The following is a 55,461-nucleotide window of genomic DNA, read 5'->3' on the forward strand; positions in this document are numbered from 1 at the left end:
GAGATCGCGCATCACGCGCGCCGCGCCGGTGATCTCGCCGACCGTTTCCTTCTTCACGCGCAAGCCCGTGAGGATCGCCGCGGTCATCAGCGGGCTGACGTCGCCGCGCATGATCTGGTGCATCAGCTCGATCATCTCGTCGTGGAAGATCTCGCGGTGCTCGATGGTGCGCTGGAGCGCCTCGGAAGCGGTAATCGGCATGGAACGTCCCGGTGGATCAGGCGGCGAGCGGAAGCGGCATGCCGAGGAAATTGCGCAGCAGGTCGTGGCCGTGCTGGGTGAGGATCGACTCGGGATGGAACTGCACGCCCTCGATGTCGAGAGTGCGATGGCGCAGGCCCATGATCTCGTCGATGGAGCCGTCGTCGCGTTCCGTCCAGGCGGTGACTTCCAGGCAATCGGGGATCGAATCCTTCTCGACCACCAGCGAGTGGTAGCGCGTGGCCTCGAAGGGATTCGGCAGCCCGGCGAACACGCCCTGCCCGAGGTGCTTCACCGGGGAGGTCTTGCCGTGCATGATCTCGCGCGCCCGCACCACCTTGCCGCCGAACACCTGGCCCAGGGCCTGGTGGCCGAGGCAGACCCCGAAGATCGGCACCTCGCCGGCCATCTCGCGCAGCACGTCGAGCGACACGCCCGAGTCGTCGGGCGCACCCGGCCCCGGCGAAATCATGATGCGGGACGGCGCCAGCGCGCGGATGTCCGCCACCGTCAGCGCGTCGTTGCGCACCACCTTCACCTCCTGGCCCAACTCGCCCAGGTACTGGACGAGGTTGAAGGTGAAGCTGTCGTAGTTGTCGATCATCAGCAGCACGTTGCGCCTACCTTTGGTTCCGCGGTCCAGCCCAGGCCGCATTGTAGCGGCCGGAACCCTCGAGCATAACCGCGACGCCCGCGATGCGCCGGGCGGGTTGACCTGCGTCAACAGCCTTCCGGGCCCGGCCGGGGATAACGGACGCTCGGATATTCGATGGTGGCCGGCCCTCCAGGCTGCCCGGAGGACGCCCATGCCGGACGACGCTCCCCTCGCCAGGCCGGCCGTGGCCGACGCTGCGCCGCCTCCGCGGCCGAAGCGCCGACGGCACGCCGTCGCCTGGAGCCTGGGGCTGGCGCTCGTGCTCGGGGTGGGTGGCCTGACGGCCTGGTGGATGCTGCCCCCGCGCGTCGGCGTCGTGCACGCCCGGCGGGGAACCGCGATCGAAGCGGTGTATGCCACCGGCACCGTGGAATACACGGTCATGCTGCCCATCGCCGCGCGCATCACCGCCCGGCTGATCGCGCTGGACGTCGACGAGGGGGACCGCGTGGCCGCCGGGCAACGCCTCGCCCGGCTCGAAGATACCGACCTCGTGAGCCACCTCGCCCAGTTGCGCTCGCAGGAAGCCTTCACCCGCGCCGAGTACGCGCGTTACGCGGCACTGCTTCCGCGCGGCGTCATCGCCCGTACGCAATACGACAAGGTGCGCTCGGACTGGCTGTCGGCGCGATCGGCGGCCGACACGGCGACCGCGGAGCTTCGCTTCGCCCGGCTGGTCGCCCCCACGGCCGGCACGGTGATCCGTCGCGACGGCGAAATCGGCCAGCTCGTCGTCGCGGGCTCCCCGGTGTTCTGGCTCGCCGTCGATTCGCCGCCCCGCGTGACCGCCGACGTCGACGAGGAGGACATCGCCCGCGTGGCCCCGGGCCACGCCGTGCTGATCCGCGCGGACGCGTACCCGGGAAGGATTTTCCAAGGCCGGGTGACCGCCGTGACCCCCAAGGGCGACCCCACGGCGCGCAGCTACCGCGTGCGCATCGCCATCGACGGTGCCACGCCGTTGCGCGTGGGCATGACCGCCGAGGTGAACATCGTGACGCGGCGCCACGATGGCGCGTGGCTTTTGCCCGACACCGCGCTGGACGGCGACCGCGTGTGGACGGTGCGCGCCGGGCGGCTGTCGGCACGCCACGTCACCGTCGGCATACGCGGCGAACACCAGGCCGAAATCCTCGCCGGCGTGACCGCCGCCGACGCCGTGGTGGCGGTACCGGCCGACGGCATGCGCGAAGGCCGGCGCGTGCGGACGTCGCGCACGGACGCACCGCCATGATCCGGCTGCTCGTCGCCATGGCGGCACGGCATCTGCTTTCCCGGCGCCGGCAGAGCGTGGTGTCGCTTCTGGGGGTGGTGCTGGGCGTGTCGTTCTTCCTCGCCATCTCGGCCATGATGCGCGGGTCGGAGCTGGACATCATGCATCGGCTGGTCGACAACGCGCCCCACGTCACCATCGAGGACGACTACCGCACGCCCACGCGGCAACCGGTGGCGCAGATGTTTCCCGAGGCGCTCGTGCAGTTGCACCACGTCGTGCCGCAAACCGAGACGCGCGGCATCCGCGGCTACCCGCGGATACTGGACGACCTCCGCCGCATGCCGGGATTGCAGGCCTCAGCCCTGCTCGGTGGGCAGGCACTGGTCAGTTTCGCGGGGAAGGATCGCGCCGTGGGCCTGAACGGCATCGTCGCGAGCGAATACGTGCGCGTGTCCACGATCCGGCGCTACATGGTCCGAGGTTCGCTGGACGAGCTGGAGACCAATCCGAACGGCATCGTCGTCGGCGACGAACTGGCCCGGTTGATGAGCCTGACGATGAACGACAACGTGAACGTCGCCAGCACCACGGGGCAGGTGCGCACGTTCAAGGTGATCGGCCTGTTCCATACCGGACGCTCGGACTTCGATGCCGGGCAGGCGTTCGTCGCGCTCAAGCGCGCCCAGTCGCTGCTCGACCGGCCCAACCGCATCAACACCATCGTGATCCGCCTGGTCGACCCGGACGCCGCGCTGGCCGAAGCCGCGCGCATCGAGCAGCGCGTGCGTTACAAGACGGTGTCCTGGCAGGAACGCTCGGAAGACCTGATGAGCGCGCTCACCATCCGCCGCATCATCATGTACGCGGTGGTGGGCGCGGTACTGGTGGTCGCGGCGTTCGGCATCTACAACGTGATCTCCACCGTGGTGCTCGAGAAGCAGCGCGACATCGCCATCCTCCGCGCCATGGGCTTCGAGGCACGCGACATCGAGCGCATGTTCCTGGCCCAGGGCGCCATCATCGGCGCCATCGGCAACGTGTTCGGCATCGCGCTCGGCTGCGGGCTGATGGCCGGGCTGATGCGCGTGCATTTTCGCTTTCCCGGCAGCAGCGACGTGAGCTACCTCGTGCTCGACTGGAGCGCGTTCCAGTTCGCCCTCGCCAGCGGGGTGGCGATGTTCGCCGCCATGACCGCGTCCTACCTGCCCGCCCGGCGCGCGGCGAAGGTGGAACCGGTGGACGTGCTTCGCGGAGGCACCTGATGCCCGGGGCGATCCGCCTGGACCACGTCACCCGCCGGCTCGACGCCGACGTGCCCGTGACGCTGGTCGACGACGCGAGCCTTCGCATCGACGCGGGCGAATGCGTCGCGATCGTCGGGCCGTCCGGTTCGGGCAAGTCATCCCTGCTGTATCTCATGGGGCTGCTCGACCAGCCCACGCGGGGACACATCGTGCTGAGGGGCGAGGACACCGCGGGGTATGGCGACGCGGAACGCGCCGAGGCGCGCCTTCGCGCCATCGGCTTCGTCTTCCAGTCGCATTTCCTGCTCCCGGAATTCACCGCGCGCGAGAACGTGATGCTGCCCATGCGTCGGCTCGGACGCCTCGGCGAGGACGCGATCCACGCACGTGCCGGCGAACTGCTCGCGGCGCTCGACCTGAAAACGCAATGCGACAAATGGCCCCGCCAGCTCTCCGGCGGCCAGAGCCAGCGCGTGGCGATCGCCCGCGCGCTGGCGAACGATCCGATGCTGATCCTGGCCGACGAGCCCACGGGCAATCTCGACAGCGTCGCCAGCCGCACGGTGCAGCAGATCATCCTCACGCTGGCGCACGAACAGGGCCGGGCCGTGGCGGTGGTCACCCACGATACGTCGTTCGCCGCCCAGGCCGATCGCCGCATCCGCATCGTCGACGGCCGGATCCAGCCGTGATCCGGGTGCGCCTAATCCAGTTCGAAACTCACCCGCATGCACACGCGCCAAGCGGTGATCTTGCCGTCCGAACCGGTGATGACCTTGGTTTCGCTGATCCAGGCGCCCTTGATGCCGTCCAGCGTGCGGGCCGCGCGGTCCAGCCCTTCCTGGACGGCGTCTTCCACGCTGTCGGGCGATTCGGAAATGATCTCGATGACCTTGACGACGCTCATGGCGAACCTCCGGGCGGGAATGCGCGAAGCCGGTTCGCGCATGGTTTTCCACCCTAGCGCGCGGACCGTGGCCCGGCTTGACCCTGATCAACTGCGAGTTCATCGCGACGGCGCGAGTCCAGGGCCAGCCACGGATGGGAGGGCGTGAACTGAAACCTCGGGCCATCGCCCACCAGCGTGACGGTGTCGTCGTCGCCGAGTGCGGCACGAAGCCCGTAAGCCGCAGCCGTACCGGCCAGCCCGGCGCCCAACACGATGACGTTTGCCATGAAGAAGGCTCCGGAGGGATCACGACCATCTTCGCGATCCGCGTTACCGCCGAGTTGACCGGCGTCAATACCGCCTTTTCGTTTTCATGGAACCGGGGGCCGCATGGCACCGTGGCCCCGCAAGATGCGAGAATCCCCGTTCATGGCCGATCCGGCCGCCGCGACACCCGCGCGAGAGACGTGAAGACACCCCCAGGATTGCAGGCACTGATCGACGACGGTGTCATCGATGAAGTGCTGCGGCCGCTCAAGAGCGGCAAGGAAGCCTCCGTGTACGTCGTGCGCAGCGGCGACGAGGTGCGCTGCGCGAAGGTCTACAAGGACATGGCGCAGCGCAGTTTCCAGCAGCGTGTGCAATACCAGGAAGGCCGCAAGGTGCGCGGCAGCCGCGAAGCGCGTGCCATCGGCAAGGCCACGAAATTTGGGCGCAAGCAGCAGGAAGAGGCCTGGAAGAACACCGAAGTCGACGCGCTCTACCAGCTCTACGATGCGGGAGCCCGCGTGCCCCGGCCCTACGGGTATTTCAACGGCGTGCTGGTGATGGACCTGGTCACGGACGCCGACGGTTTTTCCGCGCCGCGCCTGGGCGAAGTCGAGCTGAGCGCGGACGAGGCCCGCGCGTTCCACGCCGTGCTGGTGCGGCAGGTGGTGCTGATGCTGTGCGGCGGCCTGATCCATGGCGATCTGTCGCCGTATAACGTGCTGGTCGGCCCCGATGGCCCCGTTGTGATCGACTTTCCGCAGGTCGTCAGCGCCTCGGGCAACAACGCCGCGCGCACGATGCTGTTGCGCGACGTCAACAACCTCACGGCCTATCTGGGACGCTGGGCACCGGATCTGCTGGACACCTGGTACGGCGAAGAGATGTGGGCGCTGTTCGAAGCGGGCGGCCTGCTGCCCGATACCGCACTCACGGGCCAGTTCACCCCCGACGAATCGGAAGTGGATCTCGACGGAGTTCGGGAGGCCATTGAGGATGCGCGCCAGGAGGCCTTGATACGCCAGCAGGGACGCGAGGCGGCGGAAGAGGACTGGTAGGCCTGCGCGATAACCGGGCGCCTCGCCGTGGGCACCGCCCCGCACCGGTGCGATGACCCTCAGAACTTTTCGCCCACCGGCAGGTAGCGCCACATGCCCGGCGGCATCGCGCCGTTCGGTCCCTTGCCCAGGCCCACCTTGCCGATGCGCAGGCGCCGGATCGACACCACATCCAGGCCCACCTGCGCGCACATGTGCCGTAACTGACCGTCCTGAACGCCCTTGATGGCGAATCGCAGGCGGGTTTCGTTCTGCCAGCTGACCTTGGCCGGCGACGGCGGCCGCCCCTTGAAGGCGAAGCCGTTACTTAGTTTCTGCAGGCCATAGGGCGCTATCTCGCCGCTGACTTCGACGACGTACTCGTGTTCGATGAGCGCGGCGTCCTCGGTCAGCCGACGCCATACCCGGCCATCCTGGGAGAAGACCATCAGGCCGCTGGCTTCGGCATCCATCGGCACGAGCGGCGTGAGCCGGTGGAAATGCCGGCGCAGCAGGCGCTCGCCGCTGGGGTCGTCGGGCCAGCGGGTATCGGGTGTCACCAGCGAGCTCGCGGGCTTGCCGCCCGCGATGGCGTCATACCCCGGCGGCTTGTACAGCAGGATGGTGGCCGGCTCCACCGCGTCCAGGCGCGCATCGGGATCGAGCTCGACGCGCTCGTCCGTGACGCGGTGCTGCGGCAGCTCGATCGCCACGCCATCGACCGACACCCAACCGTTACGGATGAACTGCTCGGCGTCGGCGCGCGACACCCCGAACCGTTCGCAGACGCGCTGGGCAAGACGGACGGGAGCGGTCATGGACGTTACCGGTGAAGAGGGCGGACCAGTGTACCCATCGCAAGGAACCGCCGGTTGAGGAAGCAGGGAGTTCGCCCCATGCTTGAAGATGGATTTCGTCGTCCGGGCCACGTCGCCCGCTTCCATCCACTTCAAGGAATACGTCATGGAATACCGTCAACTCGGCCGCTCCGGCCTGAAAGTCCCCGTCCTGAGCCTCGGCACCGGCACCTTCGGCGGCGCGGGAGAATTCTTCGAGCGCTGGGGATCCACCCAGGTCGCGGAGGCCCGGCGCATCGTCGACCTCTGCCTGGAGCACGGCCTCAACTTCTTCGACACGGCGGACATCTATTCGGCCGGCGGCTCGGAGGAAGTGCTCGGCGAGGCCCTCAAGGGCCGTCGCGACAAGGTGCTGATCGCCAGCAAGGCCACCTTTCCCATGGGTGACGGCCCGAACGACAAGGGCTCGTCGCGTTACCACCTCGTTCGCGCCTGCGAGGCGAGCCTGCGCCGCCTGCAGACCGATCACATCGACCTGTACTTCATGCACGGCTTCGACGCGCTCACGCCGGTCGAAGAAACCCTGCGCGCACTGGACGACCTCATTACCGCCGGCAAGATCGGCTACATCGGCGCGTCCAACTTCTCCGGCTGGCAACTCATGAAGTCGCTGGCCGTGTCCGAGAAATATGGCCTCGGCCGTTACGTGTCGTACCAGGGCTACTACTCGCTGATCGGCCGTGACTACGAATGGGAGCTGATGCCGCTCGCGCTCGACCAGGGTGTCGGCACGATGGTGTGGAGCCCGCTCGGCTGGGGCCGCCTCACTGGCAAGATTCGTCGCGGCCAGGCCGCCGACTCGGGCCGCATCGCCTCCGGCGGCGCGGTGGGCGGGCCGCCGGTGGACGACGAAAAGCTCTACGACATCGTCGACGTGCTCGACGAGATCGCGCAGGCGCGCGGCAAGTCGATCGCCCAGGTGGCGCTCAACTGGCTGCTCACCCGCCCCTCGGTGGCCAACGTGGTGATCGGCGCGCGCAACGAGGAACAGCTCACTCAGAACCTCGGTGCCGTGGGCTGGTCGCTGGCGACCGACGAAGTGGCTCGCCTGGACGCCGTGAGCCAGACCACGCCGGTGTATCCGTACTGGCACCAGAAGGGTTTCGACGAGCGCAATCCGAAGCCGACGACGTGGTAATGCTTCCGCATTCGTGACTTGCCGGCCCGCGCTCCGGCGAAAACCGAAGGCGAGGCGCAGGGTTCCTGCTTCGCGGGAACCCTGCAATCCGATGGCACCCATGCCATGATCGGTCCATGAGAAGCCTCGATTTCAGCTCCTGGCAGGCCTTGCTCTCCACCCTGCTCGGCCTGGCGGTCATCACCCTCATCGGCGTGGGCATCCGCCTGCTCACGATGCAGCTCGTGCAGCAGCGCAGGGAACGGGAGAACCGGCAGATCAACGAGCGCCTGCGCACGCTGATCGCCGCTTACAAGACGCTGGGCGGATCGTTCACCGGTGAGCTTTCGGTGGATCCGCGCCACCTTCGCGACCTGCGCAAGCCCGAAGGCGAAGGTGTCATCGACGCATCGCCAGGCAACGAGCGTTCGCGTCGCGTGCGTGACGCCGTCGAGGCCGCGCTGTCGGACATCGTCCTGCTGGGGACCGAGGAACAGGTCGAACTGGCCGCGAAGGCGGCGAACGAACTGGTCGCGGGCCGACCGGTGCACACCCACGACCTGGTGGTGTCGCTGCGCGGCTTCATCCGCGGTGTGCTCGATCTCGAACCCATTCCCGCCCGCCTGGCGATCCCCAACCAGGGACCGTCGCGCAGCGTATCGGGCGGCGGCACCAAGGGTGGTGGCGGACGGGACGAAGGCGGCCGCGGCGGCAAAGGCGGAGGGGGTGGCATGGGCGGCGGCGGCATGGCCGGCATGGGCGTCGGCCTCGGTGCCGGCGCGGCCGTGGGCGACGCGCATGCGGACGACCACCCGCACGGGTGATCGTCCGCGCCGATATCAGCCGATACGGGCCAGCAGGTCGTCGGTGGTCGTGGTTTCGCCCAGGCGCGGGAATACCTTCGCCAGGCTGTTCTCGTGCGTGCCGGCGTCGAGGTCGGTCATCGCGTCGGTGACCAGGACCACGTGGTAGCCCAGCTCGCTGGCGAAACGCGCCGTGGATTCCACGCCGATGCTCGTGGCGATGCCGACGATCACCACCTGTTCCACGCCCTTGCCGCGCAGCCAGTTGTCCAGGTCGGTGGTCTGGAATGCGCCCCAGCGCTTCTTGGTGACGAGGTGGTCCGTCGGCGCCTGCTCGAGCTCGGGCACGAGGCGCGAGAACTCGGGATCGGACGGCAGTGGGCGATGCCCCATGTCCGTGCGGCCCGGTGCGCCGGCATCGACGTTCACCAGGACGACGGGGCGACCGCTGGCGCGAAAGGCGCGCGCGAGTTTCGCCGAGCGCTCCACGATGGGCGCGGCCGGTTCGATGAGCGGGAGGTTGACGACGCCGTGCTGGAGGTCGACGACGATCAGTGCGGCGTTGGCGTCGAGTTGGGTGAGCGACATATGGGAGCCTTCAGGACGTGGAGGAAGAGGACACCGCCCGCGGCAGCGTGCGGTCGACGAGGGTGGCGAGCACGAGCACGACGTTCACCGCGCCCATCACCAGGGCGAGCGTATGCAGGCCGTGGTCGCTGGCGTGCTGGCCGTACGCCAACCCGAGCAGGCTGGTGGCGGCGATCGCCCCGATGTACGTCGCCGTGCGTTGCAGGCCCGAGGCCGCGCCGAGTTGCGCCGGCGGGGCCTGCAGGTAGACCGCGGTCTGGGTGGTGGTCGACACCAGGCCGAGCGATGCGCCGAAGAACGTCACCGCGGCGGCCATGATCCACAACGGCGAGGCGGCATCGATCCACAAGAGGGCGACGCAGCCGACGATCGACGAAGCGAAAGCGAACAGGAACGGACCGCGCAGGCCGCGCGTCCTCGCGCCGGTCAACGACGCGATGCCCGCCACCACGGACATCGGGAGGGTCGCCAGCCCGGCGGCGGCGGCCGAATAACCCGCCGCGTTTTCCACCCACTGCGCGAAACCGTAGAACACGCAGTAAGCGGTGGCGAAGGCCGTCGCGGTGCGCAGGTAGGTCACGCTCAACGGCACATGGCGCGCCAGCATGCGCAGGTCGAGGAAGGGATCGTCGCGACGCAGGGAATGCCATGCGGTCGCCGCGCCGAGCACTACGGCGCAGGGAAGCATCGCCCAGCGCGGATGATCCAGGTCCATGAGGAACACCATCGTCGCGACCAGGGTGCCTGCGAAGAGGCCGATGCCGAGAAGGTCGACCTCGGTGGCGAGGCCCTTCCGGCGCGCCGCGCGCGGCGCATCCTTCGGCACCCACGCCAGCACCATGCACAGCGTTCCCAGCGCCAGCGGAATGTTCACGGTGAAGATCGCATGCCAACCGAACGCGGTCGTCAACACACCGCCCAGCACCGGACCGATCGCCGTCGTGGCGATGCCGGTGAGCGACAGCACGCTCAGGGCGACACGCGGCGGCGCGCTGCCCGTGCGGTCCGCGCGTTCGCGAAACAGGCGCATCGCCGAGGGATAGGCGCCCGACGTACCGACGCCCAGCAGGACGCGCACGCCCACCAACCACGGCAACGAAGGAGCCCAGCGGCCCAGCACGCCGGCCGCGGCCACCAGCAGGAGCGACACGAGATAGACGCGCCGTGCGCCCAGAAGGTCGGCCAGGCGGCCCATGGTGGGCTGGGCCACCGCGCTGGTGAGATAAAGACCCGCGATGAGCCAGCCGGTCTGCGCGACCGTCGCATGGAAGTCGCGCGAGATCGGCACGAGCGCCGTGGCGATCGCCGTGGAGTTCACCGGATTCAAGGACGAACCGAGGGCCAGTGGCAGCACGAAGCGCACGCCGAAGGGGTTTCCGGCCGGCCGTTCGTCGAAGTGGTGCATCACGATGCCCGCGTGTCGCCGTCGGCAAGCCGAGCGATCACCTTGGCCGCGCGGGCGAGGTCGTCGCGCTCGTCGTCGGAAAGCTCCGACATGGCCGAAGCAAGCCAGCCCTGCTTGGACCGGCGCACGCGACGGTGTGCCTCGGTGCCCACCGCGGTGAGCGAAAACAGGAACTGTCGACCGTCGCTGGGATGGGGGGTGCGCTCCACCAGGCCGTCACTTTCCAGCATGGCGAGCGATGCACCCATCGATTGCGGTTTCACCGATTCGGCGCGGGCAAGGTCGGCGATGGACGTCGGGCCCGCGAGAGCGAGGCGCGAGAGAATCGCCGACTGCGACCAGGTGAGCTCCAGGTTGTTGGACTCGGCGCGCAAGCGGCGGATCAGCAGGCCGCAAGCGGCGAGCAGGTCGGCGGCGGCGGTGTCCGCGTCGGGAATGGGATGTCGGGCCATAGGTGAAACCATAGGCTTCGAAAGGCAAACTTGCAAGTTAAACTTGCAAGTTTGCCTTCGAAAGTTCATGCTCCATCCGCGTTTTCATGCGCCCAAGCCGATGGGCGCGTGGCACGGCTTTTCCTCAGGCCACCCTGCGCGTCGGCGGCACCAGGTCGTCCAGCTTCCCGCCCGATGCCTTCTGCTGGTTCACTGGATCGTCGATCAGGCCGTGCGGAAAAATCGGCGCCAACGCGCTGGCTTCGTGCAGGCGCGCAAGATGCTCGTCCGATAGCGTGATAGTGGTCGCCAGGAGATTGCTTTCCAGTTGCTGGACGCTACGCGGCCCGATGATCGGCAACGGCCCCTTTCGCGACACCCATGCGATGGCCAAGGCACCCGGATCGCATCCCGTGTCATCGGCGATCGCGAGCAGCGTGTCGACGATGCGGGTGCGCTGCGCGCTGTTTTCGTCCTGGAATACGCGGCCGCCGAAGCCTTCCTTGCGCCCGGCTTCGCCACGGCGATACTTGCCCGTCAACACACCGCCGCCGAGTGGCGACCATGCGACGACGCCCAGGCCCAGCGCTTCGGCCGCGGGCAAGAGCTCATGTTCCGTCGATCGCTCCACGAGACTGTGCTCCACCTGTATCGCCGCTATCGGCAGCGAGCCGCGCACCTCCGCCAGCGTCACCGCGCGCGCCACCCGCCACGCCGGGAAATCCGACAAACCGGCATACAGGATCTTGCCCGCCCGGGCGAGGTCATCGAAACCACGCAGTATCTCCTCGACCGGCGTCACGCGATCCGGGAAGTGCGTCCAGTACAGGTCGATCCGGTCGGTTTTCAGGCGCCGCAAGCTCGCTTCGACGGAGGTCACCATCGCGCGGCGGCTGTTGCCCGTCGCAAGGATGCCGTCACTCTTGCCGCCGGCCTGCGTGTACTTCGTCGCGAGCACGACGTCGTCGCGGCGACCTTGCAGAAGGTTCCCGAGAATCTCTTCCGATTCGCCGAACTGGTAGGTGTCGGCCGTATCGATGAAGTTGCCGCCGGCGGCCAGGTACGCATCGAGGATGCGTCGTGCTTCGTCGGGTTCGGCGCCGTGGCCCCAACGCGTGCCGAAGTTGCCCGTGCCGAGCACGAGTTCGGACACGCGCAGGCCCGTGTGCTGGCCAAGAATGCGATAACGCATGGTTTTCTCCCGAGAGTGATGGGACGCGGCTTACTTGCCGGCAGCCTGTTCGATGATCGAGACGACGACATCGGGATGGGATAGGAAAACGGTGTGGCTGGCGCCAGGCACCTCCGTCACCTTCGCCTTCGCGCGCTTGTACATCCAGCGTTCGAGATCGGGATTGATGGTCTTGTCGGCCGTGGGCACGACGGCCCAGGTCGGCTTCGTTTTCCACGGGGCGGCCTTGGCCGGCGTCTTGAACGCCTTCTGCGAAAGGAACACCTGCGACCCGGCCATGAACGTGGCCAGGTCGGCCGGGGAGTCCGCGGCGAAATTGGCCTGGTACTTCGCTGGATCCATGTAGAAAAAGCCATCGGTCGTCAGCTTCACGTCACTGTTCGGCGCGGGAAACTGCGGTTTGGTCTCCAGCGTCTCCGTGCTTTCGCCCACGTCCGGCATCAATGCCGCCAGGTAGACCAGCGACGCCACCTTGGGATCGTCCCCGGCATCGGTAATGACCTGCCCGCCCCAGCTGTGCCCGACAAGGACCACCGGGCCATCCTGCTGATCGATCACGCGTCGCGTCGCGGCGACATCGGCCTCCAGGCTGGTCTCTGGCTCCTGCACGACGCTCACGTGGTAGCCCTTTTTCACCAGCCGGTCGTACACCGGCCGCCAGCCCGATCCGTCGGCGAACGCGCCGTGCACCAGCACGACGTTGTGGATAGGCTCCGCGGCGTCGGCCATCGACGCGCCAAGCGACAGGCCCAAGGCCAGTGCGATGGTTCCGAACTTCTTCGTTGCAACGGACATGACAAATCTCCTCGGCTGGTCGGATCACCCTGCGAAGACGTCGCCTCCGCAGGGCCTTTTTTGATTGCGAGCACAATCATAATTGATTTGATTGTAATTGCAATGTATAATTTGCCTGGAGTCGCAAGGGCCGGGTCATGCGCGTTTCTAAACAGAAATCCGAAGAAAACAGGACACTGCTGCTCAACGCCGCAGGTCGTTTATTTCGTGAAAAGGGGATCGATGGGGTCGGGGTGGCCGAGGTCGCCAAGCAGGCCGGACTGACGCACGGCGCGCTCTATGCCCACTTCCCCTCCAAGGAGGCGCTGGTGGCCGCCGCTTTTTCGCAGGCCTTTGCCGGAAACATGGCAGCCATCGACGCGTGGGCCGCCGGAAAGCAGCCGACGTTCGCCGATTATCTGGAGGCCCTTTTCTCGGTTCGCGCGCGTGATCGCGTCGGCGAAGGCTGCCCGATGGTGGCCTCGGCCAGCGAAGCCTCACGGCATGGGCCTGCATTGAGCGAAAACTTCGCGGCGGCGTTCCAGGCCGAGGTGGCCCTGTTGGAAGCATCGCTCGATCCCGCCCTGCCGGCCGGCGAGCGGCGTCGCGTATCCATCGCGGCGCTCGCCGCCCAGATCGGCGCGGTGGCCGTCGCTCGCGCGGTGGCCGCGAGCGACGACGCGCTATCGCAAGAGGTACTGGACGCTACGCGGGACGCCATCGCCCGCGGCGTCTGACTTATCCGCCACCACGTACCGCGGCGACCTTCTTGTCGGCGTGATCGCCGTCCGAATCCTCGTCGTGCTCTGACTTGGGCTTGATCGACATCAACTCCAACGGCGAACCGTCCGGCAGGCGCACGCGCCAGCCGCGTTGCAGTTCGGCCAGGTCGTTGAGGCGGGGACAGATGCCGTTGGAGCGCGCTTCCAGATCCTTCGAGCGCTTGTCCATCTCGCCGTCCAGGGCCTTGTCCAAGGAGGCGGCACGTTCCTGCAGCGAGGCCATCTTGGCCGTGTCGCCGGACAGCGCGGCCGTCACCGCGCTGGAGGTGACCGAGCCGACGAGCTCGCCCACCGAATCGGAAATGGAATCGGCCATCAACCCGGTCATGCGGTCGGACGACCAGTGGCCAGCGCCGACGCCCTGGTCGACGGAACGCAGGGCCTCGGCCTGTTTGCGCCGCAGCTTGGCGAGCAGGGCGTCGCGCTGCCCGGCCTCGGCGAAGGTCATGGTCACCGTGGTCATGGCCGAATAGCCCATGTCGATGCCTTCCCGGGCCACGGCGGCCACTTCCGGCAGCAGGCGACGCACGCCGTCCTCGTAGCGGCGCAGCGCCGCGGCATCGGCGGGGGAGACGCTCGCGTCGCGTCCGTCGACCTTGAGGGTGCCATCGTGGAGGAAGATGCGCGACGGCGTGCCCGAGTCGCGATGGAACGACAGGCCGGCCGCGGTCACGTCCACGTCGTAGAGGGTGCCGTAGTCGTACTTGCAGGTGTCGGTGCTGAAGCTGAAGCCCTTGGCGGCGGCCCCGGTCGAGACGATGGCGAGCGTCGCTGCGAGCGAGGCGGCGATGATGGCGTGGCGCATGGTTTCCCCTCCCCCGGAACATCCGGATACGACGGCTCAGATGCCGCCTGACGGAAGAAGGTTTATGCCGCCAGGGGGCGCCGCGCATGGGCGCTTGGTCATGGCCTGACTTTCGGCAGGGTCAGGCCAGGCCGTGTTCGCGGGCGTATTCGGACAGTCGGCTGTCGTGATCGATGCCAAGCTTCTGCATGGCGTCGCGCTTCTGTCGGCTCACGGTCTTCACGCTACGGCTCAGGCGCTCGGCGATGGCCGAAATCGACATGCCGCCGACGTAAAGGCGCACCACCTCGATTTCGCGTATCGAAAGCCTGACGCGGGAGCCCCGGGCCGGCAGACCCGCGTCGTCGAACTGCTGCTGGATGGTATCGCTGACGAACGGCTGGCCGATGGCGGCACGCCGCACCGCCAGCGGTACCTCGGTGAGCGGCGCGCGTTTGTCGCACAGCCCCAGCGCGCCGCGCGCGCGCATCGTCTGCAACACGGGAAGATTGTTCACCATGGTGAGTACCACGATGCGCACTCTCGGAAAACGGCGATGGATGGTATCGAGCATGAACAGGCCGTCGCCGCCGCCAGGCATCGAGAAATCGGTGACCAAAACGTCGCAGGGGCATGACGCGAGCAGTTCGACGAGGGCATCGCCGTTGGTGGCCTCGCCCACCACGTCGATGCCGCCGGCCGCTTCCAGCGCGGCTCGCGTGCCCATGAGTACGACGGGATGATCGTCGGCGATGATCGTTCGAAGAACCATGTTTCCAGTGGCGGCGGATAATGCGCAGCCTCTCTCCATGAGTTGTGCTACTCAGTGTCACCGAGATTACCGTAATTAACCGTTCGTGGTCGAAGGAACGACATGAAATTGCTGTTTTCGCTTTTCGTTGCAGGGTTCTTCGCATGGGCGAGTGCCTCGGCATCGCCACTGCCCGATGCATCGAGGCAATGGTTGCTTAGGCATCCGGTCATCGTCGCCGCGACGTACGCCGAAGGTTACGCGCCGTTCGAGCGCGTGCATGACGGTCGCGTCGACGGGCTTGCCACCGAGTACCTGCGCCGTCTCGCCGGCGATCTGGGTATCGGCGTGCGTTTTCGCGTCTATCCGGACTGGCCTTCGGCCATGGCCGCCGCGCAGTCGGGCGAAGTCGACCTGCTGATGGACGTCGCTCCCACGCCGGAACGCAACGGCAAGCTGCTGATCGGAGCGCCCTATTACGAATCCACTCCGGTCATCGTCCTGCGCCGCGACGATACACGCATCGCGCGCTTCGACGACCTGCGTGGTGCGCGCGTGGCCACGCAGGTGGGGCACGCCGAAGACGACGTGCTTCGCCGCTACCTGCCCGACGCCCACATCACGAACGTGCCCACCGTCGCCGACGCGTTGCGGGAGCTCGAGCGCGGCACGGTGGACGCCGTCATCGGCGACCCGCATGCGCTGGATACCGCCATACTCGCGGCCGGGCTGGGAGATCGGTTGCGCATCGGACCCCCGGCGCCCCTGCCGTTTTCCACCCTGTCGTTCGCCGTCGCATCGGGACGCGGGCACGCGCCCTTGCTGACCGCGCTCGACCACGCGTTCGCCCAGCTCGGTGCCGACGACCACGCTCGCCTGCGATCCGCCTGGATCGGTGACGAGCCGGGCCGTTTCGCCGCGGAGCTGGACGTGCCGCTCAGCGCCTCCGAGCGCGCATGGCTGGCTCGCCTGCCGCCGCTGCGCATCGGCATCGATCCTACGGCGGCACCGGTCACGCTGCTCGATCGCGACGGCAAACCCGACGGACTGGCGACCGACTATCTACGCGATGTCACCCGCGTCTTGGGCCTGCGCTTCGATGTCGTGCCCACCGACAGCTGGCAGGAGACGGTACGGCGCGCCTCGGCGGGCGAGATCGACCTGCTGCCCGCGGCCTCTCCCCGCAACGAAGCGCTGTCCGGTCGCTTCGACTTCACCGCGCCCTATACCGAGTTTCCGGTCATGATCGTGACGCGCGAGGACGCCGTCACGGTGGCCTCCGTCGACGACCTGGCCGGCCGGCGGCTGGCAGCGAACCTCGCGCGTCCGGCGGTGGCCCGTGCGGTGGAAGGTATCGCCGTCGCCGACACGCTCGCGGTGTCGTCCGTGCGCGAAGGGCTGGAGGCCGTGCTCGACGGGCGGGCCGATGCCTACGTCGGCGATGTCGCCAGCACCGAATACCTCGTGCGGCGTGACTATCCCGCGCGACTGAAGATCACGGCGGCCACCGGGGAGCGCGATGAGATCGCCATGGCGGTGGCAAGGCGCTACGCCAAGCTGGTCCCCCTGATCGACAGGGTGCTGGCGCGCATGCCCGAACGTCGCGCCCAGGCCATTGCCAATACCTGGCTTCGCGCCCACTACACCTGGGGCGGATCGTGGCGGGAAATCGCGCGCAAGATAGGGGGCGCGGGCCTCGCCATCGTCGCGCTGCTGCTTGCCGTGAGCCATGCCTACCTTCGGCTGCGCCGCGAAACGCGCCGGCGCAGGGCTATCGAGGAACAACTGGCCGACGTGACCCGCAGCGTGCCCGCGGTGGTTTATCGATTTCGCCACCATCCGGACGGGCGGATCGAATTCACCTACCTCGGCGGCAACCCCGAGCCGATCTTCGGTGTCGGCGCGGAGGTGTTCCTCCACGACGAACGCAGCGCTTTCGCCCGCATCGATCCGCGCGACCAGGGGCCCTTGCAGGCGGAAGTCGCCCGAGCCGCCGCGTCGCTCACGCCGTTGCACGCCGAAATGCGCGTACGCGATAGCCATCCCACGCGCTGGATCGCTTCGCATGCGCTGCCGCGAGCCGATGGCCCCGTGGTGGAATTCACCGGCTATTGGATCGACGTATCCGAACGACACCGGCAATCGAATCAGTTGGCCGCCGCCAAGGACACCGCCGAGAAGGCCACCCGCGCGAAGAGCGAATTCCTGGCGATGATGAGCCACGAGATCCGCACGCCGATGCACGGCATCGTCGGGATGCTCGAATTGCTCGGCGACACGCCTCTATCGGCGACGCAACGACGGTTCCTGGACACCGCCGGGCACTCAGCCGACGCCTTGATGCACATTCTCGACGACGTGCTCGACGTTTCCCGCATCGAGGCCGGACGGCTCACCGTCGAGGCGACGCCGGTCGATATACGAGCGCTCGTGGACGGCGTCGCCACGCTGTTCGCCGGCCAGGCCGCGCGCAAGGGGCTTCATCTGTTTCACGAGACCGACGACCGCCTGGCGCCATGGTCCAGCGTCGACGGCATGCGCTTGCGTCAGGTGCTCGTCAACCTGCTCAGCAATGCGATCAAGTTCACGGCGGAAGGCCACGTGAGCCTTCGCCTTGAACTCGTCGCGGAACGGGAAAACGGCCAGCACGTGCGCTTCACGGTGGCCGATACCGGCATCGGCATCGCCGAAGACGACATCCGCCGCCTGTTCACGCCATTCAGCCAGGTGGAGCCGTCGTCGGGGCACGCCGGCGGCAGTGGACTGGGGCTCGCCATATCCCGGCGACTGGTCGACCTGATGGGAGGTACCATCGACCTGCGCAGCGAACCCGGCCGCGGCACCCACGTGGACGTCGATCTCACCCTGCCGCGCAGCGCCGCGGGCGAACGAGCCATCGCGACGGAACAGAACCCCGGCCATGCGCCGCCGGAGCGCGTACTCCAGGTGGTGGTCGCGGAGGATCATCCGATCAACCGCGAACTGGTCGCGGCCCAGCTGGAGCGACTGGGGCATCGCCATCACGTGGTCGCCTGCGGGGAGGAGGCCCTTGAACTGGCCTCGTCGCTACCCGCCGACGTGCTGCTCACCGACCTGCGCATGCCCGGCCTGGATGGCTACGGACTCACGCGCGCCCTGCGCGAGCGCGGCTCGCGCGTCGCCATCGTCGCCATGACGGCGAACGCCATGGACGGCGAAAAAGAGCGATGCCTCGACGCGGGCATGGATGGTTTCATCGCCAAACCCGTGCGCATCGACGCGTTGCGCCTGGCGCTGGCCGCCTGCGTGCCCGACGACGACGCGCCGTGGGATACCACCTTGCTCACGGAGACGTTCGGCCATCTCGGCATACTTCCTTCGCTGGTGGATCGGTTCGCCGAATCCACGCGGGAAGACATCGCGCACATCCATGCGCTGGACCACCCCGGGCACGTCGCCGAACGCATCCATCGCCTGCTGGGTGGCATGCGTGTATTCGGCACGTCACCCGAGGCGCGCATCGGCGAAGCCCTGGAAATCGCGCTTCGTAGCCACGAAGCCCACGAGGCGATGCAGCGGGTGCCCGCCTTCCTCGGCGCCGTGGAGGCCTACCTCGAACGGCTGCGACGCGGCGTGTCGCGGCTTTCCGCCCCACGTGAAAATGCGGGTGATTTTTCAGAATAGTCTGATATCCCTGCGCCCCTCGCTTTCGCATCATGTCCCCATCCGTGCGCCTGCGCGAAACGACGAGGACATGCGATGTCACCCACCACCATCGAATACCACATCGCCGAGATCGACGGCTTTTGGGGCATCTTTCGCGAAGGCGTCCAGATCGCACGGCGCAGCGATGCCGGCGACGCCATCGCATTCGCGAACTTCTTCGCCGATCGGGAAACCCTCGTGGCGACGCGTCCGGTGCGGGTGTCCGCCGGCGACTGCCTTCAGCGGGAACTCCAACGCATGCGCCGCGCGGCGTGAACGACGCGACGCACCAAACTCAGCGGCCGGTCGCTCCGCCCAGTTGCACCATGTCGAGGTGAAGCAGGCGCAGGCGCGCAATGTGCCGCCCGACGGTGGCGCGATCGTTCGATGACGCCTCCAACTTCAGGAACGCATCCAGCAATCGCCGCTCCATGTGTTCCAGCGTGCGGATATACGTGACATCGGGGTCGTGGGAAAGCCGGGCCGATGCCTCGACCACGGTCCTGCGAACGCTGGAGAAGGCACTGCCCGCCGTCGCGGCACGTCCGCCGGTGGCATTCACCTCGGCCTGGAGATCGTTGGCGATCGCGGTGAGCGCGGCGGCCGACTCGTCGAGGATCGCCGCCAGTCCCGGCTCGCGCACCCCCCGGGCGGCTTGCAGATAGAGGTCGCGATCCGCGATGACCCGGCGGATCAACCCATTGACGACTCGGACGGCACGGCGTTCCATGGGTGAAACGTTAGCGTCGATGGTCTTAGCCGGTCATAAACGTGGGGTTTCGCCGCTCAGCCTGTGGTCATTCGCCTGGTTCGAGCAGACGTAACGGCTGTCCCGATGCGTCGCGCAGGCCCGACTGGAGATCTTCCAGTTCGCGGACGGAGGGACACAGGGCGCGTACCCGGGGCTCGAGGGCCGACCTCAGCTTCGCCACCACGCGCGCCTGGCCGCCGGTCGTCAGCGAGGCGACCCGGTCGCGAAGCGCGGCGGCGCCTTGAAGGTCGCCGTTGAGGGCCATCTGCATCGCCTGGCCGCCGACGTCCTGGGTGAGCACGGGCGCGATGTCGGAAACGATCTCCTGCGCGTAGGCGCGCATCGCGTCCTCCTGCCAGTCGCGGGTGCTCTGACTGGCGGCGATCCGCCGCTTGATGTCGGCCACGCGTGCGTTCAACACCCGGTCGAAGTCGCCGCTGGCGACGGCGTCGGGCGCGGCCGACCGGGCCTCGTCGCGCACCGCCCGTGCGGCCACGTCCACGCCATCGGTGGCGATGGCCTTCGCCTTTGGGACGAGGGCGCGCACGCGGCCTTCGAAGAGGGCGACGCGATCCTGCTCGTCGGGGCGCAAGGCCACCGCCCGGCCGTCGGTGGCGAGGCTGCCGTCGTGCATGCGCACCGCATGAGGCGTCGCCCCCTCCCGCTCGAACAGCAAGGCATCGGGGCGGACGGTGAGGTCGTAGGTGCTCGCCACGCGGCAGGCATGGTCGAGATCCTGGGCGGCGGCGGCGCCAGCGAGGCAGGTAGCCACGAAAAAGACGAGGGGGCGGGCGCTCATGGGGAATCCGGCGAAAAGCCCCTCGATACCTTCCGAGGGGCGAATCAGGGCTGAACCGCGGGCGCCTACAGCGCCACCTGCCCGAATTGCTCGCGCACCTTCACGCTGCCCAGGGCCCAGGTGAGCCAGGCCAGCATGGGGATGGACACCAGCTTGAGCACCACGCCGATGAGCAGGATCGCGCGGTGCTTGGTGGCCATCGCGAGCAACGGCGCGGGCAGCCCGGGCTGGGAGAGCACCACGCCTATCTGCTGCCATTGGTCGTAACCGATCCAGGCGGTGTAGCCCGCCCAGGCGACGAGAAGCAGGGCGATGACCCGCATGCCCGACCGGGCCCATTCACGCCAGCGCAAGGTGGACAGCGCGAACACCATCACCACGAAGGCGGCCAGCATGTAGCCCGCGGTCCAGGCCAGTGCCACGCGCGGGTCGGGACCCTGGCTGGCCGCCTCCGCGCTCATGGCGGTCACGGCATGGCCGATCACCACCGCGGCATAGGTGTTGAGTACGAATCCGGCGGCGGCCAGCAGCATCACCAGCCAGACCAGGATGCGCCACGGAGCGAAAGGACGGCCCCCGCCGGGGGCCGTGAGCTTCTTCAACGCCATCAAGCGCCCTTCTTCAGCTCGGCGAGGTCGGCGAGTACCTGGCCGGAGTTCTTCTCCGGATCGACATCCTTGTAGACCTTGGCGATCTTGCCCTGCGGGCTGATGAGGAAGGTTTCGCGCTTGGCGTACTTCTGCCCGTTGTGGTCGGTGAGCACGCCGTACCGGGTGGCGACGGCGCTGTCGGCGTCGGACAGCAGCGGGAACGGCACGTGGTATTTCTCGGCGAACTCGGCATGCGACTTGACGTCGTCGAGACTCACGCCCAGCACCTGGGCCCCGGCCTTGTGCAGCTTGACCGTGTCGTCGCGGTAGGTGCAGACCTCGGTGGTGCAGCCGGCGGTGAAGTCCTTCGGATAGAAGTACAGCACCAGCCATTCGCCCTTCTTGGTGTCGGAAGCCAGGGTGTGCCACTCACCCTTCTGGTCCTGCAGCTTGTAATCCGGAGCCTGGTCGCCGACCGTCGGCTGGGCGGCCCAGGCGGACACGGTGGCGAGACTGAGGGCGAGCGAAACGAGCAGACGGCGCATGGGGCGAACCTCGCGGGGTGGGATCGGCGTGAGTGTACTCGCCATGCCGTAAAGGTTGCCTGCTTCAAGCGAAAGGGGCGCCTTTCGGCGCCCCTTTCGGATCATGCTGGCCTCGATGGCCGCGTTCAGTGCTTGACGTGCTCGCCGAGCGGCTCGATTTCGAACTTGCTCAGGTCCACGCCGAGGTTGAAGCCGCGACCGGTACCGGTGATGGCGAGCGAGACCTCGCCCTTGGTCATGGCGGCGCTTTCGGCGCTCTTGACCACGCCGGCATTGGCGCCGCCGCTGGCGTATTCACCGTAGACCTCATGGATGCCCTTGACGTTGGTGAACTCGCCCTTGCCGCCTTCGATGCTGAACTTGCCGGCGGTGAGGCCGCCGCCGCGCACGTGGATGATCACGTCGGCGCTCTGGCCATTGTCGCAACGCACATGGCCACGGCCGTCGGCCTTCTTGTAGATGGCGGCCCAACCCGTGGTGCTGAAGGTCATGTGGCACTTGGTCGCCGCTTCGGCGGCGTGTGCCGGCTGCGCGGCGAACGCGCCCGCGGAAGCCAGAGCCAGGACGGCCAACCCGGTAATACGCTTGATCATGTTCGTTCTCCCTGCTGGAAATGGCGAATGGGCGGACGTCAGGTCGTCCGGCGTGGGGCATTCTCCACTCACGAATGTGAAGAAAGCCGGAGCGGCCGCCGGACCGTTCAGCCCCGGCGTGGAATCGTGGACGGCCAGTGAATGCATTTCCCGATCACGTGCGTCGGGCCTACCATGGCGCCGTCCAGAACGATCCCGAAAGAAGGAAGCCTTCATGCCCAAGCACATCCTGGTCGGCTACGACGGTTCGGAAACCGCCCGGCGGGCCTACCTTTTCGCCCTTGACCTCGGGATCTGCTCCAAGGCCAGGATCACCCTGCTGTCCGTCTACCAGCTCGAGAACGGTGCGGACACCGCGGGGCTGGTGATGACGGAAAACGCCGGCCAGCGGCTGGATCAGCTGCGTGCCGAGGTCGCCGCCCTGGCGCCGTCGCCCGGCGCCGAGGTGACGGTCGACCTGGTCCAGGGCAGCCCGGGGGACGCCCTGCTCTCCTACGTGGAAAAGCACGGCATCGACCACATCGTCATCGGCCATACCGAGCGGGGGGCCCTGGCCCGCTGGCTCGTGGGCTCGACATCGACCGACGTGCTGGCCCGGGCCCATGTCCCCGTGACCGTGGTTCGCTAGCCCGATCGAGGCACGCCGGGCGTTACTCGTAGCCATTCGCGCCCGGCATTTGTCACAATTCGGTCAGATGCCCCAGGGGGCGATACCACATAAGCGCCGAGGACCACCCGCAGTGAGTTACACCGCCAGTCTGCCATGGACGCTTGATAAGCTCGATTTCTCGCGCATCGACGTCGCCAAGGTCAGGGACAACGAAGACCTCTTTTTCCTCCTGTGCAGTTCGTCGTTCGTGGAGAGCGGCTCGGACCTCTATACGCACAACCTCGTCGATCACTTCGCCGGCGACGACGAACTCCAGGGATGGTTGCGCGACCACTGGGAGCACGAGGAACTCCAGCACGGTCGCGCGCTCGCGGCCTACGTCAAGCACGTATGGCCCGAATTCGACTGGGACACGGGGTTTCGCAACTTCTTCGCGCACTACGGCTCGGTCTGCACGTCGGAAGAACTCGAACCCAACCGCGGCCTCGAACTGGCGGCGCGTTGCGTGGTGGAAACCGGCACGGCCAGCCTCTACCGCGCGTTGAACGACGTCACCGACGAGCCGGTGCTGCGCGAGCTGACCCACCTGATCAAGAGCGACGAAGTGCGGCATTACAAGCACTTCTACCAGCACTTCCGCATCTATCGCGAACGCGATCGCATCGGCCGCATCAGCACGCTGCGCACCCTGCTCAAGCGCCTGAGCGAGATCAAGAACGAGGACAGCGACATCGCGCTGCGCCACGTGTTCAACACGCGCTACCCCGACAAGGCGCACGACGATGCCGAGTTCCGTCGCGTCACCTCGCGCGCCGAGGGCATGCTCAAGCGCCACATCCCGGCCGAGATGACGGTGAAGATGTTGCTGCGTCCGCTGGATCTGCCCGCGCGGGTGAACAACTTCCTCGAGAAGCCGTTGACGCGGATCACCGAGAAGCTGTTCCTGCACTGACGGCTTGCGCCAAAACCGGAATCACGGCCCTGGGTTCCTGCGTACGCGGGAACCCCGCTCTACACGATCGAGCCTGCCCGCATGCGGGCAGGTCCCACCGCGTCACTTTTTCTTCTTCGCCACCGTCTGCCACTTGTCCGCATCGAACCCGCCCGTTTCGAACGTGAGCGTGGTTTCGCCACGGCTGATGGTCACCACGTCGATGGTGAGCCGCTTCGTGTTCGCAAGATCCTTCAGGAACTGCGCATCGTTGCGGAACAACAGCGCCGGTTCGCCGGTCGGTGGGCGGAAGGCCTTGATGGTTTTGGCCTTGCCGTCGAAGCTGGCCTTCAGCGAACAGTCGCCCTTGCAGACGAAGCCCTTGCCGGCCACGGCGTAGAGGAACACGCTCTGCCCCCAGTCGGTGTGGCGGCGCAGGATCAGGCGCACGGTTTCCTCGCCCGAGGGACGCGACGACTGGATCGTGGCCGTGCTCTGCGTGCCGCCCTGCATCGGCGACACCTGGTAGAGCCACAAGGCCGCGAGGCGGTTCTTCTCGGTGGTTTCCTTGTAATTCGCCTCGAGTGGGCCGAGGGTCTTCTTCACCTCGGCGGCCGCTGGGGAATCGGGGAAGGTGTTGACGATCTCATGGCCGATCTGCACGGCGGGGCCGTCGTTGTGCAGCTTCAGCAACTGCTGGTAGAGCTCCAGCTTCTTCGCCGCATCGGCGTTCGTGTCGTTCGCGGCGACGGCCTGCGGGGAGGCCGCCTGTTGATCCTGCGGCGAGGAGCATGCGGCGAGGCCGAGGACGGCGAGGAGGGCGGCGATACGGCGCATAAGCTTGCGATTCCCTGGATAGCTGAGGCCCTAGCTTGGCCCGTGGGGCGCTTCCGATCAATTCTCGCGAGCGTCGCGACGCACCGGCCGGCGTAAAATCGGGCCCTAGCCCCAAGGATTTCCCATGCCTCCACACTCCTCCGGAGCCGATTCGCTGCTCCGCCACCGGGCGTTCGTCTTCTACTGGTTCGCCCGCAACGCATCGAGCTTCGGCTTCCAGATGATGTCCGTCGCCGTGGGCTGGCAGATCTACGCGATCACCGGCCGGGCGGTGGACCTGGGCCTAATCGGCCTGGTGCAGTTCGTGCCCTCGGTGCTGCTCGCCCTCCCCGCCGGCCACGTGGCCGACCAGTTCGACCGCCGGCGCATCGTCAAGCTGTGCCAGGCGGTGGAATGGATCGCCATCGTGCTCCTGGCCGGCTTCAGCCTGAGCGGCCATCTGGACGAGGCGGGCATCCTCGCGCTCGTGTTCGTGGTGGGCGTCGCCAAGGCGTTCGAGTTCCCGGCCATGTCGTCGATGCTGCCCGCCCTGGTGCCGACCCCCTTGCTGCCTCGGGCGATGGCCTCGTCCTCGGCCGCCGGACAGGCCGCGATGATCGCCGGCCCGGCCCTGGGCGGCTTGCTGTACGTGGCCGGCCCGGCCACCGTCTACGGCGTCTCGGCCCTGCTCTACCTCGTGGCGCTGACACTGATGTCGAGACTGGTCTACGACCACGCCCCTCCGCGCCGCGAACCGGCCACGTTGAAGACGCTCTTCGCCGGCGTGCACTTCATCCGCCACCGGCCGGCCGTGTTCGGCGTGATCTCCCTGGATCTGTTCGCCGTGCTGCTCGGCGGCGCCACCGCCCTGCTGCCGATCTTCGCCCGCGACGTCCTGCATACCGGCCCCTGGGGCCTTGGCCTGCTCCGCTCGGCTCCCGCCGTGGGCGCCCTGCTGATGTCGATCTGGCTGTCCCGGCACACCCTGGAACGCCGCGTGGGGCCGATCATGTTCGCCTCGGTCGCCGGCTTCGGCCTGGCCACCCTGGTCTTCGCGGTGTCGACCTCGCTGCCGCTCTCCCTGGCCGCGCTGTTCGCCCTCGGCGCTTTCGACATGGTGAGCATGGTGATCCGCGGCGCCCTGGTGCAGCTGGAAACACCCGACGACATGCGCGGGCGGGTGAGCGCCGTGAACGCCATCTTCGTGAACACCTCCAACCAGCTCGGCGAATTCGAGTCGGGCATCCTCGCCGCTGCCGTCGGCGCGGTAAACGCCACGGTCATCGGCGGTATCGGCACCCTCGTGGTGGTGGGGCTGTGGATGTGGTGGTTCCCGTCCCTCCGCCGGCGCCAGGGCCTGGTTTCCGAACCCGTGCCCGCGGAAGGCGCCAGCGATACGATCTGACAAGCGGCGCGATTAGTGTTATAGGAGTGGACGTCTATACCGCCAAAAGGGACGTCCACCATGAAGCCGTTTCTAGCCGCCGCCCTGCTGGGGCTCGTCGGGCCGGTACTCGCCGCGCCCACGCCCCCCGCCAGCATCGATGCCGCCCTGGCCCAGGCCAAGCGCGAGAACAAGCCGGTACTCATCGATTTCCAGGCGGTCTGGTGTTACTCGTGCTATTTCATGGCCGCTCACGTACTCAACGGCAAGGAGTGGAACGACCTCGAACGCAAGGTCGTCTTCTACGAGGCCGATGCCGACAAGCCGGCCGACAAGGCCTGGATGACGAAGCTCAACGTGCACTTCCTGCCGACCTATGTCGCCATCGGTCCCGACGGCGAAGAGCTCGGCCGCATTCTCGCCGAGCGGCCGCGCGATGCCTTCTACGCCGAGGTGGGCACGCTGCTCTCCGGCGATGCACGGCTGTCGAAACAGAAGGCCGATGCCGCCAAGGGCGTCATGAGCGCAGTGGCCGAGGTGCTCGAGACGTACCAGCTGCGCTACCAGGGCAAGGAAGGCCTGGCCTGGTTCGATACGCTACCGGCGATGGTGCGCAACGTGTCCGACAAGGACAAGCGCGTGGCGATCGCGAAGCAACAGCTTCGCCTGCTCGACGCGCAGGCCGCCAAGGATGACGCGACCATCGCGGATGCGGCCACCCACGTGCTCGATGGCGACATCGGCTGCCAGAGGCCCTACGTGCTCGACGCCTTGCTGGGTGCCGTGACGTCCCGCGCCGACGCGGAACGGAAGGCCCTGTTGTCGCCACAGAAGGCGCGTTACGACGAGTACCTGGCCACCCAGGTATTCACCGCCGCACCGGCATGCGCCGACCAGCGCAGCGCGGTGCTCACCGCCGCCGATCTCGATGCGGCGCTGGGCGACCCCGACGGCGAGCAGGCCGTGCTTCGCAAGGCCATCGATCTCAGCCGCGAAAAACTGGACGGCAACCTGAAGAGCGATCGAAACGTCGCGGACAACCTACGAGTCTACCTGCTGCGCGCCAAGGCCGGCGACGAGCTCGACACGCTCGAAAAGCAGCTCATAGCGGCCTATCCGAACGACTACGTGTACAACTACCGCTATGGGCGTCGCCTCGTGGAGAACGGCAAGTTCGCCGAAGGCCTTCCTTACCTCGACAAGGCCGCGAAGAAGGCCTATGGCGCGAATGCCATCACGGTGGCCACGTATCGGGTGAAAGCGTTGCAAGGGCTCGACCGCAATGCCGAAGCGCAGAAGGTCGTGGCGCAGACGGTAGCGTCGGAAGGCAAGTCGTTTCCGGAGCAGGCGAAGAAATTGCAGGAGTCGCTGAAGTCCTGAGTGCCTTGCTCGAATCGCCGGTAAGGCTTCCACCCTGTCGGTCGCGAGGGCTCCCTGCCCTGCCTGCCGAAGGGTGGGAGCCGATCGTATCGGCGATCCGGACTTGCGATACCCTTGGCCCATGATCACCGTCCACCACCTCAACAACTCCCGCTCCCAGCGCATCCTATGGCTGCTCGAGGAACTCGGCCTTCCCTACGAGATCGTCCGCTACCAGCGCGACCCGAAAACGATGCTCGCGCCGAAGGAACTGCGCGCGGTACATCCGCTGGGCAAGTCGCCCGTGGTGGTCGATGGCGAAGTCACCGTGGCCGAGTCCGGTGCCATCATCGAATACCTCGTCGATCGCTACGGCGAAGGCCGACTCCGGCCCGCGCCGGGGACGCCCGAACGGCTGCGCTATAGCCAGTTTCTGCATTACGCCGAGGGATCGGCCATGCCGCCGTTGTTGCTCAAGCTGGTCTTTCGGCGGATGGAGTCGGCACCCGTGCCCTTCTTCGCCAAACCGGTGGCGCGGATGCTGGCGCGCGGGGCGCAAAAGACCTTCGTCGACCCCCAGCTGGCGCTTCACCTGGATTATCTCGAAGCCGAAATCGGCAAGACCGGCTGGTTCGCGGGGGATGCCTTCAGCGCCGCGGACATCCAGATGAGCTTCCCCCTCGAGGCCGCCGCGAGCCGCGGCGCCTTGACGGACGCCCATCCCCGCTTGCGGGACTTCCTCGAGCGGATCCATGCGCGCCCGGCATGGAAGGCCGCTCTCGAGCGCGGCGGCGACTACGATCTCGTGCCGAAACGCTGAATCACCGTTCAATCAGGCGGATCCCTGTTTACACGACGCTCACGGCCATCGCCGCAAAGTCGTGACCCGACAGTAACGTTCGTTTAGGGAGCGCCTCCATGAGAAACCGCGATTTCGCACGTCAGGTCGAGAGTGCCGTGAACGGTGCATCGGGTCGCGTCCGCCATTATGCCGACGAGGCGGTGGACGCCGGTAGCGATCTTCTGGATCGTACCCGCCGGGTCACGAGCAAGCTCAACGCGTACAACAACCGCCGGCGCATGCGCTACATGGCCGAAGACTTCGCCGACGAAGCCAGCTACCAGTACCGCCGCCTTCGTCGCCAGGTGCGCCGCAACCCCGGCGTGACCATCGGTATCGCCGCCGCGGCCATCGGCACGTTCCTGCTGATCCGCCATGCGCTGCGCGACGACGACTGACACAGGTGCCGAGGGGAATCCTCGAGGAAGGGCCGGGAGCGATCCCGGCCCTTCTCGCGTTCAGGGGACCGGATGCTGCTCGACGACCTTGTCGACATGCCAGCGGATGCGCGAGGCATCCTGCGGCGGGTTCTTGACCTCGACCTCGGTGATCTTCAGCAGGTATTCGTTGCCCGGCTGCCAGTCGAAGCCTTCGACGGGAGCGTAGTTGAGCTGCCAGGGCTGCGTGGGTTGCTCGCGGTATTGCAGACACTCGGTCTTCACGACGCCGTTGGTGCACGGCGCTTTCTGGCCGGCGATGTAGACCAGGCGAGAGCGGGAGCCGTGGGTGTCCGGCGTGGTGGCGCAGGCGGCCAGGAGTAGCGTACAGGCGGCGACGACAGGGAAGCGCATGGCAGATTCCATAAAAAGCTCGCGATAGGAATACCAGCAGAGTGCGTGAAGCGCCATCCATGGCGCGTGACGCGCGCGCTCCATGCGCCGTCCTGGCGGAAAAACCGATGCGGCGGCGGCGCTCGCCCGTGCGCGAGGCGCAGGGTTCCTGCATGCGCAGGAACTCAGTGCGAAGAGCCTGAAACCACAAGCGTCAACTACGAAAAAAGCCGGGTTTCCCCGGCCTTTTTCTTCACCGAACCAAAACGGATCAGACCGTCATCGGATTCGGCTTGTCCACGTCGAGCTTGTATTCCTTGATCGCGCGGCTGACGTCCTTCGCGTTGACCTTGCCGTCCTTCGCCAGCGCGGCGAGCGCGGCGTGGGCGATCCAGTAACGGTCGACCTCGAAGTGCGAACGCAGATTGGCGCGGGTGTCGCTGCGGCCGAAACCGTCGGTGCCCAGCACGGTGTAACGCATGCCGTCCGGCATGAACGCACGCACCTGGTCGGCGAACTCACGCACGTAGTCGGTGGCGGCCACGGCCGGGCCCTGGCGGTCGGCGAGCAGGCCGGTGATGTACGGCACGCGCTGCGGCGCTTCCGGATGCAGGCGGTTCCAACGCTCGGCGTCGAAGCCTTCGCGACGCACCTCGGAGAAGCTCGGCACCGACCAGATGTCGGCGCTGACGCCGAAATCCTTCTCGAGCAGTTCGGCGGCGGCGATCACCTCGCGCAGGATCGTGCCCGAACCCATCAGCTGCACGCGCGGCTCGTTCTTCTTCGCCTTGCCGGCGTCCTTGAAGAGGTACATGCCCTTGACGATGCCTTCCTCGCTGCCCTTGGGCAGGTCGGGGTGGGCGTAGTTCTCGTTCATCACCGTGATGTAGTAGTAGACGTCTTCCTGCTCCTGCATCATGCGGCGGGTGCCATCCTGGAGGATGACGGCCAGCTCGTAGGAGAAGGTCGGATCGTACGAGACCACGTTGGGAATGGCGCCCGAGAGCAGGTGCGAGTGACCGTCCTCGTGCTGCAGGCCTTCGCCGTTGAGCGTGGTACGGCCCGAGGTGCCACCGATGAGGAAGCCGCGCGCGCGCATGTCACCGGCGGCCCAGCAGAGGTCGCCGATGCGCTGGAAGCCGAACATCGAGTAGTAGATGAAGAACGGCAGCATCGGCACGTTGCTGACGCTGTAGCTGGTGGCCGCCGCGAGCCAGGCGCTCATGCCGCCGGCCTCGCTGATGCCTTCCTGCAGCACCTGGCCCTTCTGGTCTTCACGGTAGTAGAGCAGCTGGTCGGCGTCCTGCGGGCGGTATTTCTGGCCGAACGGCGCGTAGATGCCGATCTGGCGGAACATGCCCTCCATGCCGAAGGTGCGCGCCTCGTCGGCCACGATCGGTACGAGACGGGGACCCAGCTCCTTGTCGCGGAGCATGAGGTTCATGCCACGGACCAGGGCCATGGTGGTGGAGATCTCGCGATCGCCGGTGCCCTTCGTGATCTGCTCGAAGGCCTCGAGCGCGGGCGCCGGGAACGACTGGTCGGCCTTGCGGCGACGCTGCGGCAGCGAACCGCCGAGCGCGCGACGGCGCTCGAGCATGTACTGCACTTCTTCGGAGTCTTTGCCCGGGTGGTAGTACGGCACCTCGTCGAGCTTGTCGTCGGGCACCGGGATGTTGAAGCGATCGCGGAAGGCGCGGATCGCGTCGGTGTCCATCTTCTTCTGGTTATGCGCCGGGTTCTGCGATTCACCGGCCGCGCCCATGCCGTAGCCCTTCACCGTCTTGGCGAGGATCACGGTGGGCATGCCGGTGGTGTTCACCGCCGCGTGGTAGGCCGCGTAGACCTTGTGCGGATCGTGGCCGCCGCGGTTGAGGCGCCAGATGTCGTCGTCGGACATGTTGGCGACCAGCGCGGCCGTCTCCGGGTACTTGCCGAAGAACTTCTCGCGCGTGTACGCGCCGCCGAAGGCCTTACACGCCTGGTATTCGCCGTCGACGGTCTCCATCATGAGCTGGCGCAACTTGCCCGTGGTGTCGCGGGCCAGGAGCGGATCCCAGTAGCTGCCCCAGGTGACCTTGATGGCGTTCCAGCCGGCGCCGCGGAACACGCCTTCGAGTTCCTGGATGATCTTGCCGTTGCCGCGCACCGGGCCGTCGAGGCGCTGCAGGTTGCAGTTGATGACGAAGATGAGGTTGTCGAGGCCTTCGCGACCGGCCAGCGAGATGGCGCCGAGCGATTCCGGCTCGTCGGACTCGCCGTCGCCCATGAAGCACCAGATCTTGCGATCGGTCTTCGGCATCAGGCCGCGGTGTTCGAGGTACTTCCAGAACTGCGCCTGGTAGATCGCCTGGATGGGGCCGAGGCCCATCGATACGGTGGGCACCTGCCAGTAGTCCGGCATCAGGTACGGGTGCGGATACGACGACAGGCCGCGGCCCTTGCCCTCGACTTCCATGCGGAAGAGGTCGAGCTGGTCTTCGGTGATGCGGCCTTCGAGGAACGAACGCGCATAGACGCCCGGCGCCGAGTGGCCCTGGTGGAACACCAGGTCGCCCGGATGATCGGCCGAGGGCGCGCGCCAGAAATGGTTGAAGCCGACGTCGTACAGCGTGGCCGACGAGGCGAAGCTGGAGATATGGCCGCCGAGGTCGCCCGGCTTGCGGTTGGCGCGCACCACGGTGGCCAGCGCGTTCCAGCGGATCAGCGAGCGGATGCGCCACTCGATGGCGGCGTCGCCGGGGCTGCGCGCTTCCATGTGCGGCGGGATGGTGTTGACGTATTCCGTCGTCGGCGCGAACGGCAGGTAACCGCCGGCGCGACGGGTGGAGTCGACCATGCGCTCGAGCAGGAAATGCGCGCGCTCGGTGCCGTCGTGGTTGATGACGGCATTGAGCGACTCGACCCACTCGCGGGTCTCGGTGGGGTCGAGGTCCTGGTTGAGGATATCGTCGATCTGGTCCATGGATGCTCCGGCGGCGCCCAAGGCGCGCTCATGGGGGCTGAAGACACCCGCTGGGGGAGCGGGGAAACCGGCCGATGATACCGCAACCTTCCGGCATACGCGGCCGTACGGCGGTTTGTATCGATAAAAACTGATATGCCAGCGGGTACTGGCCCGCTTGCGCGGGTTCGCCGATGCGATCGGCTCCCACCCCTCCGGCAGGCGGGGCCTTCGCACCTGGCTACCGGAGGGGTGAGAGCCGATCATATCGGCGAAGGCGACCGCAAGGCCGCCACTTTTCAGATACTTACGGTGAACGCAGGAACTTCGACCCGGCCCGGATCTGCGCTTCGACGCAGGCCACCGAGGTCATGTTCACCACCCGGCGGACCGTGGCCTGCGGGGTGAGGATATGCGCCGGCTTGGATACGCCCATGAGGATCGGGCCGATCACCACGCCGTCGCACAGGGTACGCACCATGTTGTAGGTGATGTTGGCCGCGTCGAGGTTGGGAAAGACGAAGACGTTGGCCTTCCCCTCCAGCAGCGAGTTCGGGAAGATCCGCTGGCGCAGCTCGGGGTTGAGCGCCACGTCGGCCTGCATCTCGCCCTCCACTTCCAGCTTGGGAACGCGCTCGCGGATGAGCTTGAGCGCCTCGCGCATCTTGCGGGAGTTGCGCGTCTCGCGGCTGCCGAAATTGGAGCTGGACAGCAGCGCGATCTTCGGCTGGATACCGAACAGCTTCAGGCGCAGCGAAGCCTGGAGCGTGGCCTCGGCGATCTGTTCGGCGCTGGGATCTTCCTGTACGTAGGTGTCGAGGAAGAAGAACGTGCCCTTCTCCGTCGCCACCGCCGCCATCGCCGACGCCTCGGCCACGCCGTCGTCCAGGCCGATGATGTCGCGAATGTAGTCGAGCTTGCTCTGATAGGTGCCCACCAGGCCGCAGATCATCGCGTCGGCTTCGCCGCGCTGGACCATCAGCGCCGCGATCACCGACGGTCGCGAGCGCACCACCGCCTTGGCCGAAGCGGGCGTAACGCCGCGACGCTCCATGATCGAGTGATAGAGGCGCCAGTAATCCTCGAAGCGCGGGTCGGAGTGGATGTTGCACATCTCGAAGTCCACGCCCGGCTTCAGGCGCAGGCCGGCCCGTGCGATACGCTTCTCGATGACGTCGGGACGACCGACCAGGATCGGCTTGGCGAGACCCTCGTCGATGACGGTCTGCACGGCGCGCAGCACGGTTTCTTCCTCGCCCTCGGCGTAGACCACGCGCTTGGGGTCGGCCTTGGCACGATCGAACACCGGCTTCATGAGCAGGCCCGTGCGGAAGACGAAACTGGTCAGTTTCTCGACGTAGGCCGGGAAATCCTCGATGGGACGCTCGGCCACGCCCGAATCCATCGCCGCCTGGGCGATCGCCGGCGGCAGCTGGATGAGCAACCGCGGGTCGAACGGCTGCGGGATCAGGTAATCCGGACCGAAGCTGGGCGGCTTGCCGCCGTAGGCGCGCGCGCTCACGTCGGACGACTCGCGACGGGCCAGCTCGGCGATGGCCTTCACGCACGCCACTTTCATGGCCTCGTTGATCACCGTGGCGCCCACGTCGAGCGCGCCGCGGAACAGGTACGGGAAACACAGCGCGTTGTTGACCTGGTTCGGGTAGTCCGAACGGCCCGTCGCCATGATGCAGTCCGGACGCACGGCCTTGGCGTCTTCGGGCAGGATTTCCGGGTTGGGATTGGCCAGCGCGAAGATGACCGGGCGCTCGGCCATCGTGGCGACCATCTCCGGCTTGAGGATGCCGCCGGCCGACAGGCCCAGGAAGATGTCCGCGCCTTCGACGATCTCGGCCAGCGTGCGCTTGTCGGTATCGCGCGCGTAGCGCTGCTTGTCCGGGTCGAGGTCGGTGCGGCCGGTGTGCAGCACGCCGTCGCGATCGAAGGCGAGAATGTTTTCCTTCTTCATGCCCAGCGTCACCAGCATGTCGACGCAGGAGATGCCCGCCGCGCCCATGCCGGTGGTGGCGAGCTTCACGTCTTCGATCTTCTTGCCGGTGACGAGCAGCGCGTTGAGCACCGCGGCACCGACGATGATCGCCGTGCCGTGCTGGTCGTCGTGGAAGACGGGGATCTTCATCCGCTCACGCAGCTTGCGTTCGACGACGAAGCATTCCGGCGCCTTGATGTCTTCGAGGTTGATGCCGCCGAAGGTCGGCTCGAGGCTGGCGATGATGTCGATCAGCTTCTCGGGATCGGTTTCGTCGATCTCGATGTCGAACACGTCGATGCCGGCGAACTTCTGGAACAGCACGCCCTTGCCTTCCATCACCGGCTTGCCGGCCAGCGCGCCGATGTTGCCCAGGCCGAGCACCGCGGTGCCGTTGGAAATCACCGCCACGAGGTTGGAGCGCGCGGTGAGTTCGGCGGCCGCCCTCGGGTCGGCCACGATGGCGTCGCACGCGGCGGCGACGCCGGGCGAGTAAGCCAGCGAGAGATCGCGCTGGGTGAGCAGCGACGTCGTCGGGGTGACCTTGATTTTGCCCGGACGGGGCAGGCGGTGGTATTCGAGGGCGGCTTGCCTCAGTTCCTCGGAGATGGCCATGGGATCCTGTGGACGTAAGGGAAAGGGAGGGCGGCGCCTGCCGCATGCCAGGAGCGATGGTAGCACCGCGCAGCCCGGCCTCCGGGGATGCGGTGTGATGCATTGCGACACGCTGTGATAGGGAAAACCTACGGAATCGCGCGGGCTCGGAGGGACGGTCGCTCGCCGTGCGCATGCGTACGCTGCGATGCCCTTTGCCTCCGAGGTCATCCATGCCACTGCTCGCCTTCAGCCTCTCTACCGTCCTCGCTTCGTCGACGCCCGACATGAGCGCCCTGCGCGCCGCCGTCGCCACGGTGCCGAGGGATGGATCGCGTGGCGTGGATGTCGAACTGCCCACAGGCGACGACACCCGCTCGCGCTTCCGCCTCGTCGACTCACGCACGCTGCCCTCGGCGTTGATGCGTCGCTATCCCGGATTGCGCAGCCTTCGCGGCACGGATGCCGCCGGTCGCACGGCCAGGCTGGACCTCTCCACCACCGGTACGTGGCTGAGCGTGCGCGACGCCGCCCATGAATGGATCGCGCAGTGGGGCGGCGATGCACCGGCTCCGTCCGATATCGTCCTGCCGGCGGCCTACACACCCGCGCCCGCCACGCCGTCCAGGCGCCGCCGATCCACGGCCACCGGCGACATCCGCTACGACTTCCGCCTTGCCGTCGCCGCCAGCAGCCGATACGTGGCGCAGGCCGGCGGCACCGTCGAACAAGGCCTGGCGGCGGTGTCCCACGCCGTCAATCGCGCCAACGAAGTGTTCGAAACCGATCTCGGCGTGCACTTCACCCTCGCCGACCGCAACGATCGGCTCATCCTCACCAGCCCGCGGCGCGATCCGTTCGAATCCAGCGAGCCGGGGCCGGCGGCGGTCGAGTTCATCGACCGGCGAATCGGCGCGGATCGCTACGACATCGGCCATGCGCTCACCACCTTCGACGGCGGCCACAGCGAAAGCGGCACGTCGTGCAGCGACGACCGATCGGCCGACTTCCATGCCACCCACAAGGCCGCCGCGTGGAGCGGCCATGCGTCGCCCGGCACCGGGAGCGATGCGCAGGATCATTTCATCCACGTGCTCGGCCTGCAGTTGGGTGCGGGGCCCACCGCGAACGGCTGCATGCGCGCCGGCGAGCGTGCGGTGGAACCGGGCAGCGGGAGCACCGCGATGGGCCATGCGTCGGCGCATTGCGCCAGCGACGCGCAATGGCTTCAGGATGCGGACGATCGCTACTTCCACGCGGCGAGCATCGCGCAGATACGTGCCTCGCTCGCCTCACGGGGCGGTGCCTGCGCAAAGCGGAGGTTGGGACGCACCGCCGCACCCTGGATCGATCGCGCGCCGCTGGCGGACGAGGCGATCGTTCCCGCACGCACGCCCTTCTTCCTCGATGCCCACGCCGAGACCATGGACGCGTCCCGCCGGCTCACTTACACGTGGGAGCAGATGGACATGGGCCCCCATCAGAAGGGCGCCCTCACCGACGATGGCCTGGGCCCGATCTTCCGGTCCCTTCCACCGTCGCCGGTGTCGCGGCGCGACTTCCCCCGTATCGCCGCGCTGCTCGGGCACGAACCGGCCGAGCCCGCCGAAACGCTGCCCAGCACGAACCGCCTGCTGAATTTCCGGCTGACGGTGCGCGACAACGGCGGCGACGATGCCACCACGTCGAGTGCCGATACGCGCGTGCAGGTGGTCGACACGGGCCGGGCGTTCGCCGTGCTCGCACCCTCGACGGTAACCGTCGCTTCGGCAGGCATGCCGCTGGAGGTGCGCTGGGACGTCGCAGGTACCGACGGCGGGGCCATCGGCTGCGGCGGCGTGGACATCGATCTCTCGACCGACGGTGGGCTCAGCTGGCCGCATGCGCTCGCTCGCAACCAGGACAACGACGGCGCGACTTCCGTCATCCTGCCGATGCTTGCCGGCACGGATAGCGCACGCGTGCGCGTCAGCTGCGCTTCGGCGCCGTTCTTTGCGGTATCGCCCGGGAATTTCCGCGTCGTCGGCCGGTGATGCTGCCGCTTCGTCGCATGGGCGAATCAAGAAGCCCTACAGGCCGAGCGAGATTTCCTCGGCTTCCACCCGCGCCATGTGGATGTGGTTCACGAACAGCGAAAAGGCCAGCTTCCCGGCGAGCCCGTGCACGTGCTGCATCCACGGCGGAAGGTAGCGCGGCGGCGCGATGTCGCCGCTGATGAAGTGGTCTTCCAGGCTCATGACGTCGTGCAGCGCGAGCTTGCCGGCGAAGAGGTTGCGCAGCAGGTCGAGCCGACGCTGGCGCAGCGCCCAGCGGAAGAACGTGTGCACGGCGAGCAGGCCGGTGAGGTACACGTTGTCTTTCGCGAACGCCGCGCCGCCGGTGAGCGGCACGCCGCGGAACACGCGCTGGGCGGAGTGGAAGCTGTCCGCCACGTTCTGCCCGCAGTCGCGGAAGTAGCGGAACACCTCGACGAAATCGGCACCGTTCAGGGCCATGTCGATGGCGAGGATGCGCAGGCTGATGCGCTTCAGGCGCGAAATATCGATGGCGCCCGACATCAGTTCGGCGAACACGGCCAGCCCCTCCTGCGTGGCGGTCACGCGTGGCGAAGTTCGCGCCAGGGAGGCCAGCACGGGCTGCTCGCGACCGTTGAGCGCCGTCAGCGAATGCACGAACGCTTCGTGGGCGAGCAGCTGGTGCCTGTCGTATTCGGTGAAGCGAACGCCGCCGCGCAGCCGGATGCGGGTGGCACCGGCCGCCGCCTTGGCGGTCAGCTCGGGATCGACCTCCACCGAGATCATGCCGGGCGCGAAGAAGGCGTCCAGCTCGCGGGCCATGTCCCGCTGGAGCACTTCGGCCGGAATGTTGCCCGCGGCATCCTCGGTCTCGAGGTCGGCACCCAGCTCGTCGGCCAGGTCGACGAAATAGCGCGCCGCGTCGAGATTGCTGCGGCTGCTGCCCGGTATGGCGTCGCCCGGGCGGCCGTAAAGCAGGATCGAGGCATCAGTGACGCCGCTGGTGCCCGCCGCATCGAGCATGTGCGCCGCGATGCGCCAGGATTCCGCCGTGCGGCGCAGGTAGTCGGCGATCGGGTGGCTTTCGCTGGCCTCGGCCTCGATGGCCTCCAGCTCGGCCCGGGTCTGGCCCAGGTCGGGCAACGCGTACCGGATCTCGGGGATCGAAAGCCGCCCGGCCCCGAATTCCGCGATGAGCCGCTCTTCCACCGAGGCCGGCCAGGAGATCGTGGGCAGGACGCGGATGTGGCGCACCGCCGCCAGTAGCCGTTGATCGAGGGCCGCGTAGCGGCGCATGTCGGCGGAGAGAACGCGGGGATCGGCCTTGGCGTGCATGGGGCGGGAGTATATCCCGTCCGCCGGCAACCCCATTCGCGGACCCTGTCCGCGATTCCCTGTGACGGGAACGCCCGGTCAGCGCGACGAGATGTACTTCTCGCGCCGGATGTGCTGAACGGCCAGCCCATGCTCCTTCAGGGCCGCGAAGGCCGCGTCGACCATGTTCGGGTTGCCGCACAGGTAGGCGATGTCCTTGTCGGCGGCCGGTTCCAGCTCGGCCAGCATGTCCTGGACATAGCCCAGGCGATCGTGCGGCCGGGGGTTGGGGCGGGCGCCGCGGCTGAAGCAGGGATGGAAATCGAACCCTTCATGCTTGCGCGCGAACGCATCGAACTCCTCACCGTAGAGCAATTCGTTCTCGTTGCGGGCGCCGTAGAGCAGCACGAAACGGCAGCCCCGACGGGCGATGAGGGCCTCGATCTGCGGCAACATGGCCCGATAGGGCGTCACGCCCGTGCCGGTGGCGATCAGGATGTAACGCTGGTTCTGGTCGCCGTCCATGAGGCAGAACCGGCCGTACGGACCGCTGGCGTCGATGGTCTGGCCCTCCTCCAGACCGCCGAGCAGTTGGGTGGCCGCCCCGCCCTCGACGTAGCTCACGGCGATCTCGATGCGCCGGACCGGCCCGGAACCGTCGCCCACCGTGGCCACGGAATAGCTCCGCTTGGTCGGCTTGCCGTCGTCGTAGTGGAAGTGCACCTGGAGGAACTGGCCCGGCACGAAGGCCAGGGGCTGGCCGTCCGTACGCTCGAAGGACAGGTGGCGCACCGAGGGGGCGAGCATGAAACTGTCGGCGAGGCGCAGCTGGAATGGTTCGGCCATGGAAAGTCTCTGTTGACGAGCGGGCAAGGGAGCGCCCGGCAAAGCCCGGTATAATAGGCGGCTTGTCATCCCGGCGCAGCCCATGACCACTCCCGCACTCCAAGTCACCGACCTCCGCAAGACCTACGGCAACGGCGTCGAGGCCCTCAAGGGCATCTCGCTCACCGTCCAGCCGGGCGATTTCTTCGCCCTGCTGGGGCCCAACGGCGCGGGCAAGTCCACCCTGATCGGCATCCTCTCCTCGCTGGTGAACGCCAGCGCGGGCGACGCCGAGATCTTCGGCGTCTCGATCCACAAGCGCCGCAGCGACGCGATGCGCCTGATCGGCCTCGTGCCCCAGGAAATCAACTTCAACCAGTTCGAAAAACCTTTCGACATCTGCGTGAACCAGGCCGGCTTCTACGGCATCGGCCGCGCCGAGGCCATGGAGCGCGCCGAGAAGTACCTGAAGGAGCTGCGCCTGTGGGACAAGGCGCACCACCAGGCGCGCATGCTCTCCGGCGGCATGAAGCGCCGCCTCATGATCGCCCGCGCGATGATGAACGAACCGAAGCTGCTGATCCTCGACGAGCCCACCGCGGGCGTCGACATCGAGATCCGCCGGTCCATGTGGCAGTTCGTCAGCGGCATCAACGCCGCGGGCACCACGGTGATCCTCACCACGCATTATCTCGAGGAAGCCGAGCAGCTCTGCCGCAACATCGCCATCATCGACCAGGGCCGCATCGTGCAGAACACAACGATGAAGAGCCTGCTCGCCACGCTCGACGTCGAAACCTTCGTGCTCGACGTGTCCAGCGTGCCCGCCAGCCTGCCATCGCTTCCGGGCGTGACGCTGCGCGTGGTCGACGACCATACCCTCGAGGCGGAAATGTCCCGCGCACACGACCTCAATTCGCTCTTCGCCGCGCTGTCCTCGCACGGCGTCACCGTCACCTCCATGCGCAACAAGGCCAACCGCCTGGAAGAACTCTTCGTCCGCCTGGTCGAGCACGGCCGGGAGAACGCGGCATGAGCAACCACCTGATTCCCCTGGGCACCATCGTCCGCCGCGAGATCATGCGCATCCTGCGCATCTGGACGCAGACGCTGATCCCGCCCGCCATCACGATGACGCTCTACTTCGTCATCTTCGGCAAGCTGATCGGCAGCCGCATCGGCCAGATGCACGGCTTCACCTACATGCAGTACATCGTGCCGGGCCTGGTCATGATGAGCATCATCACGAACAGCTACGGCAATATCTCCTCGTCGTTCTTCGGCGCCAAGTTCGGCCGTTTCGTCGAGGAGATGCTGGTGTCGCCCATGCCCAACTGGGTGATCCTGCTGGGCTACGTCACCGGCGCGGTCGTGCGCGGCGTCATCGTGGGTGCCCTGGTGCTGGTCATCGCGCTGTTCTTCACCGACCTGCACGTCTCCCATCCGCTCATCACCTTCTTCTCGGTGCTGCTCGGCGCGACGGTGTTCTCGCTGGCCGGTTTCGTCAACGCGGTGTTCGCCAAGAAGTTCGACGACATCGCGCTGGTGCCCACCTTCGTACTCACCCCGCTCACCTACCTGGGCGGCGTGTTCTACTCGGTCGACCTGCTCGGCGAGCCGTGGCGCAGCATTTCGATGGTCAATCCCATCCTGTACATGGTCAACGCGTTCCGCTTCGGCGTGCTCGGCGTGAGCGACGTGCCCATCGTCACGGCCTTCGTCGTGATGCTGGTCTTCGTGGTCGGGCTGTCGGCCGTGGGCCTGCACCTGCTCAAGCGTGGCGTCGGCCTGCGCTCCTGATCGATGCGGGTCAACAAGTACATCTCCGAATCCGGCCTCTGCTCGCGACGCGAGGCCGACGAGCTGTTGGTCGCCGGGCGCGTCACCATCAACGACGAGATCGTCGGCATGGGCGCCAAGGCGCTCGAAGGCGACGTGGTGAAGGTCGACGGTGAGGTCGTCGTCGCGCACACGATGGCGCCCGAGTCGTCGAAGAGTCGCGGCGTGTACATCGCGCTGAACAAACCCGTGGGCATCACCTGCACCACCGATACCACGGTCGACGGCAACATCGTCGACTTCGTCGACCATCCGCAACGCATCTTCCCCATCGGCCGCCTCGACAAGGACTCCGAAGGGCTCATCCTGCTCACCAGCAACGGCGACATCGTCAACGAGATCCTGCGCGCCGAGAACCACCACGAAAAGGAATACCTCGTGGCGGTGAACAAGCCGGTGACGGAGGACTTCCTCGCCGGCATGGCACGCGGCGTACGCGTGCACGGACAGATGACCAAGCCCTGCAAGGTGCGCAAGATCGCCAAGTTCGGCTTCGCCATCATCCTCACCCAGGGCCTCAACCGGCAGATCCGCCTCATGGCGGCCGCCTTCGGCTATCGCGTGACTCAGCTACGCCGGGTGCGCATCATCAACGTGAAGCTCGGCCACCTGAAGCCCGGCCAGTGGCGCAACCTCACCGAGGCCGAGTTGAAGGGATTGCTCCCTTCACGCACACGCTGGTAGGCATCCGCTTCACCCTCGGTCGCACGCCGATCGATTCGCGGCGACCGCGCCTTCGCGCCCCATCGTTCGTCCCCGACAGCGGGACCCGGGCCATCCCCGCACACTGATCGCACCGGGCGTCACGCCTGGCTGGCGATCGCATCGCAGCCACGTGTGACGCGCCGGTCGTTCGTCACTTCGCATGGATGCCGCGATGCTCTTGCAGTCACTCTTCACCCTTCTTTCGACGTCATCGACGTTGACCGACCCTTCCATTCCCGCTCCCCCGGAGGACGCCTACCGGGCGATGGCCGAGGCCCGCGTGCCCGCGCCACCGTCTTCATCCGACGACGAGGACGCCGACGACTCGTCGCCCTACGACGACTTCCTTACCGGATCGAAGCGGGTGCTGGGCGAACTCCTTGCCCAACCCGAATCGCCGTATAGCCCCCTGCTGGCCAGCCCGGCGTGGTCGCGCGAGGCATGGTGGCAACGCGCGGCCGAACGGATCGCCCCGGGGGAATCGTCGTTCGCGAAACCCCTTGCCGCGCTCCAGCACCAGATCGGCGCGACCAAGGCACGTCCTGGCTACGAAGTGAGCGTCAGGCCGGAGAGCCAACGGCGCTACAAAGGCCGGCAAGCGGCAGCCAATGCCATCAAGGCGGGTGTCGACGCCGACATCTTCGAACGCGCACTTCGACGGCACCCCCGTCACCTCACCCAGGCCGCCGCCGAAGCCGTCGCGATCCAGATCGTCCGCGACCGCTCGGCGACCACCGGCATCGCCCACCACGCCGCCCTGAACATTCGTGCCGACGTGGTCGACCGCTACCTCGACAGCAACGCCTCGCGTTTCTCGCTCGAAGACGGGCGTTACGCCGGAGAGCTCCTTCGCCACGCCGTCGTCACCGGGCATCCCACCTTCAACGAACGTGGTGAGCGGCAGATCCCCGCCGCGTTCCGCGTCGCACGCGTGGCCGCCGCTTACGCCGACCGCCGGGGTTACGCGAGGCCCGGCGGGTACTGCCACGGCGATGCACCTGCCTGGAAACCTCTCCCGTCCAGTGCCCGTCCACTCACCTACCGGCCCTTGTGCTTCGTGGCCGCGACGGATCGTGCCGTCTACGAGTGGTACCTGCGGAAAGCCCGCTTCGAAGCCGCAGAGGCAGTACCGGAAGGAAACGATCTACCGGGCCACCGACCGAACGACGTGAGGCGCACGCCATGACCATGACGATGCGGCGCTTTTCCCTAGGCGTTTTCTGTCTACTCGCCAGCCCCGCATTCGCGGGCACGATCCGGCTCGAGCCGGGTGGCGGCGCGTACGTCGACCAACTGGCGGAAGAAGCCAGGATCTACACCGACGCCCTCCACTCCCGCCTCGCGCGCGCCGACGCGGCCGACGTCCGCTCGAACGGTACCGCACTGGGTGAATTCCGCCGACAGGCGAACAATTACACGGTCTCGCGTTTCGACTACACGTACGAGGTGGACGGCGTGCAGCGAACGATCGTGATCCATGGGCGAAGCGGCAAGCCACTGGACACCACGGTCAACATGGGTCGCAGCAAGATCCTGTCGCGCAAATCGTCCAGCACCGGATCGTCCGACCTGTCCGACGGCGGAACGTCCACGTCGGGTTCGTCGTATGAGGTCACCGAAGCGGAGGTCGCGAAAGACGTGAACGACGCCGCCTTCTATCCTGCCGACGACCCATCGACGGCCCCCGTCCGTCACGTTCGCGCGACCTTCGTCCGCCGCGGCGAATCCGACTTCGAGGCCACCGCGGGCAACGCCATCAAGGCCAACGACGCGGAGTTGAAAAGCCTGCGTTACCTCGACAGGGAAATACGTGCCGGCGCGCTACCGCGCGGCGGGCGGCTCACCGGCATCGTCAGCAAGGCACCCTGCGTCTCGTGCAGCGAAAACATCGGCCTGTTCGCGGAAGAGCACGACGTGAACGGAACCATCCGCTTCCTCGTCGATCCCGCATCCGAGGCCGCGTCCGGATCGTCGGATCTCGTCACGCACAGCCGCGAAGCCTCCGATGCGCTACGCAAGATCCGAACCGACTACAGCAAGCAAGCCCTGAGCAAGGACACCTCGTGGTCGGCCCGACCGGTCCGCTGGCACGCGGAACCGTCCCCACCGACCGACAACCCCGCATCGATTCTCCCAAAGGAACTGTGTGAATGATCATTCCATCGCTTCGCCCTCTGCACCGCTGCCTGCTTACCGGCCTGTGCGTCGTCGCACCATCCATGGCCATGGCGGCGAAACCCGGCCCCGACGTGCTCTCCCTGTACAAGGAACAGCAGGAAGCCCGGCTCGACGACACGCCGACACGGGGCATCGACCCGGCGAGCCTCCTCGTCCGGCCCGACTCGCCTTATAGCGACATCGAACACCAGCCCGATTTCACCAACACCAGCGCATGGGGCGCCGTACTGGGCGACTTGCCGTCCTCGATCGGATACGGCGACGCGGTCGACATCGTGCAATGGGACCTGGGCGCGACGCGGGCTCGTCCGGGCGTGGACGTCCCGGTCACCCGCACCGTTCGTCTCGCGAACGGCAGGGCCCTCGACCCGTTCATCGAGGCCAGCCTGGTGAAGGCGGACGTGGACGCGGACATCTTCACGCGGATCATCGACATCACCGGATACCGGCACTCCACGAAGGCCGCCGGCTACGCCGTCGCCATGCAGATCCTTCGCAACCAGATGAAAGCGTTTCCCCGCGAGCGCTGGGAAGCGCTGGGTATCGAGGGCGGAGTCTTCGAACGCGTGATGAGCGGAACGTCCCTGCGGCATCTCACCTCCTACGACGTGCACTATCTCTCGCTCCTGCTCCAGCATCGGTTGATCCATCGACGATTCGGCGACGCCACGCCGACGGGCCAGCGTGAATTGCCTGCCGCTTATCGCGTGGCGCGCGTCGCCGCCGCGTACCGTGATATGGAGGGCTACCTGTCCTATCCCTGCAACCCTGACGCCACTCCTCGCGAAGGACGCGCGGGCCAAGGCGAAGGAGACGACCGTCCGCTGTGTTTCGTCGCCGCCACGGATCGCGCGGTCTACCGCTGGTATCTGCGCGAGGCCGACGACCAGGCCCATCCCATCCCCAGCGAACCCGAACAGAGCGGCCTGGCCCGCATGCTGGCCGCGGCGGCCCTGTTCATGCCGCTCCTCGACCTGGCTGCCGTCGCCGAGGTGGCCGAAGTCGCCGGGGCGGAAGAAGTCGCGGCCGAAGAGGCGGCGGCCGAAGCCGTCGCCGCCGATGAAGGCGTCGACACCGCGGTGGAACGCGCCTCTCCGCTCACCTGCCCCCTCGAGGCCTGACATCCCATGACCTACCGCTTTCTCACCCTCACGCTCCTGATGGCCGTCGGCACGGGCGCCACGCATGCCATGGCGGGAACCGTCTCGCTGGAGCGCACCGCATTGGACGAAGGTAACGTCGTGGCCCTGCTGGAATCCACCAGCCAATATCACGTCGACGCCATGCGCGAAGTCATCATGGGCCGGCATCCCTCGGGCCACCACCTGAGCCGTTGGGAATCGCTCGAAGTCGCCATGCGCGACGCCCCCGTGGCACGCATGGAATACCACTACGAACTGGACGGCATGCCACAGACACGCATCTATCACGCGTTCGCCGGCCAACCCCTGAGTGCCACCGCCGATGCGATCTTCACCGGTGAGAGCCCGCTGTCCACACCTCCCCTCATGGATTCGGGCGATTTCACCGTCGAAAGCCCCGAACCCGGCCCATCGACCCGACCCGTCATCCATGGCATGGACCGGATCGATGAGCAGGACGACATCTATTATGCCGATCTACCCGAAGGCAACGTGCGTGCCCGCGTGCTTTCGTCGGAAGGCTCCGTGCTGACGCCTTTCGATGTGGAGGGTGCGCAGGGCGCGCTCGACGCCGAGTTCAAGGCCATGCGTGCCATCGAGCGGGATATCGTCGAAGGGCTCGTTCCCCGAGGCGGCCGCATCGCCGGAATGATCGGCGGGAGCGCCTGCGCCTCCTGCCAGCACGTCATGGAACGCATGGCGGAAACGTACGATGTGGACATCCGCGTCACCCAGGTGTTCGGCAACCTGCCGCCGTCACGGCAACGGGCCCTCCTGTCGACGGGCGGCGCCCGTTTCAAGGGCCCGCTGCTCGTCGATGCACAGAGCGGTCGCCCCATCCTGGCCAAGGACATACTCGCCGCGTCCCGCCAGGTGCAGGTCAACCAGGCCCTCACGCCCCAGGCCATGGAGAGTTCCAGGCATACGCCATGGATACGCCGGTCGTTTCGACTCGGCCCCCAGCCGGAACGAACCGGAAGAACGGATGGTGGATCGGAACGTTCCTCCAGACGCCCCTCGGGAGACCCGGACGAACAGCTCTCGCGCGAGTGCTGATCGAAGCGAGGGGCGGCCGGAGCCGCCCCTCGCTTCTCTCTGGCTTCGCGCGGACAGGGCTTAGCGCATGAGGGGAGCGGGTGCTTCCACTTGCGTCGGCATGCGCTCCAGTTCGTAGGCGCAGTGCTCTTCCTGGCGACAACCGTGCTCGGGCTCCACCGAAACGAATTCGAGGTGGCCAGGCGCGACCGCGTCGGCTTCGAGCGAAGGCCGGTATCCCCCGTTGACCACGTGTTGTATTCCACTGAGCCGCTGGTGGCGCATGCGCTGGAAACGAAGGTACGCGGGGCTGCCATGGCCTAGCCACGACACGTGGATGCGGACATCGTACCGGTCGGACAGCGCCTGCAAGGCACGGCGACACGAATCGCATGGCGCCTGGCTGGCATACACCTGAAGCTCGCCACCGGCCGCGATGCGCCCGGCCCGTATATCGGCTTCGATGAGCCGTGCGACCTTCAGTTCCGCGTCGCGCTGGCGAGCGTCTGCTTTCCGATCGCCTTCCACGGGCGTGTTCGTCACGTCCGATCCGTCCGGCACCGGTTCGTCCCAGGCGATCGATTCGGGCCTGCTCGCGTCGAAATAGCTGCGATAAGGATGCCGGGCCTGGATGCCGGGCACGCCGAGCAGGGGCTCGTTGTGACCGGAGCGGGCGTGATAGACCCTGACGTGCCTCATTTCCCTCATGTTGAACGTATAGGTAAAGCTGGCGAAGGTCGCGGTTTCCCATGGCCGGGAGAACGCGGAGAACCGGCGTGTGCCCACCTGCATGCCGGCGAGGGCATCGCTGTACCAGCGCTGCGCCGCGTCCGCGTGCACGTCGAACGCGGCGAGGACGCGTGCCGTGACGCTACCATCCCTGTCGTCATGCACGATGCGTTGCCCGATCGGATGGGCGACGGCGGCCCATGGAAGGAACCACCACGCGAAGGCGACGGCACGAAGCATGCGAAACGACGCGGTCATGGACGATCCCCCGAATGGATGGCGATGTGGGCGCGCTCGACCATCTGATAGAACCGTTTCTCGCCGTCCTCCGTGCCTGGCAGATCGAGCGCCATCTGCGCTTCGACGATCTCCGCGAAGGGAGACGTCGACATCGCGTCGATGCCGTACGCTCCCGCCCAGGCGGGCTTGACGTTCTCGAACGCGGCAAGCAGCCGGACCCTCGACGGGGTCGCGTCCTTCGATGCGATGAAGCGTCCGATCTGCCGCGCGCGCTCCGTCCTGTACCAGCGGTACACGGCACGATCGGTGGCATCGGTGAAGCAGATCGGCCGGGTGGTCGCCGCTGCGTCGGACCCGGCCACCTCACGGTCCGCGGTACCGTCGGCATGGCAAGGTGGCGCATCGAAGCCCTGGCTTATCCGATAGGCCGCGGCCACGCGCGCGACGCGCAGCGGTGCCGGGATGTCCCGTTGCCCATAGAAGTTGAGTCTGCCCGAACGGAACAACGACAGTTCCGAGCGCAGGATGTCGGCGAGATAGGCAAGGTCTTCGTCGGACATCTCGGCGAGGCTCACCGCGGTTTCGAAACGGGCGAGCACGTCTTCGCGAATGCCCAGCGGTCGTCGATCCAGCTTGGCGGTGGCCTCGATCCACGCCTGCAAGGTCTGCGCGGCGAAAGCCAGCTCGGCGGCAAGCGTGGACAGCGGTGTCCCGCCGCCCAGTTCATAGGCCCTCTGGTAGTAGTGGCTCATGACGCCGCTCTTGATGAGGTTGGCCTGGATATCCTCCGGGAAGTCGTCGAGGGGTATCGCACCGAACGACGGCGCGGCCGACGCCTGGTGTCCGTAAAACGCCTTGTCGAGGCCAAGGTCCCAGGCGATGGCACGACGCATCCTCATCTCGCCCGGCGCGATCTCCGTCCCGGGTCGGCTCGAAAAGATATCGGGCTTCATGTCGCCGTAGATCGACTCGGTATCCGCGAGGAAATAGTTTCGCCAGTCGGCATCGCTCGCCAACGGATGAAAATCGCCGTAGTCGCTCTTGCTCATGTGGCCCATCGCCTCGCGAAGCCACGCCTGATACTCCTGGCCAGGACGCGGCGCGAGATGAAACCGGTAGGCGACGGGCGCCGCGGATGCCGTGCACGTAACGAGGCAAACGGCCATCGAAAGACGCGACACGATGCGTCTGGCCTTGGTGGGTGCTCTATTCAACTGACATACCTCCGTGTAGGAGGGCGCATTTCAGCGTCGATCCCTCTCACGAAAAAGCAGGCGCACCCGATTCGATGTGTCAGCCGATACCCTCACGGGATCGTCCTATGTTCCCCTTGGCTTCGCCCGATGGGTCGCCGTGGCCGTCCATGGATCGTCCGGCCAGGGATGCTTGGGATAGCGTCCCTTGAGTTCCTTCTTTACCTCGGGGTACGTGCGATTCCAGAAACCGGCGAGATCCTGGGTGACCTGGATGGGGCGGCCCGCGGGCGACAGCAGGTGAAGCATGACCGGCACGCGCCCGTTCGCGACGCGCGGCGTGTCGGCCAGGCCGAACAGTTCCTGGAGCTTTACCGCCAACACGGGTGGCGCCGCCGGGTCGTCGTCACGCGCGCCGTACTCGAGTCGCCGGCTCATGCCGCTGGGCACGACGAGCTCTTCCGGCGCATGCGCGTCGATGGCGCGACGTTGGTCGTAGTCGAACATCGAGGACAACGCCTCGGACAATTCCGACGCCTGCAGCGCTTCCAGGCGTCGCTTGCCGGACAGATACGGCGAAAGCCAGTCGTCGAGGGTGCGTAGCAACGCTTCGTCGCCTACGTCGGGAAGACCCAGCTCGGGCGACCAGACGCGCACCGCGTTCACGCGGGTGCGCAGGCGCCTCGCATGCTCGCTCCAGGGCAGGCTGTCCACGCCACGCCCCCGGATCGCGGCCAGCAAGGTGGACACCGCATCGTCGGCACCGAGGGGGACTGCCTTGCGCGAGATCACCAGCGCGTCGAAGCGGCGCTCTTCGAAGGCCTCGGCCATCTGCCGCGCATCGTCCCAACGCAGCACGCGCTCGGTGACGAAGCGGTCGGCATGATCGCGCTCCAGCACGTCGGGATCGAATGGCGCCGCGGCGAAGATGAGGCTGTCGCGCGCATCCAGGCGCAGGTCTAGCACCACCAGCCACGGTTCCCCGTGCAAGGCGCTCGCGTCATGCAGGCGCGCTCCGCGCCCGTTGGCGAGAAGGTAGCGCGACGGTTGCGCATCGTCGCGGCGTGCCACTCGATCGGGAAACGCATGCACGAGGAGATCGCCGATGGCATGGCTGTCGGGGGCACCGCTCGCGGGACTGCGCACGTCGAGACGACGACGCCATCCGGCGGACGCCTTCTCGATGGCGGCGAGCGCGCCGGCATCCGCCAATCCGCCACGCGCGGCTCGCGCGCCACCATCGCGCCACAGATGCAGGGCATGCAGGCGCTGGCGGAAGTCGTCGTTGCGAGCGGCCTCGCCGCGCAACGGGGATCGCGCATCGGCCAGCGCGAGAAGATCGGCGACGAGCGCACGGCGGGCCACGGGGGCGCGCAGTGCGGCGGCGGCGAGGCGGGGCGTGGCACCGAGGGCCAGCATTCGGCGCCCCAGGGCCGTGATGCCGTCGGCCTCGTCGAGCGCGCCGAGGCGGCGAAGCAGGTCGCGTGCCTGGCCCATGGCGCCGGCGGGCGGCGCATCGAGCCAGGGTAGGTCGTCGCTTCCCCAGCCGGCGAGCTCGAGCGCCAGGCCCGACAGTTCCGCCTGTTCGATCTCGGCGGTACGCGATGCGTCGAGGCGCCGGCTTTCCGGCCAGAGGCGATAGGCTCGACCGGGCGCCACGCGTCCCGCGCGACCGGCGCGCTGGTCGGCGGAGGCCTGCGATATGGACACGGTCTCCAAACGGGTGAACCCCGACGGCGGATCGAACCTCGGCTCGCGGGCCTGCCCGCTGTCGACCACCGCGCGTATCCCCGGCAAGGTGACGCTGGATTCGGCGACGTTGGTGGCGAGTATCACGCGACGCGCGCCCGGATCGGCCGGCGTGAGCGCCAGTTGCTGTTCGGCGAGCGAAAGCTCGCCGTGCAGCGCCACGACCTCGACCTCGTCACCCACGCGTTCGAGCATGCCCCTTACGCGTTCGATCTCGTGGCGGCCCGGCAGGAAGGCGAGCACGTCGCCTTCGTTCTCGCGCAGGGCTTGGGCCACGATGCGGGCGAGATGGTGTTCGACCGTCTCCTGCGGCCTCCCCGGCGGGTGGACCACCTCCACCGGAAAGCTCCGGCCCGGGCTGGTCAGGCGCGGCGCGCGCAGCCATTGCGCGATGCGCTCGCCGTCGAGGGTGGCCGACATCACCAGCAGCCGCAACTCCGGTCGCAGGCTCGCCTGCACGTCCAGCGCCAGCGCGGCACCGAGATCGCCAGGAAGATGCCGTTCGTGGAATTCGTCGAAGAGGATCGCGCCGACGCCGTCGAGCGAGGGATCGTCCTGGATCATGCGCCCGAGAATGCCCTCGGTCACCACCTCGATGCGCGTGCGCGGACCGACGCGCGATTCGAAACGGATGCGGTAGCCGACCGTTTCGCCCACCTCTTCACCGAGCTGGCGCGCCATGAAGGCGGCCGCGGCACGCGCGGCGATGCGGCGAGGCTCGAGCAGCACGATGCGGCCTCCCGCCAACCAGGGCGCATCGAGCAGCGCCAACGGTACCTGGGTGGTCTTGCCGGCGCCGGGCGGGGCTTCGAGGACGAGTCGCGGGTGCTCGGCCAGGGACGCGAGCAGTTCGGGAAGCAGCGGAGTGATGGGGAAGATGGGTTGCATGCGGTGGTCATGGTACGCAAGCTCGCAAAGCCTCGCATGGCCACCTTCGCGAAAACCGGGGCTCACCGCCGGGGCACCGGCCGAGACCGGTACCCACGGCGAAGCGTTCGCTTCTAGCCTCGCGCCTCACCCGCAACGGGCTTGTCGAACGGCCGCAACGATCGGAACGCCCGACGGTAATCGTCCGAGACCCGTTTCGCGTCCTCACCGTTGGCGATCACCCGTGGCGTGATGAGCACGAGCAGTTCAGTGCGAACGCCCTCCTTGGCCCGCTCGCCGAACAGCCCGCCGATGAGGGGAATGCGCGAAAGGCCCGGCACGCCGCCCCGCTGGGTGGCGTCGAGTTCACGGATCAGTCCGCCCAGCAGCACCGTCTGCCCGCTCTGCACCGCGACCTGGGTGTTGAGCATGCGTTTGACGATGGGCACGTTGCCACCGGTGCCGTCGGGGTCGGCTCGGCTGACCTCCTGCACGACGTCGAGATAGACGAGGCCGCCGGGATTCACGCGCGGGCGTACTTCGAGAATGACACCGGTGTCCTTGTATTCGACCTGGCCGACTTGATTGCCGCTGCCGACCTGGGTGTTGACGAAGGTCTGCGTCACCGGAATCTGGTCGCCGACCTGGATCTTCGCCTTGCGGTTGTTGACGACCACCAGCGATGGCGCGGAGAGGATCTTGGTGTTCGTGTCGCGTTCCATGGCGCGCAGCGCCACTTGCAGTTCGGAATTGACGAACGAGTAGAAAAGCGTGTCGGGACGCAGGCTGTCGGCCGTCGCCTGGCCTAGTGCCCAACGTTGGCGGTTGCCGGGTTGCGCGACGGCGCCGTCGCCTCCGGCCAGCCCCTCGAGATACCACTGCACCCCGAAACGGAAGTTGTCGCGCAAGGTGACCTCGAGGATGCGCGTCTCGATCTGCACTTGCAGCGGCACGGCATCGAGACGCTCGATGGCCTCGCGCACCTGCGCCCACTGGGCTGGCCGCGCATGCACCATCAGCTGGTTGTTGGCATCCACCGCCGTGACGCGAATGCCCTGGTCCGACGAGCCCGACGCGGAAACGGAAGGTGACGGTATCGGTGTGCTCGATTCGAAGAATGACGGATCGCTGTCGCCTCCATCGTTCACCTCGTCGAAGCCGCCCGCCCCCTTGGTTTTCCCTCCCGTCAGCGTACCGGCGCTGAGTCCCGGCGCCACCGTCGAGCCGCCCACGTCGCCGGCCACGGCGGCACCGAAGACGTTGCCGACGTAGCGCGCGAGGTCGGACGCGAGGAGGTTGCGCACGTCGTAGACGAACAGGCGCGGCTCGTTGCCGCCGCCGCGATCGATGCGCCCGATCCACTCGCCGACCTGATCGAGCAGGTCGGCACGCATGGCGATGGCGACGATGGCATGCGTGCGCTCGATGGGAAGGAATCGCACCAGCCCGGCCACCGGTGCCCCACCTTGCGCGCCGAACACCGACTCGAGCGCCTGGATCATCTCGCCGACGGCGGCGTGCTCCAGGCTGAAGACGCCGACGGACATCCCCGCCACCCAGTCGACGTCGAACGTATCGATGGTTTCGCCGTAGTTCGCCAGTTGGTCCGGCGTACCGGCCAACACGAGCACGTTGCGCGCGGGATCGGCGAGCAGCATCGCGTCCTGCATGACGAACGGTTGCAGCAATCGCACCATTTCCGGTGCCGCGACGTGGCGAAGCGGGTACAGCCGCGTACCCATGCCCGCCCGCGGCGCACCCGCCGCCAGGCGTGGAACGGCCTGCCCGGCGATGGCCTGCGAGGACGGCAGCACGTCGTAGCGACTCCCGGTTTTCACCAAAGCGTTGCCCGTCCAGGAGAGCAAGGTTTCGAGAATGGGCAAGGCTTCGTCCTTGCGTACCGGCTTGGCGGTGGAGAACGACACCGATCCGCGCACGCCGGGAGCGATCGCGTAGTTGAGATCGAGCAGGTCGCCAAGCACGGCCTTGACCACCGCCTCGACCGGCTGGTTCTCGAAGTTGAGCGTGACGCCGGCCTCGCCGGTCACGGCATCGCGCGGCTTTCCCAGTGCATGGGGATGGATGAAGCGGCCGCTGCCACGCAGGATGTGTCCCGTAGCGCGATCTGCCCTGTCGTCCGCGGGCGGCGCGGCGTCGGCAAGGGGAAGCTGGCCGGGAACGGGATCTCCGGTTCCGATCAGGGCCTCGCGTTCAAGCGAGCCCGGCTCGCGTACCGGTGGCATCGGCGCGCAGGCGGCCGTCAGCATGGCCGCGAAGACGGCCGCGCCGAATATGCGTCGTTGCATGTGTCGCTCCTTGTTGTCTTCCTTGACGGCGCGGGCGGCGCCGTTACCTCGATTGCGTGTTCTGCTGTTGCTGCTGTTGCTCGATGCGTCGCCGCTGCACCGCTGCCTTGAGCGCCTCGATGCGCGCCTGTTGCAGGGCCTGGTCGTCCTGCCGTGGCGGGGTCTGGCGCGTCGCGGCCGGCGCGGGCTGCGGCGGCACCGGACCGGCGATCCCGGAACCGGCAGGATGCTGTTCGATGTGGATCCCGTTACCCGCCTGGGAGGGACGGGACGACGGTGGCTGGGGCTGTCCGGGTGGCGTGGGCGGGCCGTTTTTCGGGCCGTTGGCCAGCGGATCGGGAGCCGCCACCTTGAGGGTGAGCTCACGCCTCTCGCCGCCGTTGTCGAACACGGCGCTTCGCGGCGTGAGCGAGGCGAGCGTCCAGTGCCCGTCGCCGAGCGCCGAGCCTTCCTTTACCCGCACCGTGGGCGTGGTGGCATCCTTGCCGGTATCGCGCAGCAGGGCCATTCGCAGGCCCGACGTCATGATGATGCCGGTCAATTCGAGGTCGCCGATGTTGCTCGACGAATCGTCACCGCCCGTGGCGGCGACGGGCTTGCGATCGGCCATGAAGAGCGGACGCTGCCAGACTTCGGCGAAATCGGTGATGGGGGTCGGCTTCGGCATCGCCGCCGCGCGCGTCTGCGGCAACGGCTCGGGAGGCGAGGGATCGTCCCACTGGATGCCGCGCCCGACGCCCATCGCGAACGTGGCGCATACGGCCGCCAACGCGAGGGCGATGCCGCCGAGGATCGGTGTGAGGCGACGCTGACCGGCCGCGTTCACGACGCCGCCTTCGCCGCGCGCGCGGCGTGGATGTAACCGGACACGGTGAATTGCACTTCCATCGGCGCGGCCGCGCCGTTACGGGCGGCCACGGGGTTGCGGTAAATGCTGAAGTCTTCGATGAAGAGATACGGCGCCGCTTCCTCGATGTCGTGCAGCACGGCCGTCATCGGCTGCATCTGGCAACGCAGGCTGATGTTCACGGTGACCTTGCGGTAAGGCTCGCCCGCTTTCTCCTGGCTCGGCACCGGCATCTTCTGCACCACGTCGCAGGCGCCGTCTTCGTGATGCGCGGCCGCGACGTCGACGATGCGCTGCATCAGCCCGGCGGCGGCGGCGTTGGTGTCGTCGCCTTGCAGGAAGGCGTCGCTGCGCGTCTGGCCCTGTTCGAGGGAAGCCAGGCGCTTTTCCAGTTGCGGGCGTTCGGCGATGGCGGCGGCGAAGCGGCGCTGCGAGTCGCGCAGGTCGCTCATTTCGTCGGCCATGGCCAGCTGTGGCGCCACGAACCACCAGTGGATCAATGCGAAGTAGGCGACGACCACCGCGACCAGGAGAAGCAGGATCGCCGCGACGCGGGATTCATTTGGCTTCATGCGCACCGGCGCTCTCCTTGGTCTTGGGTGCGGGCACGGAAGTGGCGGGCGATACCTTCGCCGGAACGGCACCCGCCGCCGTGGCCCCGGCGGTGGACGCCGGAGCCGGCTGCGCGTGCGGATGGGTGGTTACCGTGCCCGGTTTGGGCGTCAGCGCCTTGGCCTGCATGTAGAAGCGTTCCTTGCCCGAGGTGGGATCGCTCTGAATGGTGCCCTGGAAGCTCGGTTCGCCGATGTAGGCGGCGCCCTTCATGGCGTCGATCAGGCGTGCCGCCTGGGGACTCTGACCCTGGAAACCGATCTGCCCGCTGGCGTTGACCGTGAAGCGCTCCAGCCAGGTGTCGTCGGACAGGCGCTGGGTGAGTTCGGACAACACGGGGAGGATCGCCGGCGATTCGGCCTTCCGCTTGGCGAGGAAACCGGAGGCCCCCGCGCTTTCGGTCAGCCTCTGGCGCAGGACCTTGACCTTCTGCGCGTCGGAACGCAGCGATTCGACCTGCGCGCGCATGTCTTCGAGGGCGGCGGTGCGATTGTGCAGCCAACCGCCCATGGCACCGAAGAGCAGCAGCACGATGACCGCCAGCAGGGCCGCGTTGAGGCGGGCGCGGCGATCGACCCGGCGCGGCACGCGGGCAGGCGGCAGGAGGTCGATGCCGGCGAGGCCATAACCCTGTGGCACGTCGACCCGGTCGGGCGACACGCCGAGCGCGGCCAGTTCGTCGAGTTGGACGTCGAGCGCCTGGCGCGGCGTGGCCGCGAGCTCGGCGACGAAGCGGCCCTCCGGTGCCGGCTCACCCAGGTCGCGCACGCCGAAGTGGATGTCTTCCGCACGGAAGGGCGTCTGCCGGTCGAGGTCGAAGCCGACCACCTGACGGAGGTTGTCGCGAGCGGCCACCGGCAGCACCAGGCGCCGACGCAGCACGCTGCCCGGCGGCAACAGCAGGGCGACGCGGCGATCGGCGGGATCGGCCTCGGACAACGCACGGGCCAGCGCCGCGGCACGATGCTCGACGCCGTCGATGTCGTCGGCCGTGGCCAGGGCGAGGGAATCGCCCACGCGGCGCAGTTGCCAGGCATCGCCCTGCCGCTCGACCACGTACCAGCGCCTGCCGCCGGCGAACGCCTGGCGCCAGCGCACCGGCACCAAAGCCGACAGTTCGCCGCCCCACCAGCGCAGGAAGCCCGGCAACGCGCTGCCTCGCCAGGCGCGGCGCAAGCGGTCGAGCTGCAATTGGGAGGCGTCCTGCAAAGCGGTCATTCAGCGTCTCCTTCGCGCCAACGCAAAACGGCGTAGGGCTGGTTGCCCGATCTTATCCCACGTAATCGGATCGTCGATGTCAGCGAACTGCGCGTCCCGTCGTCAAGGATGGCCTCCACACGTATCGTGTGCGTGACACCGTTGCCTCCCGACGCGAGCGATCCGCGGGACTGGTTACGCTGCGCCAGGATGGCCTGGGCACCGTTGTCGCCCAGGCCGGGGATGGCGGCCAGGGCCAGCGGCTGTGCATGCTCGGTGTTGGGCCGCTCCCGTCCCGACCAGATGGTGAGGACCGGCTCCACCTTCGCCCACAGTGCCGGGGTCATGCCCAGCACCATGCGCGCCTCCTCGACCGTGGCGAACGGGGCGTTGCGCGGACCATAGCCGAGACCGGCCGCTTCGTATTGCGCTTTTTTCGCACCATTGGGCGAAGCCGCGTCACCCGGCCGCCGC

Annotated in this window: 54 protein-coding genes (2 of these 54 running past the window's edge); 23 read left to right on the plus strand and 31 right to left on the minus strand. The window is 67.4% G+C overall.

Annotation, left to right across the window (positions count from 1 at the left end; genetic code table 11):
• Together trpD and JNG39_RS17815 are read right to left on the minus strand one after the other, a co-directional pair.
• Positions 1-201, minus strand: the start of a protein-coding gene (trpD, locus tag JNG39_RS17810) for an anthranilate phosphoribosyltransferase (RefSeq protein ID WP_368313329.1). 831 nt of this gene lie to the left of the window's left edge; the window shows 201 of its 1,032 coding nt (coding positions 1-201); it begins with the start codon at positions 199-201; its stop codon lies beyond the left edge, outside the window.
• Between the two features lie 16 nt (positions 202-217).
• Positions 218-814: an aminodeoxychorismate/anthranilate synthase component II gene (locus tag JNG39_RS17815; protein ID WP_368313330.1), complete on the minus strand. Its 597-nt coding sequence runs from the start codon at positions 812-814 to the stop codon at positions 218-220.
• 193 nt (positions 815-1,007) lie between these two features.
• Between JNG39_RS17815 and JNG39_RS17820 the strand changes: the two genes are divergently transcribed.
• Genes JNG39_RS17820 through JNG39_RS17830 form a run of 3 tightly spaced genes read left to right on the plus strand, consistent with a single transcriptional unit; the run spans position 1,008 to position 4,008 of the window.
• Positions 1,008-2,090 (plus strand): efflux RND transporter periplasmic adaptor subunit, encoded by a 1,083-nt coding sequence (locus JNG39_RS17820; protein ID WP_368313331.1) that lies wholly within the window; start codon positions 1,008-1,010, stop codon positions 2,088-2,090.
• A complete protein-coding gene (locus JNG39_RS17825) occupies positions 2,087-3,334 on the plus strand; it encodes an ABC transporter permease (protein WP_368313332.1) in 1,248 nt (415 codons plus the stop codon). The genes JNG39_RS17820 and JNG39_RS17825 overlap by 4 nt, the downstream gene beginning before the upstream one ends.
• Positions 3,334-4,008 carry an ABC transporter ATP-binding protein gene (locus JNG39_RS17830; RefSeq protein ID WP_368313333.1) on the plus strand — a complete coding sequence of 225 codons (675 nt, stop codon included), beginning with the start codon at positions 3,334-3,336 and terminating at the stop codon, positions 4,006-4,008. Before JNG39_RS17825 ends, JNG39_RS17830 begins: the two co-directional genes overlap by 1 nt.
• An 11-nt stretch (positions 4,009-4,019) precedes the next feature.
• Here JNG39_RS17830 and JNG39_RS17835 read toward each other — a convergent pair whose 3' ends face one another.
• Entirely contained in the window at positions 4,020-4,223 is a 204-nt protein-coding gene (locus JNG39_RS17835; RefSeq protein ID WP_368313334.1) for a dodecin family protein, read from the minus strand.
• A 53-nt stretch (positions 4,224-4,276) separates the two neighbouring features.
• Complete coding sequence (locus JNG39_RS17840; RefSeq protein ID WP_368313335.1) at positions 4,277-4,492, minus strand: hypothetical protein; 216 nt, start codon at positions 4,490-4,492, stop codon at positions 4,277-4,279.
• Positions 4,493-4,672: 180 nt separating this feature from the next.
• Between JNG39_RS17840 and JNG39_RS17845 the strand changes: the two genes are divergently transcribed.
• Positions 4,673-5,530, plus strand: a complete 858-nt coding sequence (locus JNG39_RS17845; RefSeq protein ID WP_368313336.1) for a PA4780 family RIO1-like protein kinase — start codon at positions 4,673-4,675, stop codon at positions 5,528-5,530.
• 59 nt (positions 5,531-5,589) lie between these two features.
• On the opposite strand, the gene JNG39_RS17850 is transcribed toward JNG39_RS17845, so the two are convergent.
• Positions 5,590-6,327 (minus strand): rRNA pseudouridine synthase, encoded by a 738-nt coding sequence (locus JNG39_RS17850; RefSeq protein WP_368313337.1) that lies wholly within the window; start codon positions 6,325-6,327, stop codon positions 5,590-5,592.
• A 145-nt stretch (positions 6,328-6,472) separates the two neighbouring features.
• Between JNG39_RS17850 and JNG39_RS17855 the strand changes: the two genes are divergently transcribed.
• Both JNG39_RS17855 and JNG39_RS17860 read left to right on the plus strand, forming a co-directional pair.
• Entirely contained in the window at positions 6,473-7,504 is a 1,032-nt protein-coding gene (locus JNG39_RS17855) for an aldo/keto reductase (protein WP_368313338.1), read from the plus strand.
• Positions 7,505-7,620: 116 nt separating this feature from the next.
• A complete protein-coding gene (locus JNG39_RS17860; RefSeq protein ID WP_368313339.1) occupies positions 7,621-8,307 on the plus strand; it encodes a hypothetical protein in 687 nt (228 codons plus the stop codon).
• A 15-nt stretch (positions 8,308-8,322) separates the two neighbouring features.
• Here the strand turns inward: JNG39_RS17860 and JNG39_RS17865 are convergent, their stop codons facing one another.
• From JNG39_RS17865 to JNG39_RS17885, 5 genes are all read right to left on the minus strand, one after another.
• On the minus strand, positions 8,323-8,874 hold the full coding sequence (locus JNG39_RS17865; RefSeq protein WP_368313340.1) for a cysteine hydrolase family protein: 552 nt from the start codon (positions 8,872-8,874) through the stop codon (positions 8,323-8,325).
• Positions 8,875-8,884: 10 nt separating this feature from the next.
• Positions 8,885-10,279, minus strand: a complete 1,395-nt coding sequence (locus JNG39_RS17870) for an MFS transporter (protein ID WP_368313341.1) — start codon at positions 10,277-10,279, stop codon at positions 8,885-8,887.
• Positions 10,279-10,731, minus strand: a complete 453-nt coding sequence (locus JNG39_RS17875) for a MarR family winged helix-turn-helix transcriptional regulator (protein ID WP_368313342.1) — start codon at positions 10,729-10,731, stop codon at positions 10,279-10,281. Before JNG39_RS17875 ends, JNG39_RS17870 begins: the two co-directional genes overlap by 1 nt.
• 124 nt (positions 10,732-10,855) lie before the next feature.
• Complete coding sequence (locus JNG39_RS17880; protein WP_368313343.1) at positions 10,856-11,902, minus strand: aldo/keto reductase; 1,047 nt, start codon at positions 11,900-11,902, stop codon at positions 10,856-10,858.
• Positions 11,903-11,932: 30 nt separating this feature from the next.
• Complete coding sequence (locus JNG39_RS17885) at positions 11,933-12,697, minus strand: alpha/beta fold hydrolase (RefSeq protein WP_368313344.1); 765 nt, start codon at positions 12,695-12,697, stop codon at positions 11,933-11,935.
• 137 nt (positions 12,698-12,834) lie between these two features.
• Here JNG39_RS17885 and JNG39_RS17890 point away from each other — a divergent pair, with 137 nt between their 5' ends.
• Positions 12,835-13,413, plus strand: a complete 579-nt coding sequence (locus tag JNG39_RS17890; RefSeq protein WP_368313345.1) for a TetR/AcrR family transcriptional regulator — start codon at positions 12,835-12,837, stop codon at positions 13,411-13,413.
• A 1-nt stretch (position 13,414) separates the two neighbouring features.
• On the opposite strand, the gene JNG39_RS17895 is transcribed toward JNG39_RS17890, so the two are convergent.
• Together JNG39_RS17895 and JNG39_RS17900 are read right to left on the minus strand one after the other, a co-directional pair.
• On the minus strand, positions 13,415-14,263 hold the full coding sequence (locus JNG39_RS17895) for a DUF2884 family protein (RefSeq protein ID WP_368313346.1): 849 nt from the start codon (positions 14,261-14,263) through the stop codon (positions 13,415-13,417).
• A gap of 121 nt (positions 14,264-14,384) precedes the next feature.
• The gene (locus JNG39_RS17900) at positions 14,385-15,014 is read right to left on the minus strand and encodes a response regulator transcription factor (protein WP_186448376.1); all 630 of its coding nucleotides are present in this window, start codon (positions 15,012-15,014) and stop codon (positions 14,385-14,387) included.
• A 102-nt stretch (positions 15,015-15,116) separates the two neighbouring features.
• Between JNG39_RS17900 and JNG39_RS17905 the strand changes: the two genes are divergently transcribed.
• Positions 15,117-18,656 carry a transporter substrate-binding domain-containing protein gene (locus tag JNG39_RS17905; protein WP_368313347.1) on the plus strand — a complete coding sequence of 1,180 codons (3,540 nt, stop codon included), beginning with the start codon at positions 15,117-15,119 and terminating at the stop codon, positions 18,654-18,656.
• A 75-nt stretch (positions 18,657-18,731) separates the two neighbouring features.
• Positions 18,732-18,953, plus strand: a complete 222-nt coding sequence (locus tag JNG39_RS17910) for a hypothetical protein (RefSeq protein ID WP_368313348.1) — start codon at positions 18,732-18,734, stop codon at positions 18,951-18,953.
• 19 nt (positions 18,954-18,972) lie between these two features.
• On the opposite strand, the gene JNG39_RS17915 is transcribed toward JNG39_RS17910, so the two are convergent.
• From JNG39_RS17915 to JNG39_RS17935, 5 genes are all read right to left on the minus strand, one after another.
• Positions 18,973-19,407 carry a PA2169 family four-helix-bundle protein gene (locus JNG39_RS17915; RefSeq protein WP_368313349.1) on the minus strand — a complete coding sequence of 145 codons (435 nt, stop codon included), beginning with the start codon at positions 19,405-19,407 and terminating at the stop codon, positions 18,973-18,975.
• Between the two features lie 67 nt (positions 19,408-19,474).
• A complete protein-coding gene (locus JNG39_RS17920) occupies positions 19,475-20,227 on the minus strand; it encodes a DUF2884 family protein (protein WP_368313350.1) in 753 nt (250 codons plus the stop codon).
• 65 nt (positions 20,228-20,292) lie between these two features.
• Positions 20,293-20,835 (minus strand): hypothetical protein, encoded by a 543-nt coding sequence (locus tag JNG39_RS17925; RefSeq protein WP_368313351.1) that lies wholly within the window; start codon positions 20,833-20,835, stop codon positions 20,293-20,295.
• Positions 20,835-21,362: a peroxiredoxin gene (locus JNG39_RS17930; protein WP_144916096.1), complete on the minus strand. Its 528-nt coding sequence runs from the start codon at positions 21,360-21,362 to the stop codon at positions 20,835-20,837. Before JNG39_RS17930 ends, JNG39_RS17925 begins: the two co-directional genes overlap by 1 nt.
• A gap of 125 nt (positions 21,363-21,487) precedes the next feature.
• Entirely contained in the window at positions 21,488-21,955 is a 468-nt protein-coding gene (locus JNG39_RS17935; protein WP_368313352.1) for a hypothetical protein, read from the minus strand.
• Positions 21,956-22,169: 214 nt separating this feature from the next.
• Here JNG39_RS17935 and JNG39_RS17940 point away from each other — a divergent pair, with 214 nt between their 5' ends.
• Together JNG39_RS17940 and JNG39_RS17945 are read left to right on the plus strand one after the other, a co-directional pair.
• Positions 22,170-22,583, plus strand: coding sequence for a universal stress protein (locus JNG39_RS17940; RefSeq protein ID WP_368313353.1), 414 nt, complete (start codon positions 22,170-22,172; stop codon positions 22,581-22,583).
• Positions 22,584-22,695: 112 nt separating this feature from the next.
• A complete protein-coding gene (locus JNG39_RS17945) occupies positions 22,696-23,517 on the plus strand; it encodes a ferritin-like domain-containing protein (RefSeq protein ID WP_368313354.1) in 822 nt (273 codons plus the stop codon).
• Positions 23,518-23,619: 102 nt separating this feature from the next.
• Here JNG39_RS17945 and JNG39_RS17950 read toward each other — a convergent pair whose 3' ends face one another.
• The gene (locus JNG39_RS17950; protein WP_368313355.1) at positions 23,620-24,333 is read right to left on the minus strand and encodes a hypothetical protein; all 714 of its coding nucleotides are present in this window, start codon (positions 24,331-24,333) and stop codon (positions 23,620-23,622) included.
• 124 nt (positions 24,334-24,457) lie between these two features.
• On the opposite strand from JNG39_RS17950, the gene JNG39_RS17955 reads away from it, so the two are divergent.
• The 4 genes from JNG39_RS17955 to JNG39_RS17970 all read left to right on the plus strand — a co-directional run bounded on the left by JNG39_RS17955 (position 24,458) and on the right by JNG39_RS17970 (position 28,294).
• Positions 24,458-25,717, plus strand: coding sequence for an MFS transporter (locus JNG39_RS17955; RefSeq protein WP_144916082.1), 1,260 nt, complete (start codon positions 24,458-24,460; stop codon positions 25,715-25,717).
• Positions 25,718-25,777: 60 nt separating this feature from the next.
• On the plus strand, positions 25,778-27,076 hold the full coding sequence (locus tag JNG39_RS17960; RefSeq protein ID WP_368313356.1) for a thioredoxin family protein: 1,299 nt from the start codon (positions 25,778-25,780) through the stop codon (positions 27,074-27,076).
• 121 nt (positions 27,077-27,197) lie between these two features.
• Positions 27,198-27,875 carry a glutathione S-transferase family protein gene (locus tag JNG39_RS17965; RefSeq protein ID WP_368313357.1) on the plus strand — a complete coding sequence of 226 codons (678 nt, stop codon included), beginning with the start codon at positions 27,198-27,200 and terminating at the stop codon, positions 27,873-27,875.
• A 98-nt stretch (positions 27,876-27,973) separates the two neighbouring features.
• The gene (locus tag JNG39_RS17970; protein ID WP_247371131.1) at positions 27,974-28,294 is read left to right on the plus strand and encodes a hypothetical protein; all 321 of its coding nucleotides are present in this window, start codon (positions 27,974-27,976) and stop codon (positions 28,292-28,294) included.
• A 60-nt stretch (positions 28,295-28,354) separates the two neighbouring features.
• Here JNG39_RS17970 and JNG39_RS17975 read toward each other — a convergent pair whose 3' ends face one another.
• The 3 genes from JNG39_RS17975 to JNG39_RS17985 form a co-directional block, all read right to left on the minus strand.
• Positions 28,355-28,687 carry a DUF4377 domain-containing protein gene (locus JNG39_RS17975; RefSeq protein WP_368313358.1) on the minus strand — a complete coding sequence of 111 codons (333 nt, stop codon included), beginning with the start codon at positions 28,685-28,687 and terminating at the stop codon, positions 28,355-28,357.
• A 250-nt stretch (positions 28,688-28,937) separates the two neighbouring features.
• Positions 28,938-31,631 (minus strand): pyruvate dehydrogenase (acetyl-transferring), homodimeric type, encoded by a 2,694-nt coding sequence (aceE, locus tag JNG39_RS17980; RefSeq protein ID WP_368313359.1) that lies wholly within the window; start codon positions 31,629-31,631, stop codon positions 28,938-28,940.
• Positions 31,632-31,917: 286 nt separating this feature from the next.
• On the minus strand, positions 31,918-34,215 hold the full coding sequence (locus JNG39_RS17985) for an NADP-dependent malic enzyme (protein WP_368313360.1): 2,298 nt from the start codon (positions 34,213-34,215) through the stop codon (positions 31,918-31,920).
• Positions 34,216-34,427: 212 nt separating this feature from the next.
• On the opposite strand from JNG39_RS17985, the gene JNG39_RS17990 reads away from it, so the two are divergent.
• Positions 34,428-36,227: a reprolysin-like metallopeptidase gene (locus JNG39_RS17990; RefSeq protein WP_368313361.1), complete on the plus strand. Its 1,800-nt coding sequence runs from the start codon at positions 34,428-34,430 to the stop codon at positions 36,225-36,227.
• A 36-nt stretch (positions 36,228-36,263) separates the two neighbouring features.
• Here the strand turns inward: JNG39_RS17990 and JNG39_RS17995 are convergent, their stop codons facing one another.
• A complete protein-coding gene (locus tag JNG39_RS17995; protein ID WP_368313362.1) occupies positions 36,264-37,544 on the minus strand; it encodes a flavohemoglobin expression-modulating QEGLA motif protein in 1,281 nt (426 codons plus the stop codon).
• 78 nt (positions 37,545-37,622) lie between these two features.
• Positions 37,623-38,369 carry an FAD-binding oxidoreductase gene (locus tag JNG39_RS18000; RefSeq protein WP_368313363.1) on the minus strand — a complete coding sequence of 249 codons (747 nt, stop codon included), beginning with the start codon at positions 38,367-38,369 and terminating at the stop codon, positions 37,623-37,625.
• Between the two features lie 82 nt (positions 38,370-38,451).
• On the opposite strand from JNG39_RS18000, the gene JNG39_RS18005 reads away from it, so the two are divergent.
• The 7 genes from JNG39_RS18005 (at position 38,452) to JNG39_RS18035 (ending at position 45,268) form a co-directional block, all read left to right on the plus strand.
• Complete coding sequence (locus JNG39_RS18005; RefSeq protein WP_368313364.1) at positions 38,452-39,384, plus strand: ABC transporter ATP-binding protein; 933 nt, start codon at positions 38,452-38,454, stop codon at positions 39,382-39,384.
• Positions 39,381-40,148, plus strand: a complete 768-nt coding sequence (locus JNG39_RS18010) for an ABC transporter permease (RefSeq protein WP_247371148.1) — start codon at positions 39,381-39,383, stop codon at positions 40,146-40,148. The genes JNG39_RS18005 and JNG39_RS18010 overlap by 4 nt, the downstream gene beginning before the upstream one ends.
• Before the next feature lie 3 nt (positions 40,149-40,151).
• A complete protein-coding gene (locus tag JNG39_RS18015) occupies positions 40,152-40,871 on the plus strand; it encodes a pseudouridine synthase (protein ID WP_368313365.1) in 720 nt (239 codons plus the stop codon).
• A 193-nt stretch (positions 40,872-41,064) separates the two neighbouring features.
• Complete coding sequence (locus JNG39_RS18020) at positions 41,065-42,078, plus strand: hypothetical protein (RefSeq protein WP_368313366.1); 1,014 nt, start codon at positions 41,065-41,067, stop codon at positions 42,076-42,078.
• Complete coding sequence (locus JNG39_RS18025) at positions 42,075-43,046, plus strand: hypothetical protein (RefSeq protein ID WP_368313367.1); 972 nt, start codon at positions 42,075-42,077, stop codon at positions 43,044-43,046. Before JNG39_RS18020 ends, JNG39_RS18025 begins: the two co-directional genes overlap by 4 nt.
• A complete protein-coding gene (locus tag JNG39_RS18030) occupies positions 43,043-44,191 on the plus strand; it encodes a hypothetical protein (protein ID WP_368313368.1) in 1,149 nt (382 codons plus the stop codon). Before JNG39_RS18025 ends, JNG39_RS18030 begins: the two co-directional genes overlap by 4 nt.
• A 6-nt stretch (positions 44,192-44,197) precedes the next feature.
• Positions 44,198-45,268, plus strand: a complete 1,071-nt coding sequence (locus JNG39_RS18035; protein WP_368313369.1) for a hypothetical protein — start codon at positions 44,198-44,200, stop codon at positions 45,266-45,268.
• 60 nt (positions 45,269-45,328) lie between these two features.
• Here the strand turns inward: JNG39_RS18035 and JNG39_RS18040 are convergent, their stop codons facing one another.
• The 8 genes from JNG39_RS18040 to JNG39_RS18075 all read right to left on the minus strand — a co-directional run.
• On the minus strand, positions 45,329-46,234 hold the full coding sequence (locus JNG39_RS18040) for a hypothetical protein (protein ID WP_368313370.1): 906 nt from the start codon (positions 46,232-46,234) through the stop codon (positions 45,329-45,331).
• Positions 46,231-47,265: a hypothetical protein gene (locus tag JNG39_RS18045; protein ID WP_368313371.1), complete on the minus strand. Its 1,035-nt coding sequence runs from the start codon at positions 47,263-47,265 to the stop codon at positions 46,231-46,233. Before JNG39_RS18045 ends, JNG39_RS18040 begins: the two co-directional genes overlap by 4 nt.
• Before the next feature lie 270 nt (positions 47,266-47,535).
• Entirely contained in the window at positions 47,536-50,046 is a 2,511-nt protein-coding gene (gene hrpB / locus JNG39_RS18050) for an ATP-dependent helicase HrpB (RefSeq protein ID WP_368313372.1), read from the minus strand.
• 113 nt (positions 50,047-50,159) lie between these two features.
• A complete protein-coding gene (gene gspD, locus JNG39_RS18055) occupies positions 50,160-52,331 on the minus strand; it encodes a type II secretion system secretin GspD (protein ID WP_368313373.1) in 2,172 nt (723 codons plus the stop codon).
• 43 nt (positions 52,332-52,374) lie between these two features.
• Positions 52,375-53,157, minus strand: coding sequence for a hypothetical protein (locus tag JNG39_RS18060; RefSeq protein WP_368313374.1), 783 nt, complete (start codon positions 53,155-53,157; stop codon positions 52,375-52,377).
• Positions 53,154-53,750 (minus strand): type II secretion system protein GspM, encoded by a 597-nt coding sequence (gene gspM / locus JNG39_RS18065; protein ID WP_144916026.1) that lies wholly within the window; start codon positions 53,748-53,750, stop codon positions 53,154-53,156. The genes JNG39_RS18060 and gspM overlap by 4 nt, the downstream gene beginning before the upstream one ends.
• On the minus strand, positions 53,737-55,008 hold the full coding sequence (locus JNG39_RS18070; RefSeq protein ID WP_368313375.1) for a type II secretion system protein GspL: 1,272 nt from the start codon (positions 55,006-55,008) through the stop codon (positions 53,737-53,739). Before JNG39_RS18070 ends, gspM begins: the two co-directional genes overlap by 14 nt.
• Positions 55,005-55,461: the 3' portion of a general secretion pathway protein GspK gene (locus JNG39_RS18075; RefSeq protein ID WP_368313376.1), read on the minus strand. 398 nt of this gene lie beyond the right edge of the window; the window shows 457 of its 855 coding nt (coding positions 399-855); its start codon lies off the right edge, out of view; its stop codon occupies positions 55,005-55,007. The genes JNG39_RS18070 and JNG39_RS18075 overlap by 4 nt, the downstream gene beginning before the upstream one ends.

This window comes from Luteibacter sp. CQ10, assembly GCF_040900725.1.
Lineage (GTDB): Bacteria > Pseudomonadota > Gammaproteobacteria > Xanthomonadales > Rhodanobacteraceae > Luteibacter.

Bases quoted from the DNA above. Each gene is read 5' to 3' on its own strand.
- JNG39_RS18035 (WP_368313369.1), top strand. From the start codon at position 44,198: ATGACCTACCGCTTTCTCACCCTCACGCTCCTGATGGCCGTCGGCACG.
- JNG39_RS17885 (WP_368313344.1), bottom strand. From the start codon at position 12,697: ATGTCCGTTGCAACGAAGAAGTTCGGAACCATCGCACTGGCCTTGGGC.
- JNG39_RS17995 (WP_368313362.1), bottom strand. From the start codon at position 37,544: ATGCACGCCAAGGCCGATCCCCGCGTTCTCTCCGCCGACATGCGCCGC.
- JNG39_RS17825 (WP_368313332.1), top strand. From the start codon at position 2,087: ATGATCCGGCTGCTCGTCGCCATGGCGGCACGGCATCTGCTTTCCCGG.
- JNG39_RS17905 (WP_368313347.1), top strand. From the start codon at position 15,117: ATGAAATTGCTGTTTTCGCTTTTCGTTGCAGGGTTCTTCGCATGGGCG.
- JNG39_RS18030 (WP_368313368.1), top strand. From the start codon at position 43,043: ATGATCATTCCATCGCTTCGCCCTCTGCACCGCTGCCTGCTTACCGGC.
- JNG39_RS17830 (WP_368313333.1), top strand. From the start codon at position 3,334: ATGCCCGGGGCGATCCGCCTGGACCACGTCACCCGCCGGCTCGACGCC.
- gspD (WP_368313373.1), bottom strand. From the start codon at position 52,331: ATGCAACGACGCATATTCGGCGCGGCCGTCTTCGCGGCCATGCTGACG.
- JNG39_RS17985 (WP_368313360.1), bottom strand. From the start codon at position 34,215: ATGGCCATCTCCGAGGAACTGAGGCAAGCCGCCCTCGAATACCACCGC.
- gspM (WP_144916026.1), bottom strand. From the start codon at position 53,750: ATGAAGCCAAATGAATCCCGCGTCGCGGCGATCCTGCTTCTCCTGGTC.
- JNG39_RS17895 (WP_368313346.1), bottom strand. From the start codon at position 14,263: ATGCGCCACGCCATCATCGCCGCCTCGCTCGCAGCGACGCTCGCCATC.
- JNG39_RS18010 (WP_247371148.1), top strand. From the start codon at position 39,381: ATGAGCAACCACCTGATTCCCCTGGGCACCATCGTCCGCCGCGAGATC.
- JNG39_RS18005 (WP_368313364.1), top strand. From the start codon at position 38,452: ATGACCACTCCCGCACTCCAAGTCACCGACCTCCGCAAGACCTACGGC.
- JNG39_RS17890 (WP_368313345.1), top strand. From the start codon at position 12,835: ATGCGCGTTTCTAAACAGAAATCCGAAGAAAACAGGACACTGCTGCTC.
- JNG39_RS17855 (WP_368313338.1), top strand. From the start codon at position 6,473: ATGGAATACCGTCAACTCGGCCGCTCCGGCCTGAAAGTCCCCGTCCTG.
- JNG39_RS17925 (WP_368313351.1), bottom strand. From the start codon at position 20,835: ATGGCGTTGAAGAAGCTCACGGCCCCCGGCGGGGGCCGTCCTTTCGCT.
- JNG39_RS17920 (WP_368313350.1), bottom strand. From the start codon at position 20,227: ATGAGCGCCCGCCCCCTCGTCTTTTTCGTGGCTACCTGCCTCGCTGGC.
- JNG39_RS17840 (WP_368313335.1), bottom strand. From the start codon at position 4,492: ATGGCAAACGTCATCGTGTTGGGCGCCGGGCTGGCCGGTACGGCTGCG.
- JNG39_RS17935 (WP_368313352.1), bottom strand. From the start codon at position 21,955: ATGATCAAGCGTATTACCGGGTTGGCCGTCCTGGCTCTGGCTTCCGCG.
- JNG39_RS17850 (WP_368313337.1), bottom strand. From the start codon at position 6,327: ATGACCGCTCCCGTCCGTCTTGCCCAGCGCGTCTGCGAACGGTTCGGG.
- JNG39_RS18025 (WP_368313367.1), top strand. From the start codon at position 42,075: ATGACCATGACGATGCGGCGCTTTTCCCTAGGCGTTTTCTGTCTACTC.
- JNG39_RS17910 (WP_368313348.1), top strand. From the start codon at position 18,732: ATGTCACCCACCACCATCGAATACCACATCGCCGAGATCGACGGCTTT.
- JNG39_RS18045 (WP_368313371.1), bottom strand. From the start codon at position 47,265: ATGAGCAAGAGCGACTACGGCGATTTTCATCCGTTGGCGAGCGATGCC.
- JNG39_RS17960 (WP_368313356.1), top strand. From the start codon at position 25,778: ATGAAGCCGTTTCTAGCCGCCGCCCTGCTGGGGCTCGTCGGGCCGGTA.
- JNG39_RS17975 (WP_368313358.1), bottom strand. From the start codon at position 28,687: ATGCGCTTCCCTGTCGTCGCCGCCTGTACGCTACTCCTGGCCGCCTGC.
- JNG39_RS18000 (WP_368313363.1), bottom strand. From the start codon at position 38,369: ATGGCCGAACCATTCCAGCTGCGCCTCGCCGACAGTTTCATGCTCGCC.
- hrpB (WP_368313372.1), bottom strand. From the start codon at position 50,046: ATGCAACCCATCTTCCCCATCACTCCGCTGCTTCCCGAACTGCTCGCG.
- JNG39_RS17880 (WP_368313343.1), bottom strand. From the start codon at position 11,902: ATGCGTTATCGCATTCTTGGCCAGCACACGGGCCTGCGCGTGTCCGAA.
- JNG39_RS17865 (WP_368313340.1), bottom strand. From the start codon at position 8,874: ATGTCGCTCACCCAACTCGACGCCAACGCCGCACTGATCGTCGTCGAC.
- JNG39_RS17870 (WP_368313341.1), bottom strand. From the start codon at position 10,279: ATGCACCACTTCGACGAACGGCCGGCCGGAAACCCCTTCGGCGTGCGC.
- JNG39_RS18015 (WP_368313365.1), top strand. From the start codon at position 40,152: ATGCGGGTCAACAAGTACATCTCCGAATCCGGCCTCTGCTCGCGACGC.
- JNG39_RS17915 (WP_368313349.1), bottom strand. From the start codon at position 19,407: ATGGAACGCCGTGCCGTCCGAGTCGTCAATGGGTTGATCCGCCGGGTC.
- JNG39_RS17930 (WP_144916096.1), bottom strand. From the start codon at position 21,362: ATGCGCCGTCTGCTCGTTTCGCTCGCCCTCAGTCTCGCCACCGTGTCC.
- JNG39_RS17950 (WP_368313355.1), bottom strand. From the start codon at position 24,333: ATGCGCCGTATCGCCGCCCTCCTCGCCGTCCTCGGCCTCGCCGCATGC.
- JNG39_RS17820 (WP_368313331.1), top strand. From the start codon at position 1,008: ATGCCGGACGACGCTCCCCTCGCCAGGCCGGCCGTGGCCGACGCTGCG.
- JNG39_RS17835 (WP_368313334.1), bottom strand. From the start codon at position 4,223: ATGAGCGTCGTCAAGGTCATCGAGATCATTTCCGAATCGCCCGACAGC.
- aceE (WP_368313359.1), bottom strand. From the start codon at position 31,631: ATGGACCAGATCGACGATATCCTCAACCAGGACCTCGACCCCACCGAG.
- JNG39_RS18040 (WP_368313370.1), bottom strand. From the start codon at position 46,234: ATGACCGCGTCGTTTCGCATGCTTCGTGCCGTCGCCTTCGCGTGGTGG.
- JNG39_RS17965 (WP_368313357.1), top strand. From the start codon at position 27,198: ATGATCACCGTCCACCACCTCAACAACTCCCGCTCCCAGCGCATCCTA.
- JNG39_RS17990 (WP_368313361.1), top strand. From the start codon at position 34,428: ATGCCACTGCTCGCCTTCAGCCTCTCTACCGTCCTCGCTTCGTCGACG.
- JNG39_RS18020 (WP_368313366.1), top strand. From the start codon at position 41,065: ATGCTCTTGCAGTCACTCTTCACCCTTCTTTCGACGTCATCGACGTTG.
- JNG39_RS17900 (WP_186448376.1), bottom strand. From the start codon at position 15,014: ATGGTTCTTCGAACGATCATCGCCGACGATCATCCCGTCGTACTCATG.
- JNG39_RS17970 (WP_247371131.1), top strand. From the start codon at position 27,974: ATGAGAAACCGCGATTTCGCACGTCAGGTCGAGAGTGCCGTGAACGGT.
- JNG39_RS17875 (WP_368313342.1), bottom strand. From the start codon at position 10,731: ATGGCCCGACATCCCATTCCCGACGCGGACACCGCCGCCGCCGACCTG.
- JNG39_RS18070 (WP_368313375.1), bottom strand. From the start codon at position 55,008: ATGACCGCTTTGCAGGACGCCTCCCAATTGCAGCTCGACCGCTTGCGC.
- JNG39_RS17940 (WP_368313353.1), top strand. From the start codon at position 22,170: ATGCCCAAGCACATCCTGGTCGGCTACGACGGTTCGGAAACCGCCCGG.
- JNG39_RS17955 (WP_144916082.1), top strand. From the start codon at position 24,458: ATGCCTCCACACTCCTCCGGAGCCGATTCGCTGCTCCGCCACCGGGCG.
- JNG39_RS17860 (WP_368313339.1), top strand. From the start codon at position 7,621: ATGAGAAGCCTCGATTTCAGCTCCTGGCAGGCCTTGCTCTCCACCCTG.